Origin of the sequence: Shinella granuli, assembly GCF_004341885.1 — a bacterium.
GTDB classification, from domain to species: Bacteria; Pseudomonadota; Alphaproteobacteria; order Rhizobiales; family Rhizobiaceae; genus Shinella; species Shinella granuli.
Genome location: NZ_SLVX01000008.1, coordinates 173,115 through 229,630 on the forward strand (window position 1 = coordinate 173,115; position 56,516 = coordinate 229,630).

A 56,516-nucleotide genomic window follows, 5' to 3' on the forward strand; every position below is an offset into this window, starting at 1 on the left:
CGGCGAAGGCCTTCTGCGGCTCGGGGCTCGTCATGAAGTTGACGATGTCGAAGGCCTGGTCCCTGTTGCCGCCCTTCGGAATGGCCCAGAAGTCCATCGCATAGAGCTGGTTGGTCCAGGACATCCTGAAATGCCGGCCCTGCTGGTTGGCGGCGATGACGCGCCCGTTATAGGCCGAGGTCATGGTCACCTCGCCGGAGGCCAGCCACTCCATCGGCTGCGCGCCGCTTTCCCACCACTGGATGCTCGGCTTGATCGCGTCGAGCTTGGCGAAGGCGCGGTCCTGCCCTTCCCTGGTCGCCAGGATGTCGTAGAGCTCCTCGGGCTTTGCGCCGTCGGCGAGCAGGGCAATTTCGAGCGTCATGCGCGCCTGCTTGCGCAGCCCGCGTTTTCCCGGCCACTTGTCGAGGTTCCAGAAATCCGCCCAGGAGGTGACGCCGCTCGTCTTGTCGCCGTCATAGGCGAGGATCTTCGACCAGACGAAGGCGCCGACGCCGCAATCGGACTTGGCAGGCGCGATGATGTCGGCGCTGTTCGGCAGGCTGGCCCAGTCGAAGGGCTCCAGCAGGCCCTGGTCGCAGGCGAGGATCATCTCGTTCTCGTCCATCTGCACGACATCCCAGGTCGTCGTGCCGGTCTCGACCATGGCCTTCACCTTGGCGATGCCGCCCGTATAGGATTCCTCCAGAAGCGGCGTGCCGGCCTTGTCCTGGTAGGGCTTGAAGAGCGTTTCGCGCATCACGTCCTGCGTCGCGCCGCCGAAGCCGACGACGGTCAGGTCGCGCGCGAGCGCCGGAGACGAAACGACGAGTGCGGCGCTCGCCATCATTGCAAAAAACCGAGTTCTCATGGGTTCCCCTTTTGTGTTCGAGAGCAGGTTGGAAGATCAGGCCGCGACGGAACGGGCGAGGCCCGCCATGGTCGTGTCGATGAGTTCGAGCGTGTCGTCGAGGACGGCGCGATCGTGGCTCAGCGAGAGGTAGAGGCGCTTGAGCTGGAGCGGCTGGAAGACCTGCCGGCCGGCGATCAGCGCGCGGCGGAAGCGCATGTCGAGATCGTTGTCGTTGCGCAGGAGGTCCGTGTAGTCGCGGAACGCGCCGTCGAAGAAATAGACGAGCCAGACCGAGCCGAAGCCGGCGGCCTGCGCCTTCAGGCCGTGCCGCGCGATGATGCCGTCGATCTCGCCGCGCAGATACGCGCCGAGCTCGAACAGCCGCTCGTAGACGCCCGGTCTGGCAAGCTCCCCGATCGTCGCCTTGACGGCCGCCATCGAGGCGGGCGTGCCGTTGAAGGTGCCGCCCATGAAGACGGCGCCCTCGCCCGTGCGGCCCACCCGCTCCATGATCTCGCGCCGGCCGGCGAGGATGCCGATCGGATATCCGCTCGTCGCGGCCTTGCCGAAGGTGGCAAGATCGGGCGTGACGCCGACGATCGACTGGTAGCCGCCGAGCGCGTGGCGGAAACCGGTGATCACCTCGTCGAAGATGAGGACGACACCGTGCTCGGAGGTGATGCGGCGCAGGTCGGCGAGGAACTGCTTCTCGGCAATGACCGCGCCCATATTGTGCGCGATCGGCTCGACGATGATCGCCGCGACCTCGCCGGGGTTTTTGCGGATGTAATCCTCGACGGCACCGGCGTCGTTGTAGGGCAGGATGGCGGTGTGGCGGGCGGCATCGAACAGCATGCCGTCGGACATCGGGTCGTAGGAGCCGATCATCTGGCGGCTCGACTGGCCGTTCATTGCGACATAATCGTGCCAGCCGTGATAGCCGCCCTGGAACTTGATGATCTGCTTGCGCCCCGTATGGGCGCGGGCGAGACGCAGGGCATGGTAGGTCGCCTCCGATCCGCTGCTGCAGAACGCCACCTGTTCGGCGCAGGGGATCGCGTTCACCAGCAGCTCGGCCACCTCGACCTCCAGCTCCAGCACGCCGGCGCCGATCAGGTCGAGGTTTTCGGCCGTCTCGGCGATCGCGGCGGCGACGGCAGGCGGGCGGTGGCCGAGGACATTGGCGCCGAAGGCGCAGTGATAGTCGGTGTAGCGGTTGCCATCCGCATCGTAGAGATAGGCCCCCTCGGCCCGGGCGAAGGCGATCGGCGCGCCGAGGCGCCGGCTGGGGCTCAACAGGCCGCCCGGTATGACGGCTTCGGCGCGCGCGGCGATCGTTTCGTTGTTCGTCGACATCGGCATTCTCCTTACGCAAGGCTTTCGAGCGCCACGGCCCTTATGCCGTCGCCGTCCAGGCGGTAGTGCCTGTAGAGATGGGTGGGGGGCGCGATCAGGCTGTATTCGTCGCGGATGCCGTGCCGGACGAGACGGGCGCCCCGGCCCTTTTCGGCCAGCACTTCCGCAACGGCACCGCCGAGGCCACCGAGAATGGTGTGCTCCTCGACCGTCAGGATGACCTTCGAGCGGGCCGAGGCCTCGATGATCGCCTCCTCGTCGAGCGGCTTGATCGAATGCATGTCGATCAGGCCGACGGAATGGCCGGCGGCGTTCAACTCCTCCATCGCGCGCCTGGCGCCATGCACGGGATAGCCCGCGGCGATGATGGTGATGTCCTTGCCGAGGCCGTGCACGATCGCCTTGCCGAGTTCGAAGGCAACGCCGTTCTCGTAGACGACCGGATCATGGCCGCGGTGGATGCGGAAATAGATCGGAAGCGGATAGTCGACGGTCGCCCTGAGGGCCGCATCGAGCGCCGGCCCGTCCGCCGTCGACACGACGGCGAGGTTGGCGATGCTGCGCATGATGGCGATGTCTTCGGTCGCGTGATGGGAGGTTCCGTAGAAGCCCAGCGAAATGCCGGTATGGTGCCCGATCAGGCGGACCGGCTGCCTGCAATAGGCGACATCCATGCGGATCTGCTCGCAGCACAGCAGCGCCAGGAACGAGGCGAAGGTCGCCACATAGGGAATGACGCCGGTCGTCGCCATGCCGGCGGCGGCCGAGACCATGTTCTGCTCGGAAATGCCGAACTGCACGAAGCGCTCGGGATAGCGCTGGGCGAAGCCGGAAAGGCCGTTGGAATATTGCAGGTCCGCCGTGCCCGCCATGACGGGATGGCCGGCCTCGGCAAGGGCGATGAGCGCATTCGACAGCGTGGGGAGCGAGGGCGCACGGCGGTTGATCTCGCGGTACTGCCACGAGTCCTTGGAAAGCAGTTGGGTCATTGGGAGATCACCATGTTCAGGATCGTTTCGCGGGCCTTCGCCTCGTCTTCCGCGCCGAGATAGCCGAGATGCCAGCCGGGCTCGGTTTCCATGTAGTCGATGCCCTTGCCCTTCACCGTGCGGGCGATGATGCAGCAGGGCTTTGTCCGGGCACGGTCGGCCTTGACCTTGCGCAGCAGCGTCGTCAGCGCCGCAAGATCGTGGCCGTCGACGGTGTGGACCTCCCAGCCGAAGGCGCGCCATTTCTCGTCGAGCGGTTCGATCGCCATGACGTCGTCGACCTTGCCGTCGAGCTGGTAGCCATTGCGATCGACGATGGCGACGAGGTTGGAGAGACCGTGCGCGGCGGCGGACAGGGCGGCTTCCCAGACCTGGCCTTCCTGCATCTCCCCGTCGCCGAGGAGGACGAAGGCATTGAAATCGCGCTTTTGGAAGCGGGCGCCGAGCAGCATGCCGACGCCGTTCGACAGGGCATGGCCGATGGAGCCGGAGCTGAAATCGACGCCGGGGACCTTGGTCATGTCGGGATGGTCGCCGAGCGGGCTGCCGAGCCGCGTATAGCTTTCAAGCCATGCGGGATCGAAGAAGCCGAGATCGGCGAGAATGGGGAAGAGGCCGACGGCCGCATGGCCCTTGCCCATCAGGAAACGGTCCCGGTCGACCCAGGCCGGCTCGCCCCTTCGAAGCCGCATCACATCGTAATAGAGCGCCGCGAAGATCTCCGCGCAGGAGAAGACGGAGGTGTAGTGGCCCACCTTGGCGATCGAGATCAGCCGAAGCGTCTCGAGCCTGACGAAGCGCGCGCGCTCCTCAAGGAAGGCAAGCTGTTCGCCGGACAATAGGTCATCGTTGCGCGCCACCGAAAGGTGGCCGCCTAGGGTCTGTCGCACTGACAAGGATCTGCTCCCGCTGTTTTCTAACTTATAAGTTATAAGATATAGAAAACCGGCCGGCGTGCAACAGTTTTTTGCGCAAGGGGCGCATTGCCCGGCATGTCCGCCGCGACAGCCTTTCGATCATGGGGGTGAGCGTCGCGGCGCGCGCCGCCGCCAGCCGGAAAGGCCGGTCGTGCGGTGCATCGTGGCTATTGCCGCGCATCATGAAGGACGGCGCCGAGCGAGGCCCGGCCGAAGGGGAACGCACCCTCCTGCCCGGCCATGCCGCCAAGGACGGCAAGAGCTTCGCGCTCTCTCAGCCGCGCGCTTTGCGCTTTCGCGTCCTTGATCGCACGCCTCTTCCGATCGCAAAGCGCTGAACGCCATTGCGCGGCATGCTCCGGGGAGTGTTTTAGACGACCGTCCGGCGCCGAAGCCCTGTCGCTCCGGCTGGAAATGCCTCGGCTGGCCCAGGGGCGATCCGTCGCCCGCCGGGATCAGGAGATGATGTCGAAGTCCGAGGCGGTCAAGGCGAGGCCCTTGTCGAGAAGCGCGAACTGGATGGCCTTGCCGCCGCCGCTGCCGTCGGCATCGTACCATACCTTCCCGCTCGCCTTGTCGTAGATGATGCGATCGGAAGCATCATGCGCCTTCGTGCCGATGTAAAAGGCGCCGGAAGCCAAATCGCCGACCTTTCCGACCTTGGTGAAGATCGTTCTATCCAGAAGGATCGTGTCATCCTTCACCGAGAAGTCGTCGATCGTGTCTATGTTGGTGGAGCCGAGTTTCGTGTCGAACACGAAACTGTCCTTCCCGCTGCCGCCGGACAGGAAATCCTTGCCCAGCCCGCCATAAAGCTTGTCATTGCCGCCCTGGCCCCACATGCGATCGTTGCCGTTGCCGCCCGACATGTGGTCATTGCTCTTGTCGTCGGCCTGCGCTTCGCCCGCGATGGACCAGGTCTGCGGCTTCATCGTCTTGCCCGTCGTTCCGTCCCAGGTGAGCGTCAGGGCCTTGCCGAACCAGTCTCCGCGCGGCTTGGCTTCAGAGCCGCCATACATGAGGTCGTTGCCGTTGCCGCCGCTCATCGTGTCGCGACCATACCCGCCATACATGAGGTCATTGCCGTCCTGGCCATAGAGACTGTCATCGTCCCACTCGCCATGCATGTAGTCGCCGCCGGCCCCGCCATACATCTTGTCGTTGCCGCGCCCGCCCAGCAACTGGTCGGCCCCGTCCTTCGCACCGGGACCGGACGTGCGCACCTCGCCATTGCCCTTCAAGCCGGAAATGTCCGACTTGTCGTAGCCGAAGATGACGTCGTTGCCGTCGAGACCGACCGCGATGTCACGGCCCGGTCCGCAGACGATCAGATCCGCATGTATGCCGGTCCAGATGAAGTCATTGCCGGCGCCGGCCACGACCTCGACGGGCTGGGTCGCACCGGAGACCTTGAAGAGCTCCGGACGGCTCCCGACGCCCTTGAAGCTCAGGCCTGTCTCGGATTCGCCATGGTGCACCGTATCGACCTGATACCTGCCGCGGGTCTCGCTGTAGCTGTAGATTTGGAAGGAAATGACATCGACGCCTTCCGGTATGGTCAGGGTGCCGCTCGTCTTTTCATTGTGCAGGAACTCGATCTTGTAATTCGGTCCGAACTTGTTCAGATAATCGTAGGTATATCCGCCCCAACGGAGCGACAGGCGGACCCCTTCCGAGAAAATATAGGAAACAAGAAGCTTGTCGCCTGCCTTCAATCCCGACGCATCGAGATCAAGCACAAAATAGTCGGCACTGTCATTTCCAAGATATTCGTCGATATTGCCCTTGTATCGGCCGATGACGTCACTTCCGATCTTGAAGACCGGATAGCTTGATCCGTCATAGGTATCGCCCTGCGTGTCTTCGGAATATTGCTGTATGGTCGCCATCTTCCACCCCGTTCCAATGGCATCGCCTGCCGACGACACGCCCCTCTATATTATCGATCTTGCCGAATATCCTGTCAACGCAGCAATAAAATGGAAAAACTTGCTTTTCGCCTTGAGAACAGCCCGTATTGCTGGACTTGGTGCGCGGCCGCCCCGTCCGGTGCCCGGGGCGCAGCGCCCACCCGTCAGGCCGGCGCCTTTATGGTCATGCGGCCATAGGCAACGAGGCTGAAGCCGGTCGCATACATCAACAGGCCGAACAGCGCGGGCGGCACGGCGATCTCCGGCGAATGCATCATCGTGATCGCGAGGACCATGCCGATCGCCGCGTTTCGAATGCTGATCGAAAGGGTCACCGTGACGGCCTCGGCAGCCGAGAGGCCGAGCGCGCGCGACCCCAGCAGACCGAGCGCCACGGCGCAGACGACCAAGGCGACGACGGCCGGTCCCGCGCTGACGAGGATCTCCACCCACCGTTCATACACCGAAATGCCGATGCCGACGATCAGGGCCACCAGCACCAGGAGGCCGAATGCGCCGACCAGTCTTTCGGCGCGCGCGGCGAAGCCGGGGGCCTTCCGCCGGATGCCCATGCCGACGATCACCGGGAACAGGATGATCGCGATCATCACCCCGATCGTGCGCAACACGGGAAGGTAGACGCGGGCATCGCCATCGCTCAGGCGTTCGATCGCGAAATTGGCGAAAAGCGGCAGCGTCACGATCGCGACCAGGCTGCCGACGGCGCTCAACGCGATCGACAAGGCCAGGTCCCCCCTCGCGAGATAGGAAAACAGGCTGGACGTGGTGCCGATCGGGCAGGCGGCGACGACGACGAGGCCGACCGCGATTTCCGGCGGCAGGCCCATGAGCGTGGCGAGCAGCAGGGCCACCAGCGGCATCAGCACGAGCGCGGCGACGATGCCCCAGACGAGGGCCTTCGGCTGCGTAACCACGCGCTGGAAGTCGACGGGCGCGAGCGTCATGCCGATGCCGGCCATGATGATGAACACGGCGATCGGCAGGCCGATGTCGATGAGGGCGGATTGCTCCATGCTGCTCTTCCCAACAGAGGCGTGGTGGTCCCGCCTGGCCGCCTAGCTTTGATGCATCCGCCCTCGGAATGCAACCGGCGTGATGGGCCCCGCCCCCGCCGCCGCCCGGGCGGCAGACGGCGTGCGGCCGCAAAACCCCTTCAGGGCCGCTGGCTGCCCGATATGGCGAGGTATATGGAATAGAGCGAGGCCGTGGCGGTGATGAAGAGGCGGTTGCGCCGGGGGCCGCCGAAGGTGAGGTTGGCGACGGTCTGGGGCACGCGGATCTTGCCGATCAGCGTGCCCGCCGGGTCGAAGCAATGCACCCCGTCGCCGGCGCTGGACCAGAGATTGCCGGAAACATCCGTGCGGATGCCGTCCGGGATGCCGGTGTCGATATGGCAGAAGACGCGGCCGTTCTGAAGGCGGCGGCCATCGGCGACATCGAAGGCGCGGATATGGCGCGGCAGGGCCGGATCGTGGCTGGCGGCGGAATCGGCGACATAGAGCGTGCGCTCGTCCGGCGAGAAGGCAAGGCCGTTGGGCTGGGCGAAATCGCCGATGACGGCCTCGATCGCGCCGGTCTCGGGGTCGAGGCGATAGACGTTGCGCGCCGCCTGCTCCGGTTCGGCCCGGTAGCCCTCGTAATCGGACAGGATGCCGTAGGTCGGATCGGTGAACCAGACGGAGCCGTCCGATCTCACCACGACGTCGTTGGGCGAGTTGAGGCGTTTTCCCGCATGGCTTTCGGCGAGAACCGTGATCGAGCCGTCGATCTCCGTGCGCGTGACGCGGCGCAGACCGTGCTCGCAGGAGACGAGGCGGCCCTGCCGGTCGCGGGTGTTGCCGTTGGCGAAATTGGAGGGCTGGCGGTAGACGGAAACGCCGCCGTCCGGCGTCCAGCGCAGGATGCGCTGGTTGGGAATGTCGCTCCACAGGAGCTGGTTGGCGTCGCTGAACCAGACCGGCCCCTCCGCCCAGCGGCAGCCGGTATGGAGCTCCTCGAGCCGCGCGCTGCCGACGATCAGGTGGAGGAAGCGCGGGTCGTGGATTTCATAGGGGGATTCGGAGGCCATGGCTGGTGTTCCTGGATTACCGGGCGCCGGGTCGGCGGCCGCCCGCAAGCATGATGACGCTGATGATGATGAGGCCGGTCATGATGAGGCGCACGCCCGCGCCGAGACCGTAGGTGTTGAGCATGGAGACGACGAGGAACATGAAGAGCGAGGCGCCCCAGACGCCCGGCACGTTGGAATCCCCGCCCGCCACCGCCGTGCCGCCGATGACCACGACGGCGATCGACATCAGGAGGTATTCCGAGCCCATGTTCAGCGCCGCGCCGCCGGAAAAGCAGGCGAGCAGGTAGCCGGCGAGCGCGGCGAGCACCGCGCAGAAGACATAGGTGACGAAGCGCGCGCCATCGACGGGAATGCCGGCCATCCGCGCCGCCGGCATGCTCTGGCCGATCGCGGAGATCCAGCGGCCGTAAAGCGTCTTTTCGAGGAGCAGCCAGGCGACGAGCGACAGCACGAGGGCGATCAGCGCCACATTGGGCACGCCGAAGGTGCTGGCCGTCGTGAAGTCGGCCAGGAAGGGCGGCGGCTTGATGCGCAGGCCCCGGTTCGTCCAGATCGCCGTCGACTGCACGATGAAGCTCATCGACAGCGTCGCGATGATGGGCGGGATGCGCAGCGTCTTGATGAGGGCGTAGTTGCCGATGCCGACGGCGACGCCGATGAGGATCGCGACGGCAAGGCCCGGCAGGATCATGCCGTTCTCCACATTCATCAGCTTCAGCGCCACCGTGCCGGCGAGCGTCATGGTGGCGGGCACGGAGAGGTCGATATTGCCCGGCCCGAGCGTGATGACGAACATCTGGCCGATGCCGACGATGATGGAGAAGGCGGCGAAGGTGAGCGCGGCCTGCGTGAGGCCGATCGCGCTCGCGCCGCCCGTCACGGAGATCGTCGCGAGCCAGACGATCACGGCGGCGATCCACGACCAGATCCAGCTCTTCTGCGCAAGGTGCCGGAAAAGGGTCATCGCCGCCTCTCCCGGTTCTCGATGCGGTTGAGGACGAGGCGAAGCGCCAGCACGGTGATGAGGATCGCGCCCTGCGCGCCGATCTGCCAGTCGGGCGAGATGCGCAGGAACGAGAGGAACGAGCCGGCAAGCGTCAGCGTCAGCGCGCCGATGACGGCGCCGATCGGCGAGACGCGGCCGCCGATGAACTCCCCGCCGCCGAGAATGACGCCGGCGATCGACAGCAGCGTATAGCGCAGCGCGATATTGGCGTCCGCCGAGGTGGTGAGCCCGACGAGCGCGATGCCGGCGAGCACCGCGAAGAGGCCGGCGAGCCCATAGGCGGCCGCGCGCGCAAGGATCACCGACCAGCCGGCGCGCTCGACGGAGCGCTGGTTGCCGCCGACGCCGCGCATGAGCACGCCGAGCGAGGAGCGCATGACGACAAGATGGGCGATGGCCGCGATGACGATGCTGGCGACGATCGCCATCGGCACGAGCGGCGGCTTCATCGTCATCAGCGCGCGCGCCCAGTCCGGCGCCTGCCCGCCCGGCGCGGGCAGGAGCAGCACGGCGAGACCCGCCCAGACGAAGCTCATGCCGAGCGTGACGACGATCGACGGCAGGTTGCGCAGGTGGATGACGACGCCGAGCAGCGCATAGACGCCGATCGCCCCGAGGAGGATGAGCCCGCCGACGAGCGGCGCGTCGCGCAGGAAGGTCGCGGTCACGCAGGCGACGAAGCTGACGAAGGCGCCCATGGAGAGATCGAGATCGTTGACCGCCATGACCAGCATCTGCGCGATCGTGGCGAGCGCGATCGGAACGGCGAGGTTGAAGAGGAGGTTGAGACCGACATAGCTCATCGCCCGCGGCTGCAGCCAGAAGACGGCGGCGAGCAGGACGGTCAGGGAGAGCGCCGGGATGAGGAGGCGCACGGCGTCGTTGGACATCCTCATGCGGCCGCTCCCTCGAAGGAGGCGGCGAGGATGTTGGCTTCGCCGACGGCATCGCCGGAAAGCTCGGCGACGATCCGGCCCTCGCGAAAGACGTAGACGCGGTCGCAGAGGCAGACCTCCTCCATCTCCGTCGAATACCAGACGAAGGTGCGGCCGGTCGCGGCCTCCTGGCGCACGATCTCGTAGACCTCCTGCTTGGTGCCGACATCGACGCCGCGCATCGGGTCGTCCATCAGCACCACGGGCGCGCGGGTCGCCAGCGCCCGGGCGAACAGCACCTTCTGCTGGTTGCCGCCGGAAAGCGACAGGATGCGGTTGCCCATGTCCGGCGTGCGGATCTCGATGCGCCTCTGCCATTCGGCCCCGCGCGCGTCCTCCTCGCCGGTTCGCACCAGGCCGCTGCGCGTCATGTCACCGAGCGAGGCGATCGAAAGATTGCGCAGGATGCTCCACAGTTCGAACACGCCATTGAGCCGGCGGTCGCCGGCGACGAAGGTGACGGCGGGATCGCGCGCGGGCAGCCAGGCGCCGCTTCCCGCCGCATGCAGCGCCATCAGCATGTCGGTCTGGCCATGGCCCGCCAGCCCCGCGAGCCCGACGATCTCGCCGGCGCGCGCCAGGAACGGCAGGCCGCGCCCGCCCTGCTCAAGGACCACGGGCGCGCCGGTGAGGTCGCGCGCGGCGCGGCGGTGGGCCTCGCCCTTCACCACGCTGCCCATGGCCTCGACGAGGCTGCGCTCGGAAAAATCCGCCGCCGGCCGGCTTGCGACGATGCGGCCGTCCTTCATCACGACGATCCGGTCCGCCGTGGCGAGGATTTCGCCGAGGATATGCGAGATGAAGACGACCGACCCGCCGGCCGCGACGAAGCGGCGGACATGGACGAGCATCTGTTCGGCAAGGCTGGCGTCGAGCGAGGACGTCGGCTCGTCGAGGATGACGAGGCGCGGCGCGACGCCCGCATCGGAAAAGGCCATGGCGATCTCGACCATCTGCCGCTCGGCGATGGAAAGCTCGCCGACCGTGCGATCGCTCTCGATGCCGTGGCCGGGAAAGATCGCGGCAAGGCTCGCCTCGATGACCGCCCGCGCGCGCCGCCGCCAGCCGAAGCCTCCGAGCGGGCGGTGCATCAGCCGGACATTCTCCACGATGGTGAGGTTGGGGCAGAGCGAGAGTTCCTGGAACACGCAGCGCACGCCGCGGGCGCGCGCCGCCGTGATGCCGTAGGCGCGCGCGGGCGCCCCGTCATCGCCCGCAACGCCGCCGGCATGGGGCGTCAGGCCGCCGTTGATGACGCTGACGATCGTCGACTTGCCGGCCCCGTTGTGGCCGACAAGACCGACGCATTCGCCCGGCATGATCGACAGCGTCACGCCGTCGAGCGCCTTGACCGCCCCGAAACTCACCCGGGCCTCGGCGACCGCGATCACCGGTTTCCCCATCTCACCCGTCATTGGCCATCGCTTCTGTGCTGGAAAAGACCGCGCGGCCAGGGCGACCGCGCGGCGCCGGGAGGCCTTACTGGGCGGCTTCGATGACCTTGATGGCGTCGGCCTGCGAATATTCCACATTCGCGACGCCGCCCGCCTGGGTGGTGGCGAGGTTGGCTTCGAGATTGTCCTGGTCGATGCGCAGGAACGGCACGACGAGGTCCTTCTTGACCTCCTTGCCGTCAAGGATCTGCTGGGCGACCCAGAAGGCGAGCGTGGAGACGCCGGGCGCGATGGAGACCGACATGGTCTCGTAGCCGTTCGCGTCCTTCTGTTCCTTCCACCATTTCAGCTCGTCCTCGCGGTTGCCCATGACGATGACGGGCATCGGGCGCTTGGCCGCGGCGATCGCCTGCGCCGCGCCATAGCCGTCGCCGCCCTGTGTGACGACGCCGACGATCTCCGGCAGGCTCGGCAGGATGCCGGCGACGGCCTTCTGCGCGACGTCCTGCGCCCAGTCGCCATGCACGGAGCCGACGACCTTGAACTGCGGGAACTGCTTCACGCCCTCATGGATGCCCGCCGAGATCTCGTCATCGACGAAGACGCCGGCAAGGCCGCGGATTTCGAGCAGGTTGCCGCCCTCCGGCAGCTTCTCGGAGAGATATTCGACCTGGCTGCGGCCCATTTCCTTGAAATCGACGGCGATGCGCCAGGCGCAGGGTTCGGTCACGATGCCGTCGAAGGAGACGACGGTGATGCCGGCGTCGCACGCTTCCTTGACCGCGCCGTTGAGCGCCGTCGGCGAAGCGGCGTTGACGACGATGGCGTCATAGCCCTGCAGGATCATGTTCTGGATCTGCGCGGCCTGCTCGGTCGCCTGGTTCTCGGCCGTCGTGAACGGATCGGCGGCAGCGACCGCGCCGGCCTTCACGGCCTCGCCCGTCACCTTGTCCCAGCTCGTCAGCATGGCCTGACGCCAGGAATTGCCGGCATAGTTGTTGGACAGGGCGATCTTCTTGCCCGACGTGTCGGCAAAGGCGGAAACGGGCACGGCGACGCACACGGCGACGGCCGATGCCAGAAGCATCTTACGAATTCCCATCTGTCTCTCTCCCTCAGGATCCGGTTGGCCGGATCGAAATCGTTATCCGCTGAGCTTCCTCCTCTCAGCCCGGACAGGATGCGGGAGAACGGCAGGCCTGTACAGGCGCGGCTCGGCAAGTCATTTGCGGGATTTGCGCGAGAAGTTGCGGGTTCACGCAAGACGCGGCTATGCTTGTCGGCGCTTACTGGAGGGCGGCGACGGCGCGGGAGGCCGCCGCCGGGAGGATGTTCGCCCATGCTGCAACTGGCGCCTGCCGCGCTTTTCGAACACTATCTCGGCATTTCGCGGCTGCTCGCGGGCCAGCTCGATTTCCGCTCGGCCATCCGTTCGGTGGCCAACGAGGTCGCCCATATCATCCCGCACGATCATCTCGACGTCTGCGTGCTCGTGGAGGACGGCAACTACCACACCGCCTACGAGACCGGCATCGACACCGCCTGGGGCGACCTCGAAGGCGCGCCCGTCGTCTACAGCCCGATCCGCTCGCTTTTGTGGGGCGAGGTCGACTACCTCCTCAGCGACGACGCCACCGTCGATCCACGCTTCCGCTTCGAGGGCGCCTTCCGCGCGCCGATCGACGAACAGTCGCTGCGCAGCCGCATCCATGTGCCGATGAAGGTGGAAGGCGCGATCATCGCCGCCCTTTCCTGCTCTTCGCAATCCGCCGGGCTCTATACGCTCGACGACGTGGAGCGCGCCCGCGTGATCGCCGACCTGCTGACCCCCTATTTCTTCGCGCTGCGCGCCGCCGAACAGGCGCAGCGCTCCGCCATCGTCGAGGCGGAGGCCCGCGCGCGGGAGGAGGGCCTGCGCCTCGGCGCGCTGCGGCTGACCGAAGCGCTCGAACAGGAGCGCCAGCGCATCGGCATGGACCTGCACGACCAGACCCTCGCCGACCTCACCCGCCTCGCCCGCCGCGTCGAGCAGCTTTCCCTGAGCGGCGAGATCGGCCCCGATGCGCTGGAGCCCGTGTCGCGCTCGCTGCAGCACTGCATGCATGACCTCAGGCAGATCATCGAGCAGGCCAAGCCCTCCGTCCTCCAGCTCTTCGGCCTGGCGCAGGCCGTCGAGAACCATCTCGACCGCTCGGTGCGCGACAGCGGCATGCCGATCCGCTGGGCGCTCGCCGACGAGACGGCCGGCGCGCTCGACAAGCTGGAGCCGACCGTCAGCGTCGCCCTCTTCCGCATCGCGCAGGAGGCGATCAACAACGCCGTCCGGCACGCGCGCCCGACGACGCTCGCCGTGCGCCTGCGCATCGAGGCCGAAAGCCTCGTGCTGGACGTCGTGGACGACGGCTGCGGCGTCGTTCGCACGCGCGGGCGCATCGGCAGCGGCGTCGAGAACATGAAGACGCGCGCCCGGCTGATTTCCGCGACCTGCGCGATCGGCGCGGGGCGCAACAACAGCGGCACAACCGTGACGGTCCGGCTTCCCCTCGCCCCGCAAGGCGGCGCGGCAGCCCCATGCGAAGGAGGAACGGGTGATGAAAGTCCTGATCGTGGAGGATGATCCCCTGCATCGTTCCTACCTGCACGAGGCGGTGAGCGCGGCGCTGCCGGAATGCGAGACCGTCATCGAGGCGGAGAACGGCCTTTCCGGCGAAAAGCTCGCCCGCGACCACAAGTCGGCGCATATCGTCATGGACCTCCAGATGGCGACGCGCAACGGCATCGAGGCGGCGCGCACGATCTGGAAGGAACGGCCGGAGACGCGCATCCTCTTCTGGTCGAACTATTCCGACGAGGCCTATGTGCGCGGCGTCTCGCGCATCGTGCCCGACGGCGCGGCCTACGGCTACGTGCTCAAGTCCGCCTCCGACGAGCGGCTGAAGCTGGCGCTGCGTTCGATCTTCGTCGAGAGCCAGTGCGTGATCGACCGCGAGATCCGCGGCGTGCAGCAGAAGAGCCTCGGCCAGACGAACGGTTTCACCGATTCCGAATACGAGATCCTCGTCGACATCGCGCTTGGCCTGACGGACCGCGCGATCGCCCGCCGGCGCAACCTGTCGCTGCGCAGCGTCCAGAACCGCCTGCAGCAGCTCTACGACAAGCTGGACGTCTACCAGTCGACCGGCGAGGACAGCGAGGATGCGCGCTTCAACCTGCGCACCCGCGCCGTCACCACCGCGCTCCTGCGAAAACTGCTGAACTACAGCGCGCTGGAAAAAGCCGAAGCCGACCTTCAGGAATGGCTGACCAACCTCTGAGGCGCGCCGCGGCCTTTTCCCCGCCCCGTTTCACCGGACCCGGACGGGTTCGGCATAGTAGGGCAGCCGGTCGATCCGTGGCGACCACAGCCCCTTGTCCACGACGGCGCGCACATGGGCGGCGATCTCCTCCATGGGCGCAAACCACACATCGCCGCGCGTCAGCACCTGCTCGAGGAACCGGTGCACCACCTCCCAGCGCGCAAGCCGCCCGGTGGCGAAGGGATGCACGACCGGCACCCACAGCGCGCCGTGCCGCCAGGCGGCCTCGAACTCCTGCGCGAAGGCGGCAAAGCCCTGTTCCGGCGCGCGGACCGGCATCATGTAGTCGAGGTCGATCGACTGGACATATTGCGGCCAGTCGTCGAGGCCCCAGTGCGACGGAAGCTCGACCAGGCTGCCGGCCTCGCATTCCAGGAGATAGGGAATGTCGTCGCCCATCAGCGAGGCATCGTATTCGAAGCCGCGCGCGACCAGGAGATCGGCCGAGCGATGCGAGAAGTTGTAGAGCGGCGCCCGCCAGCCACGCGGCCGCCGGCCGCTCGCCTTGACGATCACGTCGATGCCGCGGTCCAGCCAGTAGGCCTCGTCCTCGTCGGAAAGCTCGCGCGGATGCTCGTGCAGGAAGCCGTGATGGGCGAGCTCGTGGCCGCCCTCCAAGATGGCCTCGATCGCCTGCGGATAGCGCTCGATGCACCAGGCCGGCACGAAGAAGGTCTGCCTGATGCCGAGCTGGCGATAGCTTTCGACGATGCGCGGGATCGCCACCTTCGGCCCGTATTGCAGCATGGAGATACCGGCGACGCGGCTATGGCCGTCCTCCGGATGGGCGATGTGGATGAGGCTGTCGGCATCCATGTCGAAGGTGATGCAGGCGGCGCATTTCGCGCCGTTCGGCCAGGGAATGGGATTCTTGATCACGGCATGATGCTCCCGCCATTGCTGCCGACGCCCTGGCCGGTGAAGTACCGTCCGCCGGAGCCGGCGAGGAACAGCGCCAGTTCGCCGATCTCCTCCGGCTGGCCGAAGCGGGCGAGCGGGATGGCAAGCTCGCGCGCCCGCCATTCGGCGCTCATGTTCGCCGCGCCGAGCATGTCCGTGTCGATCGGGCCGGGGCAGATGGCGTTGACCAGGATGCGGGGGGCGAATTCCTTCGCCCAGGAGCGGGTGAGGCCGAGCACGCCGTGCTTGGAGGCGACGTAGGGCGAGAAGGTCTCGCGGCCGTAATAGGCCATGTCCGAGGCGATCAGGATCACCCGGGCCGGCACCTCCGCCGTACCCTCCATCAGCCCGATCGCCATCTTGCCGACGAGGAAGCTGCCGCGCAGGTTGATGGCGATCACCCGGTCGAAATCGGCGACGGGCGTGTCCAGCAGCGGTGCCTCGTGGATGACGCCCGCGCAGTGCACGACCACGTCGAGCCCGCCGAACCTTTCCTTCACCGCATCGCCGACCGCAAGAACGGCGCTTTCGTCGGAGACGTCGCAGGAAAGCGCCAGCGTCTCCGCCGCACCGGCCCCGGCCGCCGCGACGGCGGTTTCATCGGGCCTGCGGATGTCGGCGAGCGCGACGCGCGCACCCGTTGCGGCAAAGGCAAGGGCGCAGGCCGCACCGATGCCGCGATAGGCACCCGTAACGAGAACGCGCCTGTTCATGCCATCACCTCGCCGCGATCGAGCATCAGGCCCTGGCCCGTCATGTCCTTCGCCCCGTCCGAGGCGAGGAAGAGATAGGGTGCGGCAAGGTCCTCCGGCTCCAGCAGGCCGGGCAGGACCTGCGCTCCGACGATCTCGGCCAGCAGGTCCTCCTCGCTGCGGCCGGTGCGCAGCGACATGTTCTTCAAGGACAGCATGGCCGCCTCCGTGCGCACCCAGCCGGGGCAGACGGCGTTGACGCGGATGCCCCTCGGGCCAAGCTCCTTCGCCATCACGCGCGTGAAGCCGAGATTGGCATGCTTGGAGGTGATGTAGGCGGCGAAGTCCGGCACCGCGACGCGGCTCCAGATCGAGGCCGTCACGATGATGCGGCCGCCCTCCACCATATGGGGCACCGCGTTGCGGGTCACGTAGAACGTGCCGTTGGTGTTGATGTCGGTGATGCGGCGGAACGTGTCCTCGATGGACGGATCGGGATCGAGCAGCGGGGTGATGCGCTCCAGCCCCGCATTGTTGACCAGCACGTCGATGCGGCCGAGCGGCGCGAGCGCCGCCTTCACGGCGGCGCTGTCGGTGATGTCGCATTCGATCGCCGCGACCTTGCGGCCGAAGCGGGCGGTCATTTCCTGCGCCGTCTCCTGAATGCCCGCGCCGGAGGAGAGGATCGTCACATCGGCGCCGGCGGCGGCGAAACCTTCCGCCACGGCCCGGCCGATGCCCCGGCTCGCCCCCGTGACGAGCACATGCTCGCCGGAGAAGTCATAGTGAAGTCGTCCCATGGTTCAGCCCTTCCTTGCGTGCATGATGCGGCCGATGAGGTTCATGAGAACCTGGGCGGCGAGAATGGCGGTGCCACCGGTCTGGTCGTAATCGGGGGCGACCTCGACGAGATCGATGCCGACGATGTCGCCGCGCTTTGCAAGCGCCGCCAGGATCTCCAGCACCTCGTAGTAGATGAAGCCGCCATGCGACGGCGTGCCCGTGCCCGGCGCGATCGACGGGTCGAAACCGTCGATGTCGATGGTGACGTAGTAACGCGCCCCGGCCGGCACGCGCTCCACCACCGCCTGCGTGCCGAGCGCCCGGATCTGGCGGACCGAGAGGATATCGGACCCCATTTTCCGCGCATCCTCGTAGCCTTCCCTGGCCGTCGAGGAGACGTTGCGGATGCCGAGCTGCGTGAGGCCGCTGACATAGGATTTTTCCGCCGCGCGGCGCATCGGGTTGCCGTGGCCGTAGCGCACGCCGTGGCGCTCGTCGACGAAGTCGAGATGGGCGTCGATCTGCACGATATGGATCGGGCCGTTCTTCTCGCAGTCCTCGGCAAAGGCGTTGACGCAGGGGATGTTGACCGAATGGTCGCCGCCCAGCACCACCGGCAGCGCGCCGGCGTCAAGGATCTTGCGCACGCCGAATTCGATATTGGCATGGCTCTTCATCGTGTCGGTGTGCACGATGTCGGCATCGCCGATATCGACGACGGAGACCGCGCCGCTCGGCAGGTAGGTAACGTCGTCCTCGTGGTCATAGGCGCCGCCATGCCCGAAGGAGAAGAGCGTGGAGGCCTCGCGGATGGAGCGCGGCCCGAAGCGGGTGCCGGCGCGCCACTGCGTGCCGCAGTCGAAGGGGGCGCCGAGGATCGCCACATCGGCGTCGATGGCGTCCCAATCCGGCTGGTAGGGATATTTGCCGAAGGTGCAGATGCCGACGAACGGCAGGTTCAGGCGGCCGGTCTCATAGGAATTGCTGGTCATGGTCGTTCCGTTTCAGATGGATGACAATCGAGGTGACGGGCGCCACGGCCCTTACGGCTCCGTGCCGTTCGGGGCCGCCTTGCGCCAGAGCTTCGACAGCGCCCAGAGGCCGACGGCGACCCCCGCCAGCACCAGCTCGCCGATCAGGAAATCGGTGGTCTGGGTGATAAGGGCATAGCCGGTGAAGGCGACGACGATGACGGGCGGCAGCGGCCAGAACGGCATCTTGAAGGGCCGATGGACATGCTTCTGCGAGATGCGGCTCCAGAAGGCGGCGACCCCGACGAAGAAGTAGACGGTCGCGATCATCGTCCCCGCGAACATGATGAGCCAGTCGAGGCTGGACATCATGATCAGGAACGCCGAGGGGACGAGCAGCGCGGCGACGCCCCAGCCCGGCGAACGGAAGCGGTTCAGCCCGGCAAGCCTGTTGCCGATTGCCGGCGGCCAGAGACCGTCGCGCGCCGAGGCGAAGACACCGCGGGCGAAATACATCTGGAGCGTCAGCGCGGCGTTGAAGAGCGCCGCGATGACGCCGATATTGACGATCGTGCTCGCCCAGGGGCCGAGCGCGCTTTCGACCGCCGAAACGATCGGCGCATCCGACTGCAGGAAGGCGACCAGGTCCGGCGCGGCGATGACGCCGGCGAAGAGCGGGATCGTGATGAGGATCGAGGCGAGGATCGCGGCATAGATGACGGCCCGGCCGACATCGCGCGCGCCGCCGACAAGCTCCTCGACGAAGCCGCAGACGGCGTCATAGCCGTTCAGGACGTTGAAGGCCGGCGCCAGCGTCGCCAGCGCGATGCCGAGGGTCAGCGGCACGAGCTGGCCGTTCTCCAGCACGACCGGATGGAACACGATGTCGACCGGATTTTGCACCGGGGCGACGATCGCCGCCAGCACGATGAGCCCGACGACGACGAGCTGCACGACGAGAATGGCGATGTTCACCTTCGCGCCGATCTCCACCTTGGTGATGGCGATGGCGCCGGAAACGGCCAGCAGCAGGAAGGCGATCACCTCATTGGGCACGGTGATCCATGGCAGCAGGTTCTTCAGGAAGATCGGAATGCCCAGCAGCAGCGATGCGGGGATCACGATGCCCTGCGTCACGAAGTTGAACAGCGTGATCCAGGCCAGCGGCTCCGGCAAGGCGCTGCGCACCATCGAATAGGAGCCGCCCGTCGACGGATAGGTCGAGGCGAGCTCGCCGAGGCACATGGCGATCAGGACCACGACGACGCTGAGGATCAGCATCGCCCCGACGCCGAAGGTCCCGCCGACCTGGAAGACGCCCGCCGTCAGCAGCAGCACGGCCATGGCCGGCGAGGCGTCGGCCATGGCCAGGCACACCACATGCGACACCTGGAGCCGCCGCCGCAGCGTATGCGCCTCCCCCTCGGCCGCCACCCCTTCATAGTCCGGGCTCTGCCCGGATCCTTCCAGCACTTTCGTCGATGACATCGCTCACTCCCCCTCTTCGCATCCGGCATGGATGCAACCCACGGCCCGACGCCCGCCACGTCGTCGCACGGGCCCGGTCCCTCCGACCGGGCACGCCACGCAGGGGCGCCATCAATCTATAGCCGATTAAAACTTTTACTAAGTAAATTTTTTAGTCGCGAAAACTTTCTTCGTCAACGGCGAATCTTTCGAAACGCGATGCGATTTCCGGCGGGTCGACGGCGGGCAGGATGGGAGATGGGGGCGGGTCGCCAGGCAGGCGCCCTGTGGCGGGCCTGTTCGGCACGGGCGACCGGCCGCTTCCGGCGGCACCGGCACATCTCTGCCGGACGCGGCGTTCCATTTCAGCCGTCGTCCGCGGTCAGATATATAGCGCGTCCTTGTGCGTCCGTCCGGACGCACGGCGCTTCAGTGCTTCAACACGCGTGCGAGGAAGGCGCGTGCGCGTTCGTTCTGCGGGTTGTCGAAGAATGCGTCCGGCTTGCCGATTTCCAGGATCGCGCCCTGGTCGATATAGACGATCCGGTCGGCCACTTCGCGGGCAAAGCCCATTTCGTGCGTCACGATCATCATCGTCATGCCGTCGGCGGCCAGCTCGCGCATCACGTCGAGCACCTCGCCGATCATTTCCGGATCGAGCGCCGAGGTCGGCTCGTCGAACAGCATCAGGTGCGGCTCCATCGCCAGCGAACGGGCGATCGCCACGCGCTGCTGCTGGCCGCCGGAGAGCTGGCCGGGATATTTGTGCGCATGCGCCTTCAGGCCGACGCGGTCGAGCAGCCTGAGCGCGGTCGCCTCGGCCTCGGCCTTCGACTTGCGGTGCACGCGCATCGGCGCGATGGTGATGTTCTCCACCACCGTCTTGTGCGGGAAGAGGTTGAACTGCTGGAACACCATGCCGACGCCCTTGCGGATGGCGGCAAGCTCGCTTTCGCCGCCGAGAAGGCGATCCTCCTCCACGGGCATCGGGTAGCCGTCCACCAGGAGGCTGCCGTTCTGGTACATTTCCAGCCCGTTGACGCAGCGGATGAGCGTCGACTTGCCCGAGCCGCTCGCGCCGATCACCACCACCACCTCGCCGCGCGCCACGGAGAGGTCGATGTTCTTCAGGACGTGATGGCTTCCGTAGAACTTGTTGAGGGTCTTCATTTCGACGATGGTGCTCATGGAGCGGCCTCCGGTGGTGTTCGCGTCGCTCATCGGCTGCCCCGCGCAAGGTGCTTTTCGAGCTTGCGGGCGACGAAGGTGATCAGGGATCCGACGAGGAAATAGGTCAGGAACAGGAACGAATAGACTTCATAGGTGCGGTCGCCATATTGCGGGTTGGCGAGGATCATCTGGCCGGCGCGCAGGAAGTCGGTGAGGCCGATGATGAAGACCAGCGGCGCCGTGTTGAAGATGTCGAGCACATTGCCGACGAGCGGCGGCACCACCACGCGAAGGGCCTGCGGCAGGACGATCGAGCGGTTGATGTCGAACTCGCTCATGCCGAGCGACCGGGCGGCTTCCGTCTGCCCGCGCGGCACGGCCTGCAGGCCGCTGCGGACATATTCGGCGACATAGGCGGAATAGAACAGCGTGAAGCCGATCATGCCGCGCACCACATCCGCCAGATTGAGCTGCGGCGTCAGCACGGGCATCAGGATCCAGATCCAGTAGACGACCATGATCAGCGGCACCGAGCGCATCACCTCGATATAGGCGGTGCAGATCCAGCGCACGCTGGAAAAGCGGCTGCGGCGGCCGAAGGCGAGCAGGATGCCGATCGGCAGGGTGACGACCGCGGTGACGAGCGTCAGGAGGATGCTGAGCAGCAGGCCGCCCCACAGGCCGGCGCCGGGCGGCGCCATCACGGCGAAGATCGCGATCAGCCCGACGAAACTTGCCGGCACGAGACCCCTGCGGGCCGCGGGAACGCGGGAAATCAGCGCCCAGGACAGTCCGAAGAGAGCGACGAGCGCGGCAACGCACAGGATGTTCGCAAGGCCCTTCGTCCCCGTCAGGACCAGCGCAACCGCCACCACGAGGAGGAGGCCGCCGGCATGCCGCCCGCGGAACGCGAAGACGCAGCCCAGCGCCGCGCCGAGCAGGGCGGCGATGATCATCGCCGCGACCCAGGTCCGCCACGCCTGGTCGACCGGGAAGATGCCGATCATCAGGACGCGCAGGCTTTGCGGAATGATGTCCCATTGCGCCACCGTCAGCGCCCAGCCGGCGATCTGCCAGATGAGCCAGAGCACGCCGGGAATGACCGTGAGGGACAGGAGGACGTCGAACGGCTTGGCAAACAGGTTGTGCCGCGACCATTTCAGGGATCTGGCGATCATCGCGACGCTCCGTGTCTTGTCATGCGGCGGTCGGCCCAGCCGACGGCGGCGCTGATGGCCCAGCTCAGGATGAGGTAGGAGGCCATCACGATGACGATGCCTTCCAGACTGTGGCCGGTCTGGTTCGCGATGGTACCGTAGATGTTGAACAGCTCGGGATATCCGATGGCGATGCCGAGGGCGGTGTTCTTCGTCAGGCTGATATACTGGTTGCCGAAGGACGGGAGGACGACGCGGAAGACCTGCGGCAGGATGATGTCGTTGACGGTGTCGCGGCGCGTGAGGCCGAGGGAGGCGGCCGCCTCCCATTGCCCCTTCGGCAGCGCGTCGATGGCGCCGCGCACGATTTCCGCGATGTAGGACGCGCTGTTGACGACGATGGCAAGCAGCAGCGCGGCCATTTCCGGGCTCATGCTCGTGCCGCCACGCGCCTGGAATTTCGAGGCGACTGGAAGGTCGAGGCCGACGATGCCGGTTGCGAACATCATTGCGCCAAGCAGGAGGACGGCGCCGGCGCAGATCCACCGGACCGTCCCGTTGCGATCGAAGAGCACGCCGAGGATGGCGACCCAGAATGCCGTCGCGGTCCCGATGGCGAGGACCGAGTCACCCCCCTGCCAGGTGGGGACGGGAAAATAGAGGCCCTGCTGGCTGATCACGACGCCGTAGACTTTCGCGGCGGCGGCGATCGGCGGGAAATGCAGGACGACGGCGAAATACCAGAAGACGAGCTGGATCAGGAGCGGCGTGTTGCGCACGAACTCCACGCACCAGAAGGAGAGGTTGCGCACCACCCAGTTGGTCGAGAGCCGGCCGACGCCGAGCAGCGTTCCGAGCACGGTGCTGAGAAGGATGGCGAGGACGGCCACCTTGATCGTGTTGAAGATGCCGGTGACGAAGGCCTGGGCGATCAGGTGATCCGACGTGAAGTTCAGCAAGGCCGGCCAGACGCCGTCCTCCAGGGCGACCGTCTTGCCTTCGCTGATGTCGAAGCCCGCGGCATCCCAGAGGAAGGAGAAGCTGAACCTGATCCCGTGCCGGGCAAGTCCCTCCTTCACCGCGAAGGCGAAGAGGACCACGAGGACGATGGCAGCCGCGACGATGGCGGACTGGGTGGCGTTGTACCGAATCCGGTTGCGCCGGCGGCGAGCCGGCAGGTCGTCGTCGGCCACGTTACCGGCCACGTTCGCTTGGGTTTGCACAGTCATGTCGAAATACCAGAACCGATTGGGGGACCGGGGCGCGATGCCGCCCCGGTCCGGTCAGGAGGGGATCAGTTCCAGAGCGGCGAATAGATGGCGCCGCCCTCGGTCCACAGGGCATTCGGCGTGCCCTTGCGGTCGAGGAACATCCGGGTGTCCGGGCCGAGATTGCGCGCATAGATCTCGCCGTAATTGCCGGTGACCTTGAGCGCCTGCGCGACGAAGTCGTCGGGAAGGCCGAAATCCTTGCCGTAGCCGCCGCCGACGCCGAGGAACTTCTGGACGAACGGATCCTCGCTCTTCTGCTTCTCTTCGAGATTGGCCTGCGTGATGCCGGATTCCTCCGCCTGGAACAGGCCGTAGGTGACCCAGCGCAGCGCGTTGCGCCACTTGGAATCATTGGCCGCGACGAAGCCGCCGAAGGGCGATTTGTCGAGCGTGTCGGGCAGGATCAGATAGTCGGCCGGCGTCGGCGAATTGCCGGCCCAGGCGGCAAGCGCGGACTTGTCCGTGCTCATCGCGTTGCAGCGGCCGGAATTGAGGGCGGCGAAGAGCTTTTCGAGGTTCTCGTAGGTCAGGACCTTGGAGCCTTCCCAGCCGCGCGCCTTGAAGGCGCTGGTGAGGACCGTCTCGGTCACCGAGCCCTGCGTCGTGCAGAAGGTGGCGCCGTCGAGGTCGGCGAATTCCTTCACGCCCGACTCCGTCTTCACCATGACGCCCGTGCCGTCGTAGAAATTGACCGGCAGGAAATCGATGGCGATGGAGGATTCGCGCGCCGGCTTGATGGTGGTGTGCGCGAAGACGACATCGACCTGGTTGGTGAGGACCGCATCGAAGCGGCTCTTGTCGGTGACCGTCACGAACTTGACCTTCGACGCATCGCCGAGGACCGCGGCGGCGACCGCGCGGCAGAAGTCGACATCGAGGCCTTCCATCTGGCCCGTCGTCGTGTTGAGGTAGCCGAAACCGGGCGCGGTGTTGTCCGTGCCGCAGTTCAGCGTGCCGCGCTGCTTGACCGTATCGAGGACGGAGGCCGACGCGTGCCCTGCGGTAACGGCGAGGCCGGCAAACATGCCGGCCGTGAGAAGCTTGATCAGTTTCATTGCAGTCCCCTGTGAATATCGCGAGCGCCCTGCACGCTGGTGCAGAGCCCGGTTCTCATGCCGAGAGCTGATTTGGGCGATAGGGCAACAGCGGCTCTTGCCGTTCTGTAGCGATTGTTCCCGCCATTGGCCTAAGTCCGCCGTTTGGTAGCCAAGCTGCGAACCCATATCAATCGACAGGGGGACGATAGGAACACGATTTGTTCAGGTCTACTTAATTCTGCTTTACGTACTATTTAGCAAAACTGTTTGATTTTAACCGTCGGCATTGCCTGCGGAAGCCGTATCGGGCGGGATCCGCGCCTCGCCCTTGCCGGTGGGTAACCGGCGGCGGGAACCGATCCGCGCGTTGATCTCCGCGATGAAGGCCTGGACGGCGGGGCTGCGTTTCTCCCCCTTGCGGAAGGCGAGCGAGATCTTGCGGCGGATCTCCGGCTCGACCTTGCAGACCCAGACGTCCTCGAGGTCGTAGCTCGCCCGAAGACCCGGCAGGATCGAGATGCCGTAGCCCTCCCGGATCAGCGCGATCGTCACCTCGAAGCCCTTGCAGCGAGCGACGATGTTGGGGGTGAAGCCGGCCTCCTGGCACGCATCGGTGATCATGCGGTTATAGGCCGAGGAGGCGGTGTCGAGCGCCCAGCGCTCGCCGCGCAACTGATGCAGCATGACGGTCGGCTGCTCGGCCAGCGGATGGGTCTGGGACACCATCACATTGAAGACATCCTCCATCAACGGGATCGTCTCGATGTTCGGATCGACGGCACCGGCGGGCACGTTGAGGTCGTCGATGATCGCGATGTCCGTCTGCCAGCTGCGCAGGGCCGCGAGGCTCTCGGCGGGTTCCATCTCGTCGAACTGCACCGTGAGGCGCGGATGGAGGCGATGGAGGCCCTGGATCGCCCCCGCCACCACCGCCGCGGCGACGGAGGGAAAGGCCGCCACCCGCAGCTCGCCGGCAATGACCTTCTTCAGTTCGGCGATGTCGGCACGGGCCGATTCCAGCTCGATGAGGATCCGCTCCGCCCGTTCGACGAGCTGCTTTCCGGCCGGCGTCAGCTCGACGCCGCGCCCGCGCCGCTCGATGAGGTCGATGCCGACCTCCTGTTCCAGCAGCGCGATCTGCTGCGAGACGGCGGATGGGGAAACGTATAGCGCCTCGGCCACCGCGGCCATGGTCTTGCGGATCGACAGTTCGCGCAGCGCGCGCAAGCGGGCAAGGTCCATTCTTTCCTCCTGGAGCAACACGAAGAATGATTAGCAAATCAGAACGCATGTGCAAATATTATTAACTTTTTCTGGATCGAAGCCGTGACTAGCCTTTCTCCAAGCCCTCATACCCCTTGCGGAGACTGGTCATGACCGAACAGACGAAAGCCTATTTCAACGCCCCCGTTCACGAGCGCGACCCGCTCGTCGCCGGCGCCATCGACAACGAGCGCAAGCGCCAGCAGGACCAGATCGAGCTCATCGCATCCGAGAACATCGTCAGCCGCGCCGTGCTCGACGCGCTCGGCCACGAGATGACCAACAAGACGCTGGAAGGCTATCCGGGCAACCGCTTCCACGGCGGCGGCCAGTTCGTCGACGTCGTCGAGCAGGCGGCGATCGACCGCGCCAAGCAGCTCTTCGGCTGCGCCTATGCCAACGTCCAGCCCCATTCGGGCACGCAGGCCAACCTCGCCGTCTTCTTCCTGCTGCTGAAGCCGGGCGACAAGGTCCTCTCGCTCGATCTGGCCGCCGGCGGCCACCTGTCGCATGGCATGAAGGGCAACCTGTCGGGCCGCTGGTTCGAATCGCACAACTACAATGTGGACCCGGAAACCGAGGTCATCGACTATGACGCGCTGGAGCGCATCGCCGAGGAGGTCCGCCCGACGCTGCTGATCACCGGCGGCTCGGCCTATCCGCGCGAACTCGACTTCGAGCGCATGGGCAGGATCGCGAAGAAGGTCGGCGCCTGGTTCCTCGTCGACATGGCGCATATCGCCGGCCTCGTCGCGGGAGGCGCCCACCCCTCGCCCTTCCCGCATGCCGACATCGTCACCTGCACCACGACCAAGACGCTGCGCGGCCCGCGCGGCGGCCTGATCCTCACCAACAACGAGGCCTGGTTCAAGAAGCTGCAGGCTGCCGTCTTCCCGGGCGTCCAGGGCTCGCTGCACAGCAACGTGCTCGCCGCCAAGGCCGTCTGCCTTGGCGAAGCGCTGCAGGACGACTTCAAGGTCTATGCCGCGCAGGTCAAGGCCAATGCCCGCGCCCTTGCCGAGACCCTGATCGACCGCGGCGTGCGCATCGTCTCCGGCGGCACGGACACGCACATCGTGCTGGTCGACCTGTCGAGCAAGGGCCTGATCGGCAAGCAGGCGGAAGACCTTCTGGCGCGCGCCAACATCACCGCCAACAAGAACCCGATCCCGGGCGACAGCCCGCGCCCACCCGAATGGGTCGGCATGCGCCTCGGCGTCTCCGCCGCCACCACGCGCGGCATGAAGGAAGAGGAGTTCCGCACGCTCGGCACCATCATCGCCGACCTCATCGAGGCGGAAGCCGCCGGCACGGCGGACGACGTCGTCGACGGCGCGAAGGCCAAGGTGGCCAGGCTGACGGCCGCCTTCCCGGTCTACGCGCACTGAGCGAGAGAGATCCGGACCGACAGAAGGGGGCGCGCCATTCGCGCCTCGTTCCGGCCCGAGCCGGGCCTTGGATGATGCGAAAGGGAACGTCATGGGAATGGACAGGGTTGCGGGCGGTGCGATCATCGACGGCAGGATGTTCGCGGCCGGCCTGCTGGACGACGTCGCGGTGAAGGTCGCACGGCTGAAGAACGCGACCGGCGCCGTGCCGGGCCTCGCCGTGGTCCTCGTCGGCAGCGATCCCGCCAGCGCCGTCTATGTCGGCTCGAAGCACCGCCAGACGGCCGCCGCCGGCATGAATTCCTTCAAGCACGAGCTTGCGGCCGACACGACGCAGGACGACCTGATGGCGCTGATCGGCCGGCTCAACGGCGATCCCGCCGTGCACGGCATCCTCGTCCAGCTACCCCTGCCGCCTCATCTCGACGCCGGTGCCGTCATCCAGGGCATCGATCCCGACAAGGATGTCGACGGCTTCCACATTTCCAATGCCGGGCGCCTTTCCACCGGCCAGCCGGCGCTGGTGCCCTGCACGCCGCTCGGCTGCCTGATGCTGCTGAAGCACCGGCTCGGCGGCGATCTTTCCGGCCTGCACGCCGTGGTGGTCGGCAAGTCGAACATCGTCGGCAAGCCGATGGCGCAACTGCTGCTTTCGGAAAACTGCACGGTGACCATCGCCCATTCGCGCACGCGGAACACGCCGGAGCTCTGCCGCACCGCCGATATTCTCGTCGTCGCGGTCGGGCGGCCGGGCCTCGTGCGCGGCGACTGGATCAAGCCGGGCGCCATCGTCATCGACGTCGGCATCAACCGGGTGCAGATCGACGGCAGGTCGCGCATCGTCGGCGACGTCGCCTTCGAGGAGGCCCGCCATGTGGCCGGCGCGATCACGCCCGTTCCGGGCGGCGTCGGCCCCATGACAATCGCCTGCCTGCTCTCCAACACGCTCACGGCCTTCGGCCGCCAGCATTCCATCCCTATCGACTGATCGACCCGAAAGGATCGCCAATGTCCGCCCTTTCCAACCGCTATGCCCTGCGCGTCGCCTGCCCCTCGATACGGGGCGTGACCGCCGCCATCGCCACCTACCTCTCCGCCAACGGCTGCAACATCTCCGACAGCGCCCAGTTCGACGACAAGAGCACCGGCCGCTACTTCATGCGCGTCAGCTTCCAGTCCGAGGAGGGCCTTACGCTGGAAGCGCTGCGCGAGGGCTTTGCCGAGATCGCCGCAGCCTATCAGGCGGATGCCGAATTCTTCGACGAGACGACCAAGCGCAGGGTCATCCTCATGGTCTCGCGCTTCGGCCATTGCCTCAACGACCTGCTCTATCGCCAGCGCATCGGCGCCCTGCCGATCGACATCGTCGGCGTCATCTCCAACCATTTCGATTACCAGAAGGTGGTCGTGAACCACGACATCCCCTTCCACCACATCAAGGTGACGAAGGAGAACAAGCCGGAAGCCGAGGCCGAGCAGATGCGCATCGTCGAGGAGACGGGCGCCGAGCTCATCGTGCTCGCCCGCTACATGCAGGTGCTCTCCGACGAGATGTGCCGGACGATGTCGGGCCGCATCATCAACATCCACCATTCCTTCCTGCCGTCCTTCAAGGGCGCCAATCCCTACAAGCAGGCCTTCGAGCGCGGCGTGAAGCTGATCGGCGCGACCTCGCATTACGTGACCGCCGATCTCGACGAGGGCCCGATCATCGAGCAGGACACGGTGCGCGTGACGCACGCCCAGAGCGCCGAAGACTATGTCAGCCTCGGCCGCGACGTGGAGAGCCAGGTGCTCGCCCGCGCCATCCACGCCCATATCCACGGCCGCGTCTTCCTCAACGGCAACCGGACCATCGTCTTCCCGCCCTCGCCCGGCTCCTATGCCTCCGAGCGCATGGGATAGGCTCCGCCCGCCACGGGACCCGTGAAAGGCGTCGCTGCCGGCACGCGCCTTGCCAGGTCGAGATCGCCGCGGCTATCGCTACCCCCTGAAGACCGGCACGCCGCCGCCAATGGCGCGGCGCGCGCCTCCCACCCGAAGCAGGATCACGACATGGCCATCCACCTCCCCGACAATCCCGCCCGCTCGGATGTGCTGGCGGCGCGCCCGACGCTCTGGACGAACCCGCACTACTCGGAGAACGCCATCGCGGATGCGACGCTTCCCGTGCGGCCGTCGGATGTGGACGAGGCGCGGGAAAACTGGCGGCTGGCGCCCCTGCTGGAAGCCTGCTTCCCCGAACTGCAAGCCACGAACGGCGAAATCCGCTCCGATCTCGTGCCGCTGGAGGCCATGCGCAAGGCGCTGGGCTATGACGGCGCCGAATTCGGCACCCTTCTCGTCAAGGCGGACAATGCCCTTCCCGTCGCCGGGTCGATCAAGGCGCGCGGCGGCGTCTACGAGGTCTTCCTGTTCGCCGAATGGCTGGCCCGGCGCGAGGGCCTGCTGAAGGCGGGCGAGGACATCCGGCGCCTTGCCGGACCGGACGCGAAAGCCTTTTTCTCCCGCTACACCATCGCCGTCGGCAGCACCGGCAATCTCGGGCTCAGCGTGGGCGTCGCGGCCCGCGCGCTCGGCTTCAGGGCGACGGTCCACATGTCCGCCGACGCCAAGGCGTGGAAGGTCGAGCGGCTGACGCGGCTCGGCGTCGCAGTCGTCAGGCACGACGCCGACTATACGACCGCGGTGGAGAATGCCCGCATCGCCGCCGAGAGCGACCCGACGATCTACTTCGTCGACGACGAGCAATCCCGGCAGCTTTTCCTCGGCTACAGCGTCGCCGCGCTGGAGCTTGCCGGACAGCTCCAGGCCCGCGGCATCGTCGTCGATGCGGAGCATCCGCTGTTCCTCTACCTGCCCTGCGGCATCGGCGGCGCACCGGGCGGCGTCGCCTATGGCGCGAAGACGGTCTTCGGCGACAATGTGCACTGCTTCTTCGTGGAGCCGGTGCAATCGCCCTGCGCGCTGGTCCATCTCATGAGCGGTTCGGCGGATCTCGTCTCCGTCTACGATGTCGGCCTGACCAACCGCACGGAGGCGGACGGCATGGCCGTCGCCCGCATGTCGGCCTTCGTCGCCACCGTCATGCGCCGCATGCTGGCCGGCGTCTTCACCGTCGACGACCCGTCCCTGTTCCGCTGGCTCCTGAGCGCCCACCATAGCCAGAACCTGCGCCTCGAACCGTCCGCCGCCGCCGGCTTTGCCGGCCCGGACTTCCTGGTGAAGCACCCGGCAGGCAAGGACTTCTGCGCGCAATGGCAGATCGGCGGCCGCCTCGCCCAGGCCACCCATGTCATCTGGACCACCGGCGGCGCCTTCGTGCCGGAGGACCGGTTCCAGGCCTTCCTGCGCACGGCGAACGAGATCGGCGGGCCGACCTGACCGCCGGCAACCCGCCTTGGTGCAAAGCGGACATACCGCGGCACGGCCCGTTCGCATCATCGATGCGTGCGCCACCAAGCGTCCGTATCCGCCGCCTCAGAACAAGGCCATGTCGCCGACCAGCAGGTTGCGGGCGAGCCACGGGCTCTGCCGGCCCTCCGTGTCGCGCAGCACGCGGGTCTTGACTGCGGCGTAGAACTCGCCGAGGTCGATGACGCCGTTGGTGTCCGCATCCGCCGCGCCGCGCCCCGCGCCCAGCACCTCGACGATGGCCGAGGTGAAGACGCCGCCGCCCCTGCCGGCGCTTTCCAGCGCCACCTGCCGGCCCTTCGAGGCGGCGAGCACCACCATGGGCGCGCCGGCACGGGTCAGGAGCGCGCCGGCCACGTCGTCGTTCGTCGCGAAGGCGCTGCTGCCGGCAAGGCCCGTATGGCAGGCATCGAGCAGCACCACGACCTTCGCCTCGGCCTTGGCCAGGACGGCCGCGACCTCCCGCCAGGCCAGCGCGGTTTCCTTCAGCGCCGCGGTGCGCGTGCCGGGCAGCGCGAGCAGCAATTCGCCCGTCGTGCCGCGCTCGCCCGAGCCGACGGCATGGCCGGCGAAGGAGAAGAGCAGCGTATCCTCCGGCCCCGCCGCCGCGACGGCATCCGCCACCGCCTTCAGGATCGTTTCCGCCCGCGCGGCCTCGTCGGTCAGCAGGATCGGTTCCCTGCGCCCGTCGCCCGCCTGCGCCAGAACCGCCTTCAGGCGCTCGGCATCGCTGCGCGCGAAGGAAAGCGCGGGAATGGCGGGATCGCCGCTATAGGCGTCGATGCCGACGAGGACGGCATGGAGCATTCCCCGGCCGCCCGCGGGCGGCGGCAGGACGAGGCCTTTCGGCGTGCTGACGAGGCCGTCGGCATCGTCAGCGAGCACGGTGATCCAGTGGCCGCCGCCGGGATCGTCTATCTCGAAGACCGCCTCGGCCGTCGCGCCCGTAACGGCGCGCTCGCTCACCAGGCGGCCGTCGACGAAGACGCGCAGGCGGGCAAGCGCGGTATCGTCGCTGGCGCTGACGACGAGGCGGCGCCGGCCGGCCTCCGCCGCGCGCGCGGAAAAGGCGACCAGCGGCGGCGCGCCGAGCGTTTCCGGCCGCGCGGCGACGTCGTGGCCCGCCAGCACCGCCTGTGCAAGGCCGGGCCGGTGCAGCGCCGCGCCGAACTGGTGGACGGTCTGCAGGCCGGCCATGCCGGCAAAGCGGACATTCAGCGCATGCGCGCCCTCGTAGCTGGTGTCGAAGCGGCCGTCCGGCAGCATGACGACGATCTCGTCGTCGATATGCACGCCCGCCAGTGCCTGCTCGCCGGTATCGACGCGGGAGACAGTGAAGCGGCCGTCGTGGTTGAGCTGCACCAGATGCCGGCCGTCGCGGGTGAGCCGCATGGCGCGCACCAGCGTCGGGTTGTCCAGCGGCATGAGGTTGCCGATGCGCCTGCCGGTGCGCGTGTCGATGACGGCGGCCATGCCGGAATAGCTGGCGGAGACGAGGATGCGCTCCTGCGCCACCGCAAAAACGCTGATCGCGCTGGCATCGGACGCACTCCAGCCGAAGGCGCTCGTATCCTCGGAGGCCTTGTCGGGCACGAGCTGCCGGTCGATATCCACGATGAGGCCGTCCGAAACCAGGATGAGGCCCGCCTGGCTGATCCGCGAGCTGCCGGCATAACAATTGACGAACAGCAGGCGGCGGACCTTCGTCTCCTCCCCCCAGCGCCAGGCCTGCTCGATGGCGGCCGGATCGAACGCCTCGGCGGAGGTGCTGCATGCAAGGCCGATGTCTTCCCGCGGCAACGGGCGGATGCGCCCGCGGATGGCCGGCGTCGCCGCGGCGATCTCTGTCACGAGCGCGTCGATCTTCGCCTTCCGCGCGGCGCCGAAATCCATATGGTCGCCATAGGTGTCGTGATCGATCCGCGACACGCGGTCGATCTCGCCGATGACATCGCCGATCCGGTCGAAGATCGTCGCCTCGGAGGCCTGGAAGACGGGTTGCGGCAGGCGGCCGAGGCCGCGGCCCGCCACCGCGACGGCGCAGAGCACGTCCCCGCCCTCCACGCGGGCAAGGCCGCGCCCGTCCTCGGCCGTTTCACAGCGCTCGTCGGTATCCGCCGCCGTCGCCGTCACCGCCGGCAGGGGATTTTCGACGGCCTGGTCCTCGGCCACGAAGGCCTGCACGTCCGGTTCGCGCGCGTTGATACGGTAGCTCTCCATGCCATGGGTGACACGAACGGGTTCGCCGAACCGCCAAAGCGGGCTTTCAAGCGGAATATCGATGCCGCGGTGGGTTTTCACAAGCTGGCGAAGCGCCTTGCGTGCGCCGTCGGGGTCGAAATCGTCGCTCTTGCCCTGCGACATCAAGGCAAAGAGCCCCGGCCCGCTTTCCGCCAGATCGTGGGTCTCATCGGAAATCATGTCCCAGAACAGCCCGCCGTCCTTCAAGCCGTCGGCGTTGGGGCCGGTCATCGCCACGAACATGCGGTCGATATCGAGCACGATTTCGGTGAGCCAGCCGACCTCCATGTTCCGCATGGAGGTTCCGGTGACAAGATCGCTGTCGAGGGTGGAGACGACGGTGTTTTCCAACTGGCGGATTTCCGCGCCGAGCACGATGAAACTGTCGTTGCGCGCCCAAGCGAGCACTCCGGGGCGCAGCACCTGGATCACCGCGCCATCGGCAAGGTCGACGACCTCGATCCGGTTGTCCGTCGCCCGCCCCGCCGCCACGAACCGCCCCGCCGGCGAGAACCGCGGGTTCAGCCCCGCCCGGGCGAGCAGCAGCGCGCCCGTCTCCCGGTCGAAGACCTCGTAGCGGCCATCATAGACCTTCATCGCGTGGCGGCCGGAGGCATCGGCCAGCACCATCTCCGGCGCATCGGTCGTGAAGCGGTCCTGGACAACGATCTCCGGCAGGCCGAGCTGGACCGTCAGGTCTGGCGAACGCTCCGTGCGCAGCACATGTTCGCCGCATTTTCCGCCCGTCACCAGGCTGACGCCGATATCCTGCCGGCCGGCGGAAAGCAGGAAGGCCGTGATGAGCCCGCTTGCCGCGGGCTGGCGGCCGAAGAGCGGGATGATGGCGCGCACGCGCGCCTGCGCATGCCGCAGGCCGTCCGGCCCCTTCGCCCCGGCCGTCAGCGGGAGGAAGCCCTTGCCCCTGAAGCGCGTGGCGGGCGGGAAATCGGCGACGATGAACAGCGGCAGGGGCGAAGGCCGCGCCGCCGGGAACTGGTAGCCCAGTTGCAGGCCGGTGTCCGGCGTCAGCTTCTGCGTCAGGCCGACGGTGAACCGGATGCCGGCGACGAGCGCCCGCGCCTCGCCGAGCGCCGCGGGACAGGCCATCGCCCCGGTCTCCACAACGGGAGAGCGCCGGAGCACGGCGATCCTTTCGCGCATCTGCCGGCCGAGGCAGGCGGCATCGCCACCGCAGCGGCCGCGTTGCCGCAGCCAGGCGCGCTGCTCCGCCACCAGCGTCTCCGCGGCGCTGCCCGTCGCCGCGGCGCGCGCGGCGCCGTAGACCGCCGACATTTCGGCATCGAGCGCCGCCAGCGCCGGATCGGCGCAGATCGCCTGCTCCACCGCGTTCGAGGCCTTCCGGCAATCGAAGCTGGGCTGGGCGGTCGCGGAAAGGGCGAAAAGCAGCAGGAGAACTGCGGAGGCCGGCAGGACGAATGTCAGGCGCATCGGCATCACCTCGGAAACGAAACCGCGATCCCTTGTCTTCCGTGCCCCGGCGCTTACGGATCGCCCGCCCTCTTCGCGCCCCGCCCCAGAACGTCGTGCATGGGAATTCCGGCCCAGGCGGCGACTCACGCTCGCTTGTTAGCGCTAACGGATCAAAGGCGCCGCTCATTCGCGGCATGGTTAAATAAAAGACAAAGGAGGCGCCCCGTCGATCTCACATCAGCACGCCAAGCGGATATGCCGGCGACAAAACGGACCTCAACGGCGTTCTTGCGCCCCAATGCAATATCGCAAGCAAACGAGATCGATGCCCGGCCGGGCCGGATTTTGTCGAAGGCGGGCGCTTTTGCATCAGTCGTCCCCGGCGGATCGCCCGCGTTCCAATGCCTGCAGCATCGGATAGATGCTGAACGCCCCGCGGACGGCCTTTTCGGTGAGATCGCGCAGGTAACCGCCGGGCGAGCGGATGGCTTCGCCCCGCTGCAGGAGGACGGCGATCACCACCGCGGCCGCCTGTTCACCCATCGCGGCCTTGGCCTTCTGCCAGGCATCGGGCGAAATGCCCAGCATGGAGCGCACGAGATCGGCCGCCGCCAGAAGATCGGCCCAGCTTGTCAGGCCGTCCCGTCCATAATCGGCGATGTCGGGGCAAAGCCTGACCAGCCGGCCAAGGCTGATCGCCATTTTCTGTTCCGGCGCCGGCCTCGCCTCGTTCACGGCCTTCGCCTTTTGAGTTTCTCGGCCGTAGGATTCAAGATTCTGGTCTGTGTTTGAATTCTGTATATGCTGCTCGGTTTGAAGGTCATTGCCGCTCATTTCTTCTTCCGAAAGGCTTGAGAGGTAAGCGCTTTCCACTTCGGCCCGAAGGCGCAGCAGTCCCTCGCGCCGCGCCGCGAGGAGATCGCCGGCGGCGCGGCGGCCGAGGCCGGCGGAAAGGTCTGCCAGGCGCGCGGAATAATCCAGCCAGTCGCCGGCCCTGCCCTCCTCCAGGGCCGTGGCGAGGATCTTGGCGATGTCGCGCTGGTGCAGCGTCACCTCGCCGCGCAGGGCCCGCACGGCCCTGTCCTCGGCCCGCACGGCCTCCGCCGCCTCGAAGATCTCGCCGGCCCGCAGCGCCAGCGGCGCAAGGTCGAAGCCGAAGGCATCCTCCAGCGCGCCCGTCTCGTCGCGGCGGCAGAAGCGCTTGCCGTTGGCGCTGTCGCGGCGGAAGATCAGGCCGGCCTCGACGAGCGCCGCAAGATGGCGGCGGATCGTCGCCGGGGCCATGCCCCGCGCACGCAGCGAAAGCTCACGATTGGACGGGAAGACGATGATCGGCGCCGCGCCGTCGAGCTCCCGCTCGGCGACGAAGGAAACGAGCGCCTCCAGCACGCTGATCGTGCGGTCGCCGATGCCGTAGGCCCGGCGGGCCTCCGTCACGGCGCGCATGAGCTGCCACTTGTCGGCGCGCCCGGTGTCGTTGCCGCCCGCGCCGGCGCGCAGCTTCTCCTGCCGCCCGGCCGCCGCGCGCTGGCGCAGGAAAAGGCGCGCACTCATCCGTCCGCCGCCGAAAGGCGTCGTTGCAATCTGCTCCATCATTGTCGGGTCCCCTTTTCCGAGGCAAGGAGGTCCCGTCGACGCCGGCCATCAGGCAGACGAAGTCCTTCATTTCGTGCGGCGATCAGGCCGGACGACTCTTGACTTTGACTGTTGGAAGTGATTCTCTCGAATTGCTACATAGAAGAGGGCTTCCGAAATGGTGACGTTTTGGGGGCCTTTTTTCTTGTCTCCGCGTTTCCTTTCGCTGGTTTCTCAGGTGTTTGCCGGCCGCTCAGGCGGCCGAATCACATGTGTTCGCGCTCAGTCCCTGCCCGCCTTTTCGGCCAGGAAGACCGCATAATCCTCCCGCAGACGGCCCGTCAGCGCCGCGATGAAGGCCGGATCGACATCCTTCGCGAAGGAAAGGCGCACCGCCCTGCCCTTGCGCTCGACCGTGGCAAGCAGCGCGCCGTCGGCCCGCACGATCTTCTCTTCGGCCACCACCGGCGCCTTCTGCGCCGGGCGCAGCAGCCGGTCGAACAGCATCTGGAAGCGCTCGTCGCTTGCCGCCGCCGCAAAGCGCTCGGAGGTCGTCTCATCGGCCGCCTTCTCGATCTCCGCCCCGTTGCCGTTGGAAAACAGCGTGCCGAGCGCCATCCAGCGCTCGCGCCCCGCCTTCGGCGCCGGGCCGATCGCGCGGATGAAGCGGAAGGGCACCGCCTCGGCCACCTGCAGCAGCCGCGACAACTCGCTCTTCTGCACGGTCAGCGCATCGCAGACGAGCCGGCGCTCGAAGCCGCGGCCGACCAGCGTATGGGCAAAGAGCGCGCGCTCGATGAAGCTCAGATTGCGCCGCTCGGCATTCTCCTTGCCCTGGGCGAGCACCAGCTCGTCGTCGGTGAGCGGCCGCACGATCGCCTTGACCTTGATGCCGAGGCGGTGGGCGGCCTTCAGGCGGCGATGACCGTAGGCAACCTGGTAGCGGCCTTCGCCCTCCCCTGCCCCACCCGCCGCCGGCGAGGGGCGCACGAGGATCGGCACCTGCTGGCCGTTCTCGCGCATGCTCTCGACGAGGGCGAGGAAATCCGGATCGTCGCGCTCCTCGTCGGAAAGGCGGTCGCTGACGAAGGAGACGTCGATCCGACCGGTATCGAGCGAGACGATGCGCTCGCCCTCTTCCAGCGCCTGGCGCAACGCGCGCGCCTCCTCCGCCTCGCGGGTGATGGAGGAGAGCGTCAGCCCCATCGCCTTGACGGCGCCGGAGGACGCGCGGCCGGGGACGGCGGGCGTCTCGGCGCCGGGAAGCGACTTCGTCTCGGGCGCGCGCTCGGGGCCGGCGGGCAGGATGTCGCCGCCGAACAGCGCCTTGATCGAATTCTTGCGGTCGCGGCCGGTCATCATGCACGACCCCATGCGCTGTGGACGAGCTGCTCGATCTCCTGGTTGACGGCTTCGAGCGAATCCATCGCCCGGTCGTAGGTGCCGCGGGAGAAATTCTCGCGGCCGACCTCGTAGAGCGTCTGCTTGGTGAGGCCGGCATCGGAGACGGCGGTGGATTTCAGCATGGCCGCGGTCAGCACGCGGTTGCCGAAGAGCGAGCGCAGGAAGCCGACGATCTGCGCCTGCGGCCCGTCATGCGGCTCGTAGCGGGTGACGAGGTAGCGCAGGAAATCGAAATTGAGCTGGCCGCCCGCCTCGCGCACCACGCCGAGCAGGTCCGAGGTCATGAACAGGAACTGGCTCATCGAGGCGACGTCGAGCATCTGCGGATGCACGGTGACGATGACCGAGGTGGAGGCGCAGAGCGCCGAAAGCGTGAGGTAGCCGAGCTGCGGCGGGCAATCGATGACGACGACGTCGTAATCGTCGGCGACCGAGGCGAGCGCCGCCTGCACGCGGGTGAAGAACAGGCCGTGCGCCTCCCCTGCCCGGCGCTCGGCGAGCGCGCGCGGCGTCGCATGCTCGAATTCCTGCAGTTCCAGATTGCCCGGCACGAGGTCGAGATTGTGGAAATAGGTCTTTCGCACGATGGCGGAGAGCGGGCGGGCCTCGCCGTCATAGCGGATCGCGCCGTAGATCGTGTCGTTGCCGGCCAGGTCGAGCTCCGGCTGGTAGCCGAAGAGCGCCGAGAGCGAGGCCTGCGGGTCGAGATCGATGGCGAGCACCCGGTGGCCGGTCATGGCGAGGTGCTGGGCAAGGTGCACGGAGGAGGTCGTCTTGCCGGAGCCGCCCTTGAAATTGGTGACGGAGAGGACCTGCAGGTGCTCACCGCGCGCCGGATCGCGCCACTTCACATAGGAGCGGGCCTTCGCCGCATTGCCCTTGGCGCGGGCCTGTTCGGCAAGGTGATGGCGCAGCGCATCGATGTCGGCGAGCGAATACATGCGCCGCCCGCCGGGACCCGTGGCCAGTTCCGGTCCCTCTCCCGCCAGCGAGATCTGCCGCAGGTAGCCGTCCGAAACGCCGATCAGCCGCGCCGCCTCGCCCGAGGTGAAGCTGCGCAGGGTCTTCTGCGAGGTCGGCGGGAAGAGCCGGTCGCGCATCGCCTGGAGCTGCACGGACAGCGCCTGTGCATCCTCCGCAATGGTTTCGTCGGCCGGGCGAAGCGTCGACATGGATTCTCCCAGGGCTGTGTGCGACGGCTTGGCCATCGGCAGTCTCCGTTCATTCCCGACCCGCGGCCCCTCATGGTCCGGCGGATCGCCTTGCCCATAGTCTCCCCGATTCTCCACCCCGGGGATATGCGGGGACGGAAAAATCTACAGAGGCTTCCGGCAGTTACGGCAAAAAACACAATCTTTGCCCAGTTCCGTAGGAGACGGTGGGACAGGTTGCGAGTCGCGTCAAGCGTTTTTTGGTTAACGAGCCCTTAACGGAGGAGGGCCGGAGTCCCGGAGAATCAGGGTTCATGCGCATCTTGCGGGATCGTCGTCCACCGGATTCTGGCTCCGCCGCGCGTAAGGCGGGACGACCGCTGCCCCAGGCCGCATGCCGATCCTCGGCCGATTCGCGTCCCCGCCTTGCCGGCCCGCGCCGTTGACAACTGTCAACGGCGCGGTCCATCAGCATCGTGAATCGATGCGCCGTCATCGATTCCAAAAAGGCGTTGGACGGGATTCGCTCCACAGGCGAGACTCGCCCCATGGAAGAGACGAGGTCAAGCCATTTCGAGCGCCGCGATGCGGCCCGCAACATGCAGCGCTTCTACCGCCTGACGGTGACGCGCGATCTCTTCGGCGCCGTGCTGCTGGTGCGCGAATGGGGACGCATCGGCGCCTATGCCCGCGAGCGCAGGGAGGTCAAGGCAAGCCTCGCGGACGCCCGCCGGGACGCCGCGAGGCTTGCCGCGCAAAAACAGCGGCGCGGCTACCGCGCCGTCGAGGACGGGGACCGGCGTTGATACCCCTTGAGAAGGGCTTTTCGGCCTTGTCGCCGAAGCGCCGGAAAGGTTGCTGGTTCGCCGCGTCGCGCGACGATCTCTTCCGAGAGCCCCCAACATGCCGGCGCTCATCCTCACCGACGGCCCGCTGATGATCGAAAACCCGGCCATCATCGACTGGATCGCGTCAAGGCTCGACGGCGCTGCTGCAGCGCCGCCGTGCCTTTCGAGAAATCGGGCCGCGTGTCGCACGGCCCGGCTCCTGTTTACTTGCCGCCCCAGGCGGCCGGATAGTCCGGCAGCTTTTCGCAGCCGCACATGGCGTGGTGCAGCGGCGGCATCTTCTCGTTGACGTACTGGTCGAGCGTCTCGGCGGTGATGGATGGCTGCGGCATCACCCATTCCGGACCGGGCACGGCCTCGCCGTTCAGCACCTTGACCGCGGCGATGATCGGCGTGCGCCACTGGTAGGTCGGATAGGTCGGGGCGATCGCCTTGAAGCCCTCGGCCTTCCATTTCATCAGGAAGTCCTGCTGGTCCTCCCCGGTGATGATCGGCAGCGGCAGGCCGGAATCCTCGAAGGCTTCCAATGCCGCGACAGCGGTCGCGCCCGCATCCATCCAGATCGCATCGATCGAGCCGCGTTGCAGATAGTCCTCGACGATCGACTTGGTCTTGGCATTGTCGCCCTCGGTGAATTCCTCGCCGATGACGTTCAGTCCCTTCTCCTTGAAGATGCGCTTGGCGGCGGAGGCGCGGGTCTCCAGCACGTCGACGCCGGGCACGATGCGCAGCATCAGCACGTTGGCGCCAGCCGCGGCGTTGGCCGCCACGAACTCGCCGGCCTGGATGCCGAAACCGTAGCCGCCGACCGGATGGATGAAGGTCACCGGGCACTTGGTGTTGACGCCGCGGTCGAAGACGATGACCGGCAGCCTGGCGCAGGCCTTCTCGACAGCGGGGGTCAGGGCGGCGGTGGTGTTCGGCGAGACGATCAGCACCGAGCACTTGCCGCCGTTGATCAGGTCGTCGATGTCGGAAATCTGCTTGTCGTCGGAACCTTCGGCATCGACGTGGATGAGCTCCTTGATCTCCGGATGCAGCTTCACCTCGGCCTGCATGTTGGTCCAGCCGGTCACGCGCCAGGCATTGTTCACCCCGGCATTGGAGAAGCAGATCGTATGGGGACCGTCCTTCCTGTACTGCGCGGTGTCGGCCATCTGGTCACCGTAATATTGCACCCATGGCTCCCCCTCCGGGCCATTGGCCTTCGCCGTCAGCATCTCGCGCTGCCTGGCGAATTCGGCGGGGTCGTCGAAGTTCAGCTGTTGGGCCTGCGCGGTGCCCGCAAAAAGGGCAGCCGAAACAGCGGCGGTCAGCAGTCTTTTCATGTCTCACTCCCGTTGATCATGATGTTCAGTTCCTCCCGGCGGCCTTGCGGCCGACGAAATTCAGGTCCCGCCGGCGCGGTTGCGCCGGTAGGTGGCAAGCACGACGGCGACGATCAGGATCAGGCCCTGCACGACATCGCGCACCGGCTTGGGCAAGCCGATGAAGTTGAGCAGCGTGAAGATGGCGGTCAGCGTCAGCGCACCGGCGATCGACGCCGGCACCGAGCCGCGCCCGCCGAGAAGCTGCGCCCCGCCGATGACGCAGGCGGTGATCGCCTGCAATTCGTAGCCCACGCCGACATCGGTCGACACGCCCGCAAAACCGCCGAGCAGGATGCCGGCCGTCACCGCGCTCAGCGACGAGATGACGAAGGCGATGATGCGTACCTTCTCGATCGGCACGCCCGACATCTGGGCGGCCCGCGGATTATCGCCAAGCGCATGCAGCATGCGCCCGAGATTGGTGCGGTGCATGAGCCAGAACAGCACCGTGCCGACGACCATGAGCACCAGCAGCGCCACCGGCAGGAACTGGACGAGCGGGATACCCTGGAGGTTCACGCGCCCGAAAAAGCGGAACGTCTCCGGCAGGTAGCCGCGCGGCGAACCGCTCGACCACATGAAGGCCGCGCCGTTCAGCGTGATCATCATGCCGAGCGTGGCGATCAGCGAGGGCACCCTCAGGAAGCTGACGACGACGCCGTTGACGACCCCCACCGCCAGCCCGACGGCATACATGACCGGGATCACCCACCAGGTCGCATCGGCATTGTTGTCGAGCAGCATGGAGGAACCGACCACCGTCAGGGTGATCAGCGAGCCGGCGGACAGGTCGAAGCCGCCGGAGACGATGACGTAGATCTGGCCGGCCGCGAGGATGGCGAGCGGCGCGGCACGCTTCAGGAAATTCATGTAGCCGGTGGGCTCGACGAAGTTCGGGTTCGACAGCGTGATGGCGACGAGAAGCGCCGCCAGCACGAAGAAGACGGGATTGATCTTCGGCAGGCGCCCCGCCCTGGCCGCGGCGTGCGTCTTTGCGGAGCCGGCGGTTTCCCGGATCATGCCACTATCCTCTTTGAACGTATGGCGTAGAAGGCGACGGCGGCGACGATGATGATGCCGCGCATGACCTGCTTGGCGAAGGCGTCGACGCCGGCCAGGTTGAAGATGGAGTCGATCAGCGAGAAGATGATCACGCCGGCGACGGTGCCCCAGATCCCGCCCTTGCCGCCGGACAGGATCGTGCCGCCGATGACGACGACCGCGATCGATTCCAGGTCGTAGGCGCCCTCCGTGCCGATCCAGGGCGAGCCGGATTTCAGGCGGCTGGCGAGATAGAGACCGGCCAGCGACGCGCACAGGCTGCAGATGATATGGCTCGCCATCACCACGCGCGTCGTCTTGATGCCGGCCGCGCGCGCCGTGTCGCGGTTGCCGCCGACCGAATAGATGTTGGAGCCGAAGCGGGTGAAGCGCAGCACGATCCATGCGGCAAGGACGAGAAGCGTCAGCACGATGAGGCTGACCGGCAGGCCCAGCACCGCGCCATAGGCGAAATACTGGAACGCATCCGGCACCGAACCGCCGAACCGGCCGTGGAAGGAGGCAAGGCACCCCTGGATGATCAGCGCCATGCCGAGCGTCGCGATCAGCGGATTGACCTCCAGCCGGGTGATCATCAGCCCGTTCAGCGTGCCGACCAGCGCCCCCATGAGAAGCACGGCAAGAACGGCCGGCAGCATCATCGCCGGATCGCCGTTCATGATGGCGGAGGCGACCACCGCCGATGCCGAGATCAGGTGCGCCACCGACAGGTCGATGGAGCCGACGAGGATGGCGAAGGTCTGGCCGACGGCCGTGATGCCGAGCGCGATGGACCGGTTGAGGATGGCGATCGCCGCTTCCGGCGTCAGGAAGCGCGTGAGGCCGAGGCCGAGTGCGATGGCGACGTAGATGGCGAGCGCCACGCCGAGCAGCAGCGCGGGTGCGTAGCGTTCCATGCGCCGGGCCGGGCGCTTGACGAAAATTGCCGTGCTCATGCCGCGACCGCCTCCTCGCCGGTTGCCGCCAGCATGATATCCGCCTCGCTGACGCCGCGCGGGAACGCCGCCACGAGTTCCCCGCTGCGCATGACGAGGATGCGGTCGGACGCGCCCAGCACTTCCGGCAGGTCGGACGAGACCATCATGATGGCCGCGCCCTTGCGCGCCAGATCGCGCATGAGATGGTAGATGCCGGCCTTGGCGTTGACGTCGATGCCGCGCGTCGGCTCGATGAAGATCAGCAGGCGCGGCGCCAGCGCCAGCCAGCGCGCGACGATGGCCTTCTGCTGGTTGCCGCCGGACAGGGCCTTGATGTCCTGCGAGAAGCTGCCGGCGCGCACATCGACATTGCGCAGCAGCGTCTCCATTTCCTCTGCCGAGACGAAGGGCGTGGCGTCGGCCTTTGCGGAAAGGCCGGACAGTGCCCGCGCCGTCAGCATGCCGTTGTCCGAGACCGACTGCATCAGCACCAGCGCCTCGGCCTTGCGGTCTCCCGGCAGGAGGCCGACGCCGGCGCGGATGGCCTCGCGCGGACTGGTAAAGCGTGCCGGCGTGCCGGCGAGCGTGACCTCGCCCTCGGTGAACGGCGTAAACCCGAATATCGCCTGGGCGAGCGCGACGCGCCCTGCCCCCTGCAATCCGGCAAAACCGACGATCTCGCCGGCGCGCAGATCGAACGACACGGATTTCAACCGGTCATTGCCGGCGTTGCGCACGCTGAGCACGACATCGCCGATCTCCTCCAGCCTGGCCGGCTCGGCATAGAAATCGCCGAGGTCGCGGCCGACCATGGCGCGCACGATCGCATCGGGCTCCGGCACATGGTCGAAGCTCGCCGCCGTCTCGCCATCCTTGAGCACCGTCACCCGGTCGGCCAGCCGCGTGATCTCACGCATGCGGTGGGTGATGTAGACGATCGCCACGCCCCTTTTCCTCAGCGTGTCGACGAGGCCGAAGAGGACCTCGCATTCCGCCTCGTTCAGCGCGGCGGTCGGCTCGTCCATCACGATCACCCGCGCATCGAGCGACACCGCCTTGGCGATCTCGACCAGTTGCTGGCTGGCGACGTCGAGGTCGGCCACAACCGTGTCCGGCTCGATGCGGTGCGCCGAGCCGAACAGCGCGAGCACGCGCCGCGCCTCGTCGTTCATCGCCCTGTGGTCGATCAGGCCGAAGCGCGTCGGCTCGCGACCGAGGAAGATGTTCTGCGCGACCGTGCGCTCCGGCAGCAGGGAGAATTCCTGGTAGATCACGGCAATGCCCGCGCGGATCGCCGCCAGCGGATGGGTGAAATGCCGTTCCGTACCGCCGACGATCACGGCGCCGCCATCCGGCCGGTAGAGGCCGGAGAGGATCTTCATCAGGGTCGACTTGCCGGCGCCGTTCTCGCCGGCAAGCGCGTGCACCTCGCCGGAAAAGGCCGAGAAGCTCACGCTCTTCAGCGCCTTCACGCCGGGGAAACTCTTGGTGATGCCGCGCATCTCGATTGCGGGACTGCTCATGCTGCTGCCCATGTCTTGCGAATGAAGGTTGCGCTTTCGGAGAAAAGCGTCTCGAAATCCGGGAACAGCGGCCGCCAGACGCGGGTCGCCGTCGCGATGGCCGGCAGTCCGGCCCCGAAGGCCTCCAGCGTCAGCCAGCCGTCATAACCGATCTCCTTCAGCACCGTGAACATCGCCGGAAAGTCTATGTGCCCGCGCCCGGGGATGCCACGGTCGTTCTCCGAGACATGGAAGACGCCGATATGCTCTCCGATCAGCCGGATGGCCTCCTGCGGCCGGCGCTCCTCCACATTGGCGTGGAAGGTGTCGTACATGATCTTGAAGGCGGGATGCCCGACCCGGTCGACATAGGCGCGGGCCTGTTCCATCGTGTTGAGGTAATAGGTCTCGAAACGATTGAGCGGCTCCAGGCTCAGGTGCATGCCGCTGGCCGCCGCCCGCTCGGCCAGCGCCCGGTGCGCATCCGCGCCGTATCTCAGCTCGTCCTCGCTGGCGCCCGCGCCGGTGAAGAAGCCGATCGGCGCATGGAACGGTCCGCCCATGCTTTCGGCGCCGAGCGCAATGGCGCAATCGAGCGCCCAGTCGAGATGGGCAAGGCCGCGCGCGCGCATCGCCGCATCGAGGCTGACCGGATTGGCGTCCGGCGTCGGCACGATCGACGTCGTCGACCGGCCGAGGCCGAGGGCATCCAGCCTCCTGCCCAGCCGCTCGTAGTGTCCGACCTCGCCCTTGAGGACCGGCACTTCGACGCCGTCATAGCCGAGGTCGCGCAGCCGCCCGATACTGTCGAGATGACTCTCCTCGACGAAATCGGTCAGGCAAAGGAGATTGATGCCGAGTTTCATGATGCGCTCAATGCAGCCTGATGCCGAGATCGCCGCAGGTCGCGCGGAGCCAGGCCAAGGATTTTTCAATCATCGCGCCGGCGGTTCCCTCGCATTCGAGGCTGAGCACGCCGTCATAGCCATGGTCGCGCAGTATCGCGAGGCAGGCCTTGATGTTGTCCGCATTGACGCCGTCGCCCAGCGCGCAATGGCTGACCGCAATGCCGGTCTGCCCGCCGCGCACCGCATCCGCCAGCGATTGCGACACGTCCTTGACGTGGACATGGCTCACCTTGTCGATGAAGCGCTGCAGGAATTCCGTCGGCTCCTGGCCGGCGATGAAGGTGTTGCCGGTGTCCATGTTCAGGCGCAGCCACCTGGAATCGACGAAGGCCAGCATGCGCTCCATGAATTCCGGACGGGTGGTGAAATATCCGTGCGGCTCGATGTTGACGATGATCTCGTGCGCTTCCGCGACCTCGATGATCGTCTCGTAGCTGCGCTTCATCAGCGCCATCGATTCTTCCTCGGAAAGGCCCTCGGGCATATGGAGGCCGTCGGTCGTATCGACGCAGGGGCTGCCGGCCTGCGCGGCCCAGGCGATCGACTTCAGCACATAGGGCACGCCCCGCAGCGGCCCGTCCTTGCCCGAAAGCGGATAGGCGGCATCGACCTGGGAGAAGCGCACGCCGTAGCGGTCCATCTTCCGGCGCAGCAGGACAGGATCCTCGTAAAGCGCGACATGCGGCTGATAGCCAAGCCCGTGGATCCAGCTCACGCCGTCGATCAGGCCGCATTCGATGAAGTGCACATCATTGTCGCTCGCCCACTGCAAGCATTTTTCGAACGACCAGTAGGCCGAGTTGAACGCGTCCGTGTGGAAGCCTATCCGCACCGGCAAATCCTCCCAATTTCTCCTCCATACCGTTGAACTTCAACGGTAATCACCAGCGCCTCCATTTTGCCGCTTGATGATGGCGCAGCATTGCGCAATAAATCCCTGCCCGCGTTCGAAATAGAGGACTGGTAAATTTCAAACACGGGCGGAGGAGATTTCATGAGCAAGACCAACAACGAACGCGCCGTGAACCGGCCGGCGGTTTTCCGCGAGCCGGGCGCGCTGCTCTATGCCGGAAACTGCCAGGACCTGATGAAAGCGTCGCTCGCCGGGCAGGTTGCGCTCAATGCGTGGACACGGCGCGGCTATCCCGGCATCGACCTCGGCAAGGCCCTGCCGCAGGTCTGCTCCGTCGGCGGCTGGGATGCCACGACCCCGCAGGACTGGGGTCTGCGCGAGCATTGCAACGAGGGCGTCAAGATCGCCTATCTCGCACGCGGCTCGCTGACGATCACCATGGATGGCCGCAAGACCACCATCAGCGAGGGGCAGATGTTCGTCGTGCGGCCCTGGCAGTTGCATGCGCTCGGCGATCCCACGATCGGCGCCAGCCACATCATCTGGGTTCTCATGGACATGGGCGTGCGCCGCCCGCACGAGAGCTGGCTCTGGCCCGACTGGATCGGCTGGCCGGAACGGGACCGCAAGCGGCTGAGCGAACTCCTGTCGAAAAACGAGCAGATGTCCTACCTCGCCTCACGCGACGTCGCCCGCACCTTCCTGGAAATCCACGAGGTGGTCGCGGGAGGCGATATCGAGGGCGGCGAGGCACGGTTGCGCCTGCTGATCTCGATGATGTTGCTGCAGTTCCGCCAGATGCTGGAAAGCCAGTCGCCCGTGCTGGACCTTGCGCTTGCAAGCTCCAAGCGCACGGTGGAGATTTTCCTGAAGCGGCTCAGGCATGCGCTCGACGAAGACTGGACGCTGGAAAACATGGCCGCCGAGTGCAATCTTTCCCGCACCCAGTTCACCCAGCATTGTCAGGTCCTGACCAACATGACGCCCGTCCGCTACCTGCAGATGCTGCGACTCAATGCGGCGCGCGAGCTGCTCGAAAACGGTCAGCATTCGGTTACGCACGTCGCCTTTGACTGCGGCTTCTCCTCCAGCCAGTATTTCGCCACCTGCTACAAGAAACGCTTCGGCTTCTCGCCGATCGAGACGCCCCGGCCGCAGGTATCCATCGCCAATTGAGCCACAGGCTCGAATGCATGGCGTTACCGAGCGTGATGCGCCGCACGGGATCGTGCGTCGGCCTGACCGGCGTTACCGGTCAAGGTCGCCCTGATCGAGACCGAAGTGATCCAGCACCAGTTGAAGATTACGGCGGTTGGATTTGAAATAGACATCGAAGACGTCGCCCAGCACCGGCACGCTTCCCGCGACCGTGTCGAAGCCGACATTGACCAGCATCCTGACGAGCTTGTCGTTGGGCACGCCAAGGCGGCGGGCCTCGTTGACGATGACGAGGCTGACGGCCGCGGCCGCGAAATCGCCGATGCCCGGGATCAGCCCGAGGACCGAGTCCGCCCCGAGCGAGATCCGCGTGCCCGGAACGCGAAGCGCCGTGTCCATCAGACGCGCCAGTCCGCGGATCCGTCGAAGACGCGTCAAATGCTCGATGGGTATGTCGTGCTTTTTCATTCTCCTTATGTGGTCTCCGCGCCCTGGCATTCAAATGTCATGCCGCAGCCTTGTGCTTGCCGAGGCAGCCACCCCGGCGACGATGCGCGGGCGCTTCGCCCCGGGGTCATTCGTGCGGCCTGGCGGCATCGTCAGGATCATCCTTGAAGGTCGACATCGCGCGAAGGGTCACGAAGGTCACCACGGAAAGCACGATTGCGGTATCGTAGGATCCGAGACCGACGGCCGTGCCGATGGCACCCGTCGCCCAAAGGCTTGCGGCCGTCGCCGTTCCGCGCACGCTGTTCTTCACGACCAGGATTGCCCCTCCGCCGATAAAACCCATACCCGTTATCAGCCCTTCCACGATGCGTGCGGTCGCTTCCGCATTGCCCTGAAGAAGCGGCTCGGCGGCCTGTACGAAGCCGCAACTCGCGATGGCGACGAGGGGAAAGGTTCTCAGCCCTGCGCTGCGTTCGTGCCTCTCGCGGTCCCACCCTATCGGAAGCGCAAGAATATAGGCGGTCAACAAGGTAGCGAGGTGAGGAAGCACGTCGAGATTGACGCCGATTGTCTGCAGCCACTGCATGGAGGATCCGGGGTTCGGGTTTATTCCTGACGTGCGAAATAGCCGCCCTCGTCATCACGGCAAGGTCACGGCCAGTCACATCTTTGTTTTGGAACCATTCCAAGTCACCGCGGTTCAGACCTTTGGCTGAGGGAGGAGCGACTTGGCGACGCGTCGACAGTTCATTCATTCGATTTTGTTTGCAAGCGCAGCGATTGCTGCGCCTTCGGCTTTCGCAAGGACGATATCCGGAATCCCGTGGGTTGCGGGCATGGCGGACCAGCCTGCGCTGCCGGACCCAACCCGGACGTTCTTCACTGCGGCCGAGCGCGCCTGCGTGCGCGCCATCAGCGCGCGCCTGATACCCTCGGACGACACCGGTCCGGGTGCCGAGGAGGCCGACGTCGTCACCTTCATCGACCGGCAGCTTGCCGGCTTTTATGGCCGCGGCGAACGTTGGTACACGAAGGGCCCTTTCTCCGAAGGCACGGAGCAGCAAGGATACCAGTTCGAAAGCCCGCCGGCCGGGCTCTACCGCAAGGCGCTCGCCGCGCTCGACGCGCACTGTCGCAGGACCCATGAAGGAAAGGCGTTCGACGAACTCGGCGCCGAGGTCCAAGACGGCATCCTCACGGCCATGGAGGAAGGCGAACTCGAATTCGAGGGCGTCGCGGCGACGGCCTTTTTCGAACTCGTTCTCGACAACACGATCGAGGGCTTCTTCAGCGATCCGATTTATGGCGGCAACCGGGACATGGTCGGCTGGCGCCTCGTCGGCTTTCCCGGCGCGCGCTACGACTACCGCGATTACCTCGACCATGACGGAAAACGCCTCGACATCCCTCCCGTCGGCCTCGCCGGACGGCCGGAATGGAAAACCCCGTAGGAGGAGGCGAAGGCATGGCGAAAAAATTGCCGCCGGTGGATGTGGTGCTCGTCGGCTTCGGCTGGACCGGCGCGATCATGGCGCAGGAACTGACGGAGGCCGGCCTTCAGGTTCTGGCGCTCGAACGCGGCGGCTGGCGCGACACGCCGACCCACTTTCCGACGACGGTCGCGCCCGATGAACTGCGCTTCTACTGGCGGCACGAGATGTTCCAGGACACGGCCCGCGAAACACTGACCTTCCGCAACAACGACAGCCAGACGGCCCTGCCGATGCGCCGCTGGGGATCGTTCCTGCCCGGCAGCGGCGTCGGTGGAAGCGGCGTGCACTGGAATGGCCAGACCTTCCGCTTCCTGCCGTCGGATTTCGTCGCCGCCAGCCACAATACCGATCGCTACGGCCCGCTGCCGGAGGGCATGACCGTGCAGGATTACGGCGTCACCTATGACGAACTGGAAACCCATTTCGACCGCTTCGAGAAGCTCTGCGGCATCGGCGGCAAGGCCGGCAACCTGCGCGGCGCGCTGCAGGCGGGGGGCAATCCGTTCGAGGGCCGGCGCAGCGACGACTATCCCAACCCGCCCATGGAGATGACATTCGCCCAGAAGCAGTTCGGCATGGCGGCGAGGGAACTCGGCCTGAACCCCTTTCCCGCGCCGTCCGCGAACATGAGCCGCCCCTATACCAATCCGCTCGGCGTGCAACTGGCGCCCTGCACCTATTGCGGCTTCTGCGAGAAATACGGCTGCGGCAACTATTCCAAGGCCATTCCGCAGACGACGATCCTGCCCGTCCTGATGGGAAAGCACAACTTCACGCTGAAGACGCACAACGAGGTGCTGGAGATCACGCGCGACAGCAGCGGCCGGCGGGCGACCGGCGTCACGCATGTCGACGTGCACGGCGAGGTCTTCGAACAGCCGGCTGAGATCGTCATCCTCTGCGCCTATCCCCTGCAGAACGCCCGGCTGATGATGCTCTCCGGCATCGGAAGGACCTACGATCCACGCAGCGGCGAAGGCCTTGTCGGCAAGAACTACTGCTATCAGGTGGTCTCGTCCGTCGATGTCTTCTACGAGGACAGATACACCAACCAGTTCGTCGGGGCCGGCGCGCTCGGCATGGTGATCGACGAGTACAACGGCGATAATTTCGACCATGCCGGGCTCGGCTTCATCGGCGGCGGCTACCTCGCCTGCTGGACGACCAATGCGCGGCCCATCGAAACGCACCGCACCCCGGAAGGCACGCCGGAATGGGGCGCGGGCTGGAAGAAGGCCGTCAAGGAGAACTTCCTGAAATCGACCGGCGTCTCGACCCACGGCGCGTCCATGGCCTATGCGCAGAACCGCCTGGACCTCGACCCGACCTATACGGACGTCTACGGCCGGCCGCTCCTGCGCATGACCTACGATTTCACGCCGAACGACCGCGCCATGACGGCGTATCTCACCGAACGCGCCACGGAGATCGCAAAGCGGATGGGCGGCCGGGAGATCAAGGTGAATGCGCGCGAGGGCGCCTACGATTCCATGCCCTACCAGACGACGCACAATACGGGCGGCACGATCATGGGCAGCACGCCGGCAAACAGCGTCGTCAACCGCTACCTGCAAAGCTGGGACGTGCCAAACCTCTTCGTGATGGGCGCGGGCGTCTTCCCCCAGAATGCCGGCTACAACCCGACGGGCACCGTCGCCGCGCTGACCTACTGGGCGGCCGAGGCCATCAAGTCCCGCTATCTTCCAGATCCCGGCCCGATGGTGCGGGCATGAGGAAGAGCGCGTCCTTCCTTGTCGCGGGCTCGGCTCTTCTCGGGGCGGTCGAAGCCGCTCGGGCCAACGATTTCGCTGCGGTCGAACGCGGGCGCTATCTCACACAGGCCGGCAATTGCCAGGGCTGCCACACGCCTGCGGGCGAGGAACCCTTCGCCGGAAGCCGCCCGCTGGAGACACCCTTCGGCGTGATCTACACCCCCAACATCACCTTCGACACCGAGACCGGCCTCGGGCGCTGGACCAAGGACGATTTCTGGCGGGCGATGCACGAGGGCAAGGCGAAGGACGGGTCTCAGCTCTATCCCGCCTTTCCCTACCCGCACTTCACGAAGATGCCGCGCGAGGATGTGGATGCGATCTACGCCTATCTCGCGACGCTCGAACCGGTGCGCAAGAAGAGGCCGGAGAACGAACTGCCCTTCCCGCTGAACTGGCGCTTCACCGTGAAGGGCTGGAACATGACGTTCTTCGAACCCGGCGTCTTCCGGCCGGATCCCGAAAAATCACAGGCCTGGAACCGGGGGGCATATCTCGTCGAGGGCCCGGGGCACTGTTCGGGCTGCCACACGGAGAAGAACCTCCTCGGGGCTGACAAGAAGGGCAGGCACCTGGCGGGCGGCAGGCTGGAGAACTGGTCGGCGCCCGATATCCGCGCAGGACGGCACGGCGGGCTGGAGAAATGGTCCGAGGAGGAGATCGTCGAGTTCTTGCGAACCGGGCGCAATGCCCATAGCGCCGCATTCTCGATCATGTCCGAGGTCATCTCCTACTCCACGCAGCACATGGCCGAAGCGGATCTGAAGGCGATCGCCACCTATCTCAAGGACCTCACGGGCGAGGAACGCGCAGCACCGCGAAAGCCGGCCGACGCCGTGATGACGGCGGGCGCGGCGATCTATCTCGACAATTGCACGGCCTGCCACGTTTCCGATGGCAGCGGCGTTCCCCGCTTCTTCCCGCCGCTCGCGGGCTCCGGCAAGGTGAACAACCCCGATCCGACGACCGTCATCCGCGTGCTCCTCGAAGGCGCGCGGGCGGTGCCGACGAAGACGCATCCTTCGCCGCTCACCATGCCTGCCTTCGGCTGGAAGCTCGACGACGATGAAATCGCGGCGGTTGCGACCTATGTCAGGTCGAGCTGGGGCAATTCCGGCGGCGCAGTGGAGGCGGACGAGGTGCGCAAGCTGCGCGGCCTGCTTGCAGAAGGTCCGCCATGATGGGAGCTCCGAGGGAGACGACGATGCCGCAGGCCATCTACGACATCTATTGCGGCCCCGCTCCCGATCTTGCGTCCCTGCCGTGGCGCTGGAACCTCGATCCCCTATTGCTTGCCGCATTGGCCGTGCTCGCGCTCGCGCTTTTCCGGAACGGGGGTGAGCGTGTCTCCGCGGCGCTCGGGCTCACGGTCCTCGTCGTCGCCTTCGTCTCGCCGCTCTGCGCGCTGGCCTCGGCGCTGTTTTCCGCGCGCGTGTTCCATCATGTGCTGCTGGTCGCCGTCGCAGCGCCCTTCCTGGCCCTGGCGCTCGGCCGCGCGCCCTGGCTCGCGCGCGCGCCGCAATTCGGCTTCGCCGCCCATACGCTGCTGTTCTGGCTCTGGCATTCGCCGGCCGCCTATGGCTTTGCGCTTTCGTCCCACACCGCCTACTGGCTGATGCAGCTTTCCCTGCTGGGCTCGGCGGTTTGGCTCTGGGCGGCGGCCCTGAATCCACGCACGCCAACTGGCAGCGCCTGCGCCCTTCTGTTCGGCTCCGTGCTCCAGATGGGCATGCTCGCCGCGCTTCTCACCTTCTCCCGCGCACCGCTTTACGACGCGCATTTCGCAACGACCGCGGCGTTCGGCCTGACGCCGCTCGAAGACCAGCAGCTTGCCGGCGTGCTGATGTGGGTTCCGGCCGCAGGCCCCTATCTTCTCGCGATGCTGTGGCGCATCCGCGCGGTCCTTTCGGAACGCAGCCCCGATCGGCGGGCTCCATGATCGCGCTCACCAAGTTCATGCACATTGCAGCGATCGCGATCTGGGCTGCGGGCGTGGTCAGCCTGCCGGGCCTTTACGTGCAGAGGGCCCATGTGAAGGACGAGGATGCGCTTCTGCGTCTACAGCGGCTGGTGCGGTTCGCCTATGTAGCCGTCATTTCGCCGGCCGCTTTTCTCGCCGTTGTCACGGGAACGGCGCTGATCTTCCTGCGCCAGACATTCGAGCCGTGGTTCTCGGTGAAGCTCGCCTTCGTCGGCGTTCTCGCGACCTTCCACGTCCTCACCGGGCTCGTCGTCATCCGGCTCTTCCGCAAGGGGGAGATCTATCCGGTCTGGCGCTTCGTCACGGCAACGGTGCTCAGCGGCGCGGTCGTCGTCGCGATCTTCTTCATCGTCCTCGCCAAGCCGGCCATCGACCTTGCCGTTCTCGACGTCCTTGCCGAACCCGGCGGCCTCAAGCGTCTCTATGACGAATTCAGTCCTTGGAGGAAACCATGAGGCCGACGCCGTGATCGAAGATAAGCTTGCCCCCGTGCCAGCCGGCGATCCCCGTAAGAACGGCGGAAAGCCCCGACAGGAACAGCCCCTGCGGCAGGACGTCGAGCAGGTTGGTCGCGCGCACGCCCCAGTTGGCACCCATCACGGCGATGAGGGTCATGGCCGCGATGGCATGCGCCCAGCTTGCAACGCGCGCGCGGATGCCCGGGACAAGCAACAGTTCAGCCGTTCCGACGGCACCGGCGGCCATGCCGAGGAAGAACGCGCCGCCGGAAGACCAGAGCCCGACACGAAGCCAGAATGCATCACCCGTCCACCAGTAAAGGAGGTCCACACCGAGCGTGGCAAAGACGAAGGCGATGGGAAAATGCACGCTCATGGCATGCAGCGGATGGCCACTGATCGCAACGAGCGAACTCGCATCCTTTTCCTCCACCTTCTGGATGACCGGATTTCCCTGATCTCGCGTTTCTTCCATGCGCGTTCTCCCTTCCGGCCGATAACCATGCGGCGCGCCATCGGGTTCCGCGGCGTGCTCGCCTTTTCCTCGGTCCTTCCGCTCGCCGGCTGCACGGGCGATCTTTCCGCGCTCGATCCGGCCGGCCCCTTCGCCGCCGCCATCGCGGATCTCTGGTGGCTGATGCTGGCAGGCGGGGCGGCGATCTTCCTTCTCGTCCTCGGGCTGTTCCTGCTTGTCCTCTTCAGGCCGGGATCGGGACGGCGGATATCGCCCTCCCGCTGGATCTGGGTCGGCGGCGTCGTCTTTCCGCTCGTTACGCTGGTCGCGCTCATCGGCCACGGCCTGATTCGCGGCGAGTACATCCTCAACCTGCGGATCGGCGGCGATCCTGTCGAGGTGGAGGCGCGCGGCAGCATGTGGCACTGGGAGTTCCGCTATGCGGACGGCGCGCGCGCAAGCCGCGGCGTTCTTCATATTCCGGTGGGCAGGACGGTCGTGGTGACGGCAACCAGCGAAGACGTGATCCATAGCTTCTGGGCGCCGCGGCTCGGCGGCAAGATCGACGCGATCCCCGGCCATGCCGCCACCGTGCGCATCCTCGCCGACCGCCCCGGCATCTACGGCGGCATCTGCTCGGAATATTGCGGCACGGGCCATGACGGCATGCGCTTCGAGGTCCATGCGCATCCGGCCGAGGCGTACGAGGCGGTGCTGGCCGGCCTTTCGGGCGAACGGGAGGCGGCGCGATGACCCCTTCTCGTCATAAAACGGCCCTGCGCCTCCACCGGGAACTGACGGACATCTGGGCCACGCCACCGGGATGGGGCCGCCTGCAGGCGGTCAACCACACGGTCATCGGCAAGCGCTTCATGCTGACTGCGCTCGTCTTCTTCGCCATCGGCGGCGTGCTGGCGATGCTGATCCGCACGCAGCTTGCGACGACGCAAAGCGCTTTCCTCGACGCCGCCGCCTATGCGCAGGTCTTCACCATGCATGGCGTGGTGATGATGTTCCTTTTCGCCATACCCTTCTTCGAGGGGCTGGCCATGTATCTGCTGCCGAAGATGCTGGGCAGCCGCGACCTCGCCTTCCCGCGCATGTCCGCCTATGGCTACTGGTGCTACCTTTTCGGCGGCATGTTCCTCGTGGGCGCGCTTGTCGCCGGCGTCGCGCCCGATGGCGGCTGGTTCATGTACACGCCGCTCTCCTCGGCAACCTATACGCCGGGCGTCAATGCCGATGTCTGGCTGCTCGGCATCACCTTCGTCGAAATCTCCGCGCTTTCCGCGGCGATCGAGATCCTCGTTTCCGTGCTGAAGCTGCGCGCGCCCGGCATGTCGCTGACGCGGATGCCGATCTTCGCCTGGTACATGCTCGTCGTCGCGGGCATGATGCTGATCGGCTTTCCGCCGCTGATCCTCGGCTCCATCCTCCTGGAGGCCGAGAGAGCCTTCAGCCTGCCCTTCTTCGATCCGGCCCGCGGCGGCGATCCGCTGCTGTGGCAGCATCTCTTCTGGCTGTTCGGCCATCCGGAGGTCTACATCATCTTCCTGCCGGCCGCCGGCGCCCTTTCGACGATCATACCGACGCTCGCCCGCCGCCCGCTCGAAGGCTACGAGATCGCCGTCGCGGCGGTCATCGCCATCGCCTTCCTCTCCTTCGGCCTGTGGGTCCACCACATGTACACGGTCGGCATTCCGCATGTCGCCCTCTCCTTCTTCTCGGCGGCGAGCGGGCTGGTCGCGGTCCCGACCGGCGTGCAGATCTTCGCCTGGCTCGCGACGCTCGCGCATGGAAAGCCACGCATGTCGGTGCCCATGCTGCATGTCTTCGGCTTCCTGTTCGTCTTCGTGCTGGGCGGGCTGACGGGCGTGATGCTTGCCATGGTGCCCTTCGACTGGCAGGCGCACGACACGCATTTCGTCGTCGCGCATCTCCATTACGTGCTGGTCGGCGGCTTCGTCTTCCCCATGATGGCGGCCGCCTATTACTGGCTGCCGCACATCTTCGGCCGGCAGTCCGTGCAGCATCTCTCGCACGCCGCCTTCTGGATGATCTTCGTGGGTTTCAACCTCACCTTCTTCGCCATGCACCTCACGGGGTTGCGCGGCATGCCCCGGCGCATCTCCACCTATCCGCCGGAGGCCGGCTGGGAGACGCTCAACTTCGTCTCTTCCATGGGCGGCTTCATCATGACGACGGGCTTTGCCCTCGTGGCGCTCGACTTCCTGCTGCTCGCCGTCTTCGGCAAGCCCTTTCGTCGCAACCCCTGGCGGGCGGGAACGCTGGAATGGGCGATGCCGACACCGCCACCGGCCTATGCCTTCGCATCGCTTCCCGAGATCTCGGCGCGCGCGGACCGGCTCGACCCCGACCGGCTCGGGCCGGCGCTTGCAGCGGGAAAAGGCTATCTGGGTTCCACCCGTCACGGATGGATGGAGGTTCTCGGCGTCGACATGGTAACCGGACGGGCCGAGCAGGTCGTCGTCCTGCCCAACAGAACCTGCCTTCCCCTGCTGACGGCGCTCGCGAGCGGCAGCGTCTTCGCGCTCCTCCTCCTGAAGCTCTATTGGCTCGCCCCGCTGGCTCTTCTCGTCGTGGTCGCGCTGTTTCTGCTATGGACCCGCGATTGCGGTCTGACGTCCGATCTTGCCGACCTGCCCGTCGGCCATGGTCCGAACCTGCCGCATCACTACCATGCCGAAAGACCGCCATCCTACTGGGCGATGGTCTTCACCCTCGCCGCCGACGCGACGCTCTATGCATCGCTCCTGTTCGGGGCACTCTTCCTCTGGCTGTCCGCCCCCAACTGGCCACCCGGCCTCGACATCCCCGTCGATGCCTTCACCTGCGTGGCGGTCGTCGCGGCCTTGGTCATCGCGGCAGCCTTCGGCCGCCAATCCCTTTCCGGCAATGACAGGGTGGCGAGAAGCCTGTGCTTTGCCGCGCTCGCCTATGGCGCCGCGCTGATCGTCCTCGTCGCCTTCCTCGTCGGCATCCATGGCGCGGCGACACGGCATGCCGCCGTCGCCAGCATCTTTGCCGTCAAGAGCTACGCTGCCCTTCACATTGCCGTCGGTCTCGTCCTGTCGTTGTTCTGCTTGTGGCGCATCGGAAGCGGACATGTTTCCGCCCGCAGGGATCTCGACCTGCGTCTCGGCCGGCTCTGGCATATGTTCACCTTG

50 protein-coding genes (2 of these 50 cut by a window edge) are annotated in these 56,516 nt (G+C 66.6%); 16 read left to right on the forward strand and 34 right to left on the reverse strand.

Features of this window, described 5'->3' with window-relative positions; all coding sequences use genetic code 11:
- The 4 genes in view from EV665_RS15200 to EV665_RS15215 are tightly spaced (at most 36 nt apart) and all read right to left on the reverse strand, a layout consistent with a single transcriptional unit that may run on beyond the window.
- Positions 1-850 carry the 5' portion of a polyamine ABC transporter substrate-binding protein gene (locus EV665_RS15200; RefSeq protein ID WP_133034707.1) on the reverse strand. 179 nt of this gene lie to the left of the window's left edge, so 850 of the gene's 1,029 nt are visible here — the first part of the coding sequence; its start codon is at positions 848-850; its stop codon lies off the left edge, out of view.
- A gap of 36 nt (positions 851-886) precedes the next feature.
- A complete protein-coding gene (locus EV665_RS15205) occupies positions 887-2,188 on the reverse strand; it encodes an aspartate aminotransferase family protein (protein ID WP_133034708.1) in 1,302 nt (433 codons plus the stop codon).
- Between the two features lie 11 nt (positions 2,189-2,199).
- Positions 2,200-3,177 (reverse strand): transketolase family protein, encoded by a 978-nt coding sequence (locus EV665_RS15210; RefSeq protein WP_133034709.1) that lies wholly within the window; start codon positions 3,175-3,177, stop codon positions 2,200-2,202.
- Entirely contained in the window at positions 3,174-4,037 is an 864-nt protein-coding gene (locus EV665_RS15215) for a transketolase (RefSeq protein WP_133034794.1), read from the reverse strand. The genes EV665_RS15210 and EV665_RS15215 overlap by 4 nt, the downstream gene beginning before the upstream one ends.
- A gap of 107 nt (positions 4,038-4,144) precedes the next feature.
- On the opposite strand from EV665_RS15215, the gene EV665_RS15220 reads away from it, so the two are divergent.
- On the forward strand, positions 4,145-4,432 hold the full coding sequence (locus tag EV665_RS15220) for a hypothetical protein (RefSeq protein ID WP_133034710.1): 288 nt from the start codon (positions 4,145-4,147) through the stop codon (positions 4,430-4,432).
- A gap of 117 nt (positions 4,433-4,549) precedes the next feature.
- On the opposite strand, the gene EV665_RS15225 is transcribed toward EV665_RS15220, so the two are convergent.
- The 7 genes from EV665_RS15225 to EV665_RS15255 form a co-directional block, all read right to left on the reverse strand.
- Positions 4,550-5,983 carry a calcium-binding protein gene (locus tag EV665_RS15225; protein WP_133034711.1) on the reverse strand — a complete coding sequence of 478 codons (1,434 nt, stop codon included), beginning with the start codon at positions 5,981-5,983 and terminating at the stop codon, positions 4,550-4,552.
- Between the two features lie 185 nt (positions 5,984-6,168).
- Entirely contained in the window at positions 6,169-7,038 is an 870-nt protein-coding gene (locus EV665_RS15230; RefSeq protein ID WP_133034712.1) for a bile acid:sodium symporter family protein, read from the reverse strand.
- 140 nt (positions 7,039-7,178) lie between these two features.
- Positions 7,179-8,093, reverse strand: a complete 915-nt coding sequence (locus tag EV665_RS15235) for an SMP-30/gluconolactonase/LRE family protein (protein ID WP_133034713.1) — start codon at positions 8,091-8,093, stop codon at positions 7,179-7,181.
- A gap of 16 nt (positions 8,094-8,109) precedes the next feature.
- Complete coding sequence (locus tag EV665_RS15240; protein ID WP_133034714.1) at positions 8,110-9,060, reverse strand: ABC transporter permease; 951 nt, start codon at positions 9,058-9,060, stop codon at positions 8,110-8,112.
- Positions 9,057-9,998, reverse strand: a complete 942-nt coding sequence (locus EV665_RS15245; RefSeq protein WP_133034715.1) for an ABC transporter permease — start codon at positions 9,996-9,998, stop codon at positions 9,057-9,059. Before EV665_RS15245 ends, EV665_RS15240 begins: the two co-directional genes overlap by 4 nt.
- Positions 9,995-11,452: a sugar ABC transporter ATP-binding protein gene (locus EV665_RS15250; RefSeq protein WP_133034716.1), complete on the reverse strand. Its 1,458-nt coding sequence runs from the start codon at positions 11,450-11,452 to the stop codon at positions 9,995-9,997. Before EV665_RS15250 ends, EV665_RS15245 begins: the two co-directional genes overlap by 4 nt.
- Before the next feature lie 64 nt (positions 11,453-11,516).
- A complete protein-coding gene (locus EV665_RS15255; RefSeq protein ID WP_133034717.1) occupies positions 11,517-12,533 on the reverse strand; it encodes an ABC transporter substrate-binding protein in 1,017 nt (338 codons plus the stop codon).
- A 237-nt stretch (positions 12,534-12,770) separates the two neighbouring features.
- Here EV665_RS15255 and EV665_RS15260 point away from each other — a divergent pair, with 237 nt between their 5' ends.
- The gene (locus EV665_RS15260) at positions 12,771-14,048 is read left to right on the forward strand and encodes a sensor histidine kinase (protein WP_245507724.1); all 1,278 of its coding nucleotides are present in this window, start codon (positions 12,771-12,773) and stop codon (positions 14,046-14,048) included.
- Positions 14,023-14,745, forward strand: a complete 723-nt coding sequence (locus EV665_RS15265) for a response regulator transcription factor (RefSeq protein WP_064333454.1) — start codon at positions 14,023-14,025, stop codon at positions 14,743-14,745. The genes EV665_RS15260 and EV665_RS15265 overlap by 26 nt, the downstream gene beginning before the upstream one ends.
- 30 nt (positions 14,746-14,775) lie before the next feature.
- Here the strand turns inward: EV665_RS15265 and EV665_RS15270 are convergent, their stop codons facing one another.
- From EV665_RS15270 to EV665_RS15315, 10 genes are all read right to left on the reverse strand, one after another.
- Entirely contained in the window at positions 14,776-15,666 is an 891-nt protein-coding gene (locus tag EV665_RS15270; RefSeq protein ID WP_133034719.1) for a polysaccharide deacetylase family protein, read from the reverse strand.
- Positions 15,663-16,400: an SDR family NAD(P)-dependent oxidoreductase gene (locus EV665_RS15275; RefSeq protein WP_133034720.1), complete on the reverse strand. Its 738-nt coding sequence runs from the start codon at positions 16,398-16,400 to the stop codon at positions 15,663-15,665. The genes EV665_RS15270 and EV665_RS15275 overlap by 4 nt, the downstream gene beginning before the upstream one ends.
- Entirely contained in the window at positions 16,397-17,179 is a 783-nt protein-coding gene (locus EV665_RS15280) for an SDR family NAD(P)-dependent oxidoreductase (protein WP_064333451.1), read from the reverse strand. The genes EV665_RS15275 and EV665_RS15280 overlap by 4 nt, the downstream gene beginning before the upstream one ends.
- A 3-nt stretch (positions 17,180-17,182) precedes the next feature.
- On the reverse strand, positions 17,183-18,154 hold the full coding sequence (gene speB, locus EV665_RS15285) for an agmatinase (RefSeq protein WP_064333450.1): 972 nt from the start codon (positions 18,152-18,154) through the stop codon (positions 17,183-17,185).
- Positions 18,155-18,205: 51 nt separating this feature from the next.
- Positions 18,206-19,621: an APC family permease gene (locus EV665_RS15290; protein WP_133034721.1), complete on the reverse strand. Its 1,416-nt coding sequence runs from the start codon at positions 19,619-19,621 to the stop codon at positions 18,206-18,208.
- Between the two features lie 408 nt (positions 19,622-20,029).
- The gene (locus tag EV665_RS15295) at positions 20,030-20,788 is read right to left on the reverse strand and encodes an amino acid ABC transporter ATP-binding protein (RefSeq protein WP_133034722.1); all 759 of its coding nucleotides are present in this window, start codon (positions 20,786-20,788) and stop codon (positions 20,030-20,032) included.
- A gap of 29 nt (positions 20,789-20,817) precedes the next feature.
- Positions 20,818-21,948: an amino acid ABC transporter permease gene (locus tag EV665_RS15300; protein WP_133034723.1), complete on the reverse strand. Its 1,131-nt coding sequence runs from the start codon at positions 21,946-21,948 to the stop codon at positions 20,818-20,820.
- Positions 21,945-23,156, reverse strand: coding sequence for an ABC transporter permease subunit (locus EV665_RS15305; RefSeq protein WP_133034724.1), 1,212 nt, complete (start codon positions 23,154-23,156; stop codon positions 21,945-21,947). Before EV665_RS15305 ends, EV665_RS15300 begins: the two co-directional genes overlap by 4 nt.
- Positions 23,157-23,221: 65 nt before the next feature.
- Positions 23,222-24,253: a transporter substrate-binding domain-containing protein gene (locus EV665_RS15310; protein WP_133034725.1), complete on the reverse strand. Its 1,032-nt coding sequence runs from the start codon at positions 24,251-24,253 to the stop codon at positions 23,222-23,224.
- 255 nt (positions 24,254-24,508) lie between these two features.
- Positions 24,509-25,477: a LysR family transcriptional regulator gene (locus EV665_RS15315; protein WP_133034726.1), complete on the reverse strand. Its 969-nt coding sequence runs from the start codon at positions 25,475-25,477 to the stop codon at positions 24,509-24,511.
- A gap of 131 nt (positions 25,478-25,608) precedes the next feature.
- On the opposite strand from EV665_RS15315, the gene EV665_RS15320 reads away from it, so the two are divergent.
- The 4 genes from EV665_RS15320 (at position 25,609) to EV665_RS15335 (ending at position 30,270) form a co-directional block, all read left to right on the forward strand.
- Positions 25,609-26,886 carry a serine hydroxymethyltransferase gene (locus EV665_RS15320; RefSeq protein ID WP_133034727.1) on the forward strand — a complete coding sequence of 426 codons (1,278 nt, stop codon included), beginning with the start codon at positions 25,609-25,611 and terminating at the stop codon, positions 26,884-26,886.
- Between the two features lie 91 nt (positions 26,887-26,977).
- Entirely contained in the window at positions 26,978-27,874 is an 897-nt protein-coding gene (gene folD, locus EV665_RS15325) for a bifunctional methylenetetrahydrofolate dehydrogenase/methenyltetrahydrofolate cyclohydrolase FolD (RefSeq protein ID WP_133034728.1), read from the forward strand.
- A 20-nt stretch (positions 27,875-27,894) separates the two neighbouring features.
- The gene (gene purU / locus EV665_RS15330; RefSeq protein WP_133034729.1) at positions 27,895-28,791 is read left to right on the forward strand and encodes a formyltetrahydrofolate deformylase; all 897 of its coding nucleotides are present in this window, start codon (positions 27,895-27,897) and stop codon (positions 28,789-28,791) included.
- Positions 28,792-28,941: 150 nt separating this feature from the next.
- The gene (locus EV665_RS15335; RefSeq protein WP_133034730.1) at positions 28,942-30,270 is read left to right on the forward strand and encodes a D-serine ammonia-lyase; all 1,329 of its coding nucleotides are present in this window, start codon (positions 28,942-28,944) and stop codon (positions 30,268-30,270) included.
- A 96-nt stretch (positions 30,271-30,366) separates the two neighbouring features.
- Here the strand turns inward: EV665_RS15335 and EV665_RS15340 are convergent, their stop codons facing one another.
- From EV665_RS15340 to repA, 4 genes are all read right to left on the reverse strand, one after another.
- The gene (locus EV665_RS15340) at positions 30,367-33,990 is read right to left on the reverse strand and encodes a caspase family protein (protein WP_162853067.1); all 3,624 of its coding nucleotides are present in this window, start codon (positions 33,988-33,990) and stop codon (positions 30,367-30,369) included.
- A gap of 351 nt (positions 33,991-34,341) precedes the next feature.
- Positions 34,342-35,568: a plasmid replication protein RepC gene (gene repC, locus EV665_RS15345; protein ID WP_133034732.1), complete on the reverse strand. Its 1,227-nt coding sequence runs from the start codon at positions 35,566-35,568 to the stop codon at positions 34,342-34,344.
- A gap of 261 nt (positions 35,569-35,829) precedes the next feature.
- Positions 35,830-36,906 carry a plasmid partitioning protein RepB gene (repB, locus tag EV665_RS15350; RefSeq protein WP_133034795.1) on the reverse strand — a complete coding sequence of 359 codons (1,077 nt, stop codon included), beginning with the start codon at positions 36,904-36,906 and terminating at the stop codon, positions 35,830-35,832.
- The gene (repA, locus tag EV665_RS15355) at positions 36,906-38,159 is read right to left on the reverse strand and encodes a plasmid partitioning protein RepA (RefSeq protein WP_064333438.1); all 1,254 of its coding nucleotides are present in this window, start codon (positions 38,157-38,159) and stop codon (positions 36,906-36,908) included. Before repA ends, repB begins: the two co-directional genes overlap by 1 nt.
- Before the next feature lie 491 nt (positions 38,160-38,650).
- On the opposite strand from repA, the gene EV665_RS15360 reads away from it, so the two are divergent.
- Positions 38,651-38,908 carry a WGR domain-containing protein gene (locus EV665_RS15360; protein ID WP_133034733.1) on the forward strand — a complete coding sequence of 86 codons (258 nt, stop codon included), beginning with the start codon at positions 38,651-38,653 and terminating at the stop codon, positions 38,906-38,908.
- A gap of 245 nt (positions 38,909-39,153) precedes the next feature.
- Here EV665_RS15360 and EV665_RS15365 read toward each other — a convergent pair whose 3' ends face one another.
- From EV665_RS15365 to EV665_RS15390, 6 genes are read right to left on the reverse strand one after another with little or no spacing between them, the layout of a single operon-like run.
- Positions 39,154-40,278 carry a substrate-binding domain-containing protein gene (locus tag EV665_RS15365; RefSeq protein WP_064333436.1) on the reverse strand — a complete coding sequence of 375 codons (1,125 nt, stop codon included), beginning with the start codon at positions 40,276-40,278 and terminating at the stop codon, positions 39,154-39,156.
- A 60-nt stretch (positions 40,279-40,338) separates the two neighbouring features.
- Positions 40,339-41,340: an ABC transporter permease gene (locus EV665_RS15370; RefSeq protein WP_064333435.1), complete on the reverse strand. Its 1,002-nt coding sequence runs from the start codon at positions 41,338-41,340 to the stop codon at positions 40,339-40,341.
- Positions 41,337-42,317, reverse strand: coding sequence for an ABC transporter permease (locus EV665_RS15375; protein WP_133034734.1), 981 nt, complete (start codon positions 42,315-42,317; stop codon positions 41,337-41,339). The genes EV665_RS15370 and EV665_RS15375 overlap by 4 nt, the downstream gene beginning before the upstream one ends.
- Positions 42,314-43,822 (reverse strand): sugar ABC transporter ATP-binding protein, encoded by a 1,509-nt coding sequence (locus tag EV665_RS15380; protein ID WP_133034735.1) that lies wholly within the window; start codon positions 43,820-43,822, stop codon positions 42,314-42,316. Before EV665_RS15380 ends, EV665_RS15375 begins: the two co-directional genes overlap by 4 nt.
- On the reverse strand, positions 43,819-44,667 hold the full coding sequence (locus EV665_RS15385) for a sugar phosphate isomerase/epimerase family protein (RefSeq protein ID WP_133034736.1): 849 nt from the start codon (positions 44,665-44,667) through the stop codon (positions 43,819-43,821). The genes EV665_RS15380 and EV665_RS15385 overlap by 4 nt, the downstream gene beginning before the upstream one ends.
- A gap of 7 nt (positions 44,668-44,674) precedes the next feature.
- Entirely contained in the window at positions 44,675-45,541 is an 867-nt protein-coding gene (locus EV665_RS15390; protein WP_162853069.1) for a sugar phosphate isomerase/epimerase family protein, read from the reverse strand.
- Positions 45,542-45,703: 162 nt separating this feature from the next.
- On the opposite strand from EV665_RS15390, the gene EV665_RS15395 reads away from it, so the two are divergent.
- A complete protein-coding gene (locus EV665_RS15395; protein ID WP_133034738.1) occupies positions 45,704-46,738 on the forward strand; it encodes an AraC family transcriptional regulator in 1,035 nt (344 codons plus the stop codon).
- 72 nt (positions 46,739-46,810) lie between these two features.
- On the opposite strand, the gene EV665_RS15400 is transcribed toward EV665_RS15395, so the two are convergent.
- Together EV665_RS15400 and EV665_RS15405 are read right to left on the reverse strand one after the other, a co-directional pair.
- A complete protein-coding gene (locus tag EV665_RS15400) occupies positions 46,811-47,188 on the reverse strand; it encodes a DUF4112 domain-containing protein (RefSeq protein ID WP_133034739.1) in 378 nt (125 codons plus the stop codon).
- 106 nt (positions 47,189-47,294) lie between these two features.
- Positions 47,295-47,756: an MgtC/SapB family protein gene (locus EV665_RS15405; protein WP_064333429.1), complete on the reverse strand. Its 462-nt coding sequence runs from the start codon at positions 47,754-47,756 to the stop codon at positions 47,295-47,297.
- Between the two features lie 250 nt (positions 47,757-48,006).
- Here EV665_RS15405 and EV665_RS15410 point away from each other — a divergent pair, with 250 nt between their 5' ends.
- From EV665_RS15410 to EV665_RS15430, 5 genes are read left to right on the forward strand one after another with little or no spacing between them, the layout of a single operon-like run.
- Complete coding sequence (locus tag EV665_RS15410) at positions 48,007-48,621, forward strand: gluconate 2-dehydrogenase subunit 3 family protein (protein WP_210234640.1); 615 nt, start codon at positions 48,007-48,009, stop codon at positions 48,619-48,621.
- A 14-nt stretch (positions 48,622-48,635) separates the two neighbouring features.
- Entirely contained in the window at positions 48,636-50,396 is a 1,761-nt protein-coding gene (locus EV665_RS15415; RefSeq protein WP_133034741.1) for a GMC family oxidoreductase, read from the forward strand.
- Positions 50,393-51,616, forward strand: coding sequence for a c-type cytochrome (locus tag EV665_RS15420; protein ID WP_133034742.1), 1,224 nt, complete (start codon positions 50,393-50,395; stop codon positions 51,614-51,616). The genes EV665_RS15415 and EV665_RS15420 overlap by 4 nt, the downstream gene beginning before the upstream one ends.
- A 23-nt stretch (positions 51,617-51,639) precedes the next feature.
- On the forward strand, positions 51,640-52,374 hold the full coding sequence (locus EV665_RS15425; RefSeq protein ID WP_133034743.1) for a cytochrome c oxidase assembly protein: 735 nt from the start codon (positions 51,640-51,642) through the stop codon (positions 52,372-52,374).
- Complete coding sequence (locus EV665_RS15430; RefSeq protein ID WP_064333424.1) at positions 52,371-52,871, forward strand: CopD family protein; 501 nt, start codon at positions 52,371-52,373, stop codon at positions 52,869-52,871. Before EV665_RS15425 ends, EV665_RS15430 begins: the two co-directional genes overlap by 4 nt.
- On the opposite strand, the gene EV665_RS15435 is transcribed toward EV665_RS15430, so the two are convergent.
- Positions 52,849-53,349 (reverse strand): DUF2231 domain-containing protein, encoded by a 501-nt coding sequence (locus EV665_RS15435; RefSeq protein ID WP_064333423.1) that lies wholly within the window; start codon positions 53,347-53,349, stop codon positions 52,849-52,851. The two genes, EV665_RS15430 and EV665_RS15435, sit on opposite strands and share 23 nt — an antisense overlap.
- A 27-nt stretch (positions 53,350-53,376) precedes the next feature.
- Here EV665_RS15435 and coxB point away from each other — a divergent pair, with 27 nt between their 5' ends.
- Both coxB and ctaD read left to right on the forward strand, forming a co-directional pair.
- Positions 53,377-54,081, forward strand: a complete 705-nt coding sequence (gene coxB, locus EV665_RS15440) for a cytochrome c oxidase subunit II (protein ID WP_133034744.1) — start codon at positions 53,377-53,379, stop codon at positions 54,079-54,081.
- Positions 54,078-56,516: the 5' portion of a cytochrome c oxidase subunit I gene (gene ctaD, locus EV665_RS15445; protein WP_133034745.1), read on the forward strand. The gene runs 69 nt beyond the window's last position; the window shows 2,439 of its 2,508 coding nt (coding positions 1-2,439); the start codon lies at positions 54,078-54,080; the stop codon falls past the right edge of the window. Before coxB ends, ctaD begins: the two co-directional genes overlap by 4 nt.

What these genes read in the sequence shown, in the direction of transcription:
- EV665_RS15335 (WP_133034730.1), top strand. Translation starts at nt 28,942, where the DNA reads ATGGCCATCCACCTCCCCGACAATCCCGCCCGCTCGGATGTGCTGGCG.
- EV665_RS15225 (WP_133034711.1), bottom strand. Translation starts at nt 5,983, where the DNA reads ATGGCGACCATACAGCAATATTCCGAAGACACGCAGGGCGATACCTAT.
- EV665_RS15290 (WP_133034721.1), bottom strand. Translation starts at nt 19,621, where the DNA reads ATGTCATCGACGAAAGTGCTGGAAGGATCCGGGCAGAGCCCGGACTAT.
- EV665_RS15410 (WP_210234640.1), top strand. Translation starts at nt 48,007, where the DNA reads ATGGCGGACCAGCCTGCGCTGCCGGACCCAACCCGGACGTTCTTCACT.
- repA (WP_064333438.1), bottom strand. Translation starts at nt 38,159, where the DNA reads ATGGCCAAGCCGTCGCACACAGCCCTGGGAGAATCCATGTCGACGCTT.
- EV665_RS15260 (WP_245507724.1), top strand. Translation starts at nt 12,771, where the DNA reads ATGCTGCAACTGGCGCCTGCCGCGCTTTTCGAACACTATCTCGGCATT.
- EV665_RS15315 (WP_133034726.1), bottom strand. Translation starts at nt 25,477, where the DNA reads ATGGACCTTGCCCGCTTGCGCGCGCTGCGCGAACTGTCGATCCGCAAG.
- EV665_RS15295 (WP_133034722.1), bottom strand. Translation starts at nt 20,788, where the DNA reads ATGAGCACCATCGTCGAAATGAAGACCCTCAACAAGTTCTACGGAAGC.
- EV665_RS15275 (WP_133034720.1), bottom strand. Translation starts at nt 16,400, where the DNA reads ATGAACAGGCGCGTTCTCGTTACGGGTGCCTATCGCGGCATCGGTGCG.
- EV665_RS15370 (WP_064333435.1), bottom strand. Translation starts at nt 41,340, where the DNA reads ATGATCCGGGAAACCGCCGGCTCCGCAAAGACGCACGCCGCGGCCAGG.
- EV665_RS15360 (WP_133034733.1), top strand. Translation starts at nt 38,651, where the DNA reads ATGGAAGAGACGAGGTCAAGCCATTTCGAGCGCCGCGATGCGGCCCGC.
- EV665_RS15420 (WP_133034742.1), top strand. Translation starts at nt 50,393, where the DNA reads ATGAGGAAGAGCGCGTCCTTCCTTGTCGCGGGCTCGGCTCTTCTCGGG.
- EV665_RS15210 (WP_133034709.1), bottom strand. Translation starts at nt 3,177, where the DNA reads ATGACCCAACTGCTTTCCAAGGACTCGTGGCAGTACCGCGAGATCAAC.
- EV665_RS15245 (WP_133034715.1), bottom strand. Translation starts at nt 9,998, where the DNA reads ATGAGGATGTCCAACGACGCCGTGCGCCTCCTCATCCCGGCGCTCTCC.
- EV665_RS15250 (WP_133034716.1), bottom strand. Translation starts at nt 11,452, where the DNA reads ATGACGGGTGAGATGGGGAAACCGGTGATCGCGGTCGCCGAGGCCCGG.
- EV665_RS15255 (WP_133034717.1), bottom strand. Translation starts at nt 12,533, where the DNA reads ATGGGAATTCGTAAGATGCTTCTGGCATCGGCCGTCGCCGTGTGCGTC.
- EV665_RS15380 (WP_133034735.1), bottom strand. Translation starts at nt 43,822, where the DNA reads ATGAGCAGTCCCGCAATCGAGATGCGCGGCATCACCAAGAGTTTCCCC.
- EV665_RS15375 (WP_133034734.1), bottom strand. Translation starts at nt 42,317, where the DNA reads ATGAGCACGGCAATTTTCGTCAAGCGCCCGGCCCGGCGCATGGAACGC.
- EV665_RS15235 (WP_133034713.1), bottom strand. Translation starts at nt 8,093, where the DNA reads ATGGCCTCCGAATCCCCCTATGAAATCCACGACCCGCGCTTCCTCCAC.
- EV665_RS15430 (WP_064333424.1), top strand. Translation starts at nt 52,371, where the DNA reads ATGATCGCGCTCACCAAGTTCATGCACATTGCAGCGATCGCGATCTGG.
- speB (WP_064333450.1), bottom strand. Translation starts at nt 18,154, where the DNA reads ATGACCAGCAATTCCTATGAGACCGGCCGCCTGAACCTGCCGTTCGTC.
- EV665_RS15205 (WP_133034708.1), bottom strand. Translation starts at nt 2,188, where the DNA reads ATGTCGACGAACAACGAAACGATCGCCGCGCGCGCCGAAGCCGTCATA.
- EV665_RS15300 (WP_133034723.1), bottom strand. Translation starts at nt 21,948, where the DNA reads ATGATCGCCAGATCCCTGAAATGGTCGCGGCACAACCTGTTTGCCAAG.
- EV665_RS15265 (WP_064333454.1), top strand. Translation starts at nt 14,023, where the DNA reads ATGAAAGTCCTGATCGTGGAGGATGATCCCCTGCATCGTTCCTACCTG.
- EV665_RS15240 (WP_133034714.1), bottom strand. Translation starts at nt 9,060, where the DNA reads ATGACCCTTTTCCGGCACCTTGCGCAGAAGAGCTGGATCTGGTCGTGG.
- EV665_RS15320 (WP_133034727.1), top strand. Translation starts at nt 25,609, where the DNA reads ATGACCGAACAGACGAAAGCCTATTTCAACGCCCCCGTTCACGAGCGC.
- EV665_RS15310 (WP_133034725.1), bottom strand. Translation starts at nt 24,253, where the DNA reads ATGAAACTGATCAAGCTTCTCACGGCCGGCATGTTTGCCGGCCTCGCC.
- EV665_RS15425 (WP_133034743.1), top strand. Translation starts at nt 51,640, where the DNA reads ATGCCGCAGGCCATCTACGACATCTATTGCGGCCCCGCTCCCGATCTT.
- EV665_RS15280 (WP_064333451.1), bottom strand. Translation starts at nt 17,179, where the DNA reads ATGGGACGACTTCACTATGACTTCTCCGGCGAGCATGTGCTCGTCACG.
- EV665_RS15230 (WP_133034712.1), bottom strand. Translation starts at nt 7,038, where the DNA reads ATGGAGCAATCCGCCCTCATCGACATCGGCCTGCCGATCGCCGTGTTC.
- EV665_RS15415 (WP_133034741.1), top strand. Translation starts at nt 48,636, where the DNA reads ATGGCGAAAAAATTGCCGCCGGTGGATGTGGTGCTCGTCGGCTTCGGC.
- EV665_RS15365 (WP_064333436.1), bottom strand. Translation starts at nt 40,278, where the DNA reads ATGAAAAGACTGCTGACCGCCGCTGTTTCGGCTGCCCTTTTTGCGGGC.
- EV665_RS15305 (WP_133034724.1), bottom strand. Translation starts at nt 23,156, where the DNA reads ATGACTGTGCAAACCCAAGCGAACGTGGCCGGTAACGTGGCCGACGAC.
- EV665_RS15395 (WP_133034738.1), top strand. Translation starts at nt 45,704, where the DNA reads ATGAGCAAGACCAACAACGAACGCGCCGTGAACCGGCCGGCGGTTTTC.
- coxB (WP_133034744.1), top strand. Translation starts at nt 53,377, where the DNA reads ATGCGGCGCGCCATCGGGTTCCGCGGCGTGCTCGCCTTTTCCTCGGTC.
- repC (WP_133034732.1), bottom strand. Translation starts at nt 35,568, where the DNA reads ATGATGGAGCAGATTGCAACGACGCCTTTCGGCGGCGGACGGATGAGT.
- EV665_RS15385 (WP_133034736.1), bottom strand. Translation starts at nt 44,667, where the DNA reads ATGAAACTCGGCATCAATCTCCTTTGCCTGACCGATTTCGTCGAGGAG.
- EV665_RS15435 (WP_064333423.1), bottom strand. Translation starts at nt 53,349, where the DNA reads ATGGAAGAAACGCGAGATCAGGGAAATCCGGTCATCCAGAAGGTGGAG.
- repB (WP_133034795.1), bottom strand. Translation starts at nt 36,906, where the DNA reads ATGACCGGCCGCGACCGCAAGAATTCGATCAAGGCGCTGTTCGGCGGC.
- purU (WP_133034729.1), top strand. Translation starts at nt 27,895, where the DNA reads ATGTCCGCCCTTTCCAACCGCTATGCCCTGCGCGTCGCCTGCCCCTCG.
- EV665_RS15340 (WP_162853067.1), bottom strand. Translation starts at nt 33,990, where the DNA reads ATGCGCCTGACATTCGTCCTGCCGGCCTCCGCAGTTCTCCTGCTGCTT.
- folD (WP_133034728.1), top strand. Translation starts at nt 26,978, where the DNA reads ATGGGAATGGACAGGGTTGCGGGCGGTGCGATCATCGACGGCAGGATG.
- EV665_RS15400 (WP_133034739.1), bottom strand. Translation starts at nt 47,188, where the DNA reads ATGAAAAAGCACGACATACCCATCGAGCATTTGACGCGTCTTCGACGG.
- EV665_RS15405 (WP_064333429.1), bottom strand. Translation starts at nt 47,756, where the DNA reads ATGCAGTGGCTGCAGACAATCGGCGTCAATCTCGACGTGCTTCCTCAC.